This window comes from Pseudomonas sp. PH1b, assembly GCF_000633395.1.
GTDB lineage: Bacteria > Pseudomonadota > Gammaproteobacteria > Pseudomonadales > Pseudomonadaceae > Aquipseudomonas.
Window position 1 is genome coordinate 1 of sequence record NZ_AYMU01000025.1, and the last position, 57,671, is coordinate 57,671.

The 57,671-nt window shown below is 63.0% G+C and carries 49 protein-coding genes and 4 pseudogenes (1 of these 53 running past the window's edge); 33 read left to right on the forward strand and 20 right to left on the reverse strand.

The window, feature by feature from the left end; all coding sequences use genetic code 11:
- Positions 1–287: 287 nt before the first annotated feature.
- Both U873_RS0129110 and U873_RS35540 read right to left on the reverse strand, forming a co-directional pair.
- Positions 288–665, reverse strand: a pseudogene (locus U873_RS0129110) (POTRA domain-containing protein); the annotation flags it as partial.
- A gap of 319 nt (positions 666–984) precedes the next feature.
- Positions 985–1,385, reverse strand: a pseudogene (locus tag U873_RS35540) (integrase core domain-containing protein); the annotation flags it as partial.
- Between the two features lie 119 nt (positions 1,386–1,504).
- Here U873_RS35540 and yejK point away from each other — a divergent pair.
- Together yejK and U873_RS0129125 are read left to right on the forward strand one after the other, a co-directional pair.
- Positions 1,505–2,230: pseudogene (yejK, locus tag U873_RS0129120) on the forward strand (nucleoid-associated protein YejK); the annotation flags it as partial.
- Positions 2,230–2,586, forward strand: coding sequence for a glutaredoxin family protein (locus U873_RS0129125; protein WP_025131599.1), 357 nt, complete (start codon positions 2,230–2,232; stop codon positions 2,584–2,586). The pseudogene yejK and the gene U873_RS0129125, both read left to right, overlap by 1 nt.
- 85 nt (positions 2,587–2,671) lie before the next feature.
- On the opposite strand, the gene U873_RS0129130 is transcribed toward U873_RS0129125, so the two are convergent.
- From U873_RS0129130 to U873_RS0129150, 5 genes are all read right to left on the reverse strand, one after another.
- Positions 2,672–3,607, reverse strand: coding sequence for a glutathione S-transferase family protein (locus U873_RS0129130; protein ID WP_025131600.1), 936 nt, complete (start codon positions 3,605–3,607; stop codon positions 2,672–2,674).
- 87 nt (positions 3,608–3,694) lie between these two features.
- Positions 3,695–4,015, reverse strand: a complete 321-nt coding sequence (locus U873_RS0129135) for a GIY-YIG nuclease family protein (RefSeq protein WP_025131601.1) — start codon at positions 4,013–4,015, stop codon at positions 3,695–3,697.
- Positions 4,016–4,068: 53 nt separating this feature from the next.
- Complete coding sequence (locus U873_RS0129140; protein WP_025131602.1) at positions 4,069–4,539, reverse strand: nuclear transport factor 2 family protein; 471 nt, start codon at positions 4,537–4,539, stop codon at positions 4,069–4,071.
- 99 nt (positions 4,540–4,638) lie between these two features.
- Positions 4,639–5,910, reverse strand: a complete 1,272-nt coding sequence (locus U873_RS0129145) for a CynX/NimT family MFS transporter (protein WP_025131603.1) — start codon at positions 5,908–5,910, stop codon at positions 4,639–4,641.
- 13 nt (positions 5,911–5,923) lie between these two features.
- The gene (locus U873_RS0129150; RefSeq protein WP_025131604.1) at positions 5,924–6,583 is read right to left on the reverse strand and encodes a FadR/GntR family transcriptional regulator; all 660 of its coding nucleotides are present in this window, start codon (positions 6,581–6,583) and stop codon (positions 5,924–5,926) included.
- 165 nt (positions 6,584–6,748) lie between these two features.
- On the opposite strand from U873_RS0129150, the pseudogene U873_RS35545 reads away from it, so the two are divergent.
- A pseudogene (locus U873_RS35545) lies at positions 6,749–7,036 on the forward strand (type II toxin-antitoxin system MqsR family toxin); the annotation flags it as partial.
- A gap of 20 nt (positions 7,037–7,056) precedes the next feature.
- Positions 7,057–7,539: a type II toxin-antitoxin system MqsA family antitoxin gene (locus tag U873_RS0129155; protein WP_025131605.1), complete on the forward strand. Its 483-nt coding sequence runs from the start codon at positions 7,057–7,059 to the stop codon at positions 7,537–7,539.
- 65 nt (positions 7,540–7,604) lie between these two features.
- Here the strand turns inward: U873_RS0129155 and U873_RS0129160 are convergent, their stop codons facing one another.
- The 4 genes from U873_RS0129160 to U873_RS0129175 form a co-directional block, all read right to left on the reverse strand.
- Complete coding sequence (locus U873_RS0129160; RefSeq protein ID WP_016965197.1) at positions 7,605–8,369, reverse strand: amino acid ABC transporter ATP-binding protein; 765 nt, start codon at positions 8,367–8,369, stop codon at positions 7,605–7,607.
- A gap of 10 nt (positions 8,370–8,379) precedes the next feature.
- Positions 8,380–9,477: an amino acid ABC transporter permease gene (locus U873_RS0129165; RefSeq protein ID WP_025131606.1), complete on the reverse strand. Its 1,098-nt coding sequence runs from the start codon at positions 9,475–9,477 to the stop codon at positions 8,380–8,382.
- Positions 9,478–9,487: 10 nt separating this feature from the next.
- Positions 9,488–10,669, reverse strand: a complete 1,182-nt coding sequence (locus U873_RS0129170) for an amino acid ABC transporter permease (RefSeq protein ID WP_025131607.1) — start codon at positions 10,667–10,669, stop codon at positions 9,488–9,490.
- Between the two features lie 65 nt (positions 10,670–10,734).
- Complete coding sequence (locus tag U873_RS0129175) at positions 10,735–11,763, reverse strand: amino acid ABC transporter substrate-binding protein (protein WP_025131608.1); 1,029 nt, start codon at positions 11,761–11,763, stop codon at positions 10,735–10,737.
- A 475-nt stretch (positions 11,764–12,238) separates the two neighbouring features.
- Between U873_RS0129175 and U873_RS0129180 the strand changes: the two genes are divergently transcribed.
- Entirely contained in the window at positions 12,239–12,895 is a 657-nt protein-coding gene (locus U873_RS0129180) for an alpha/beta hydrolase (protein ID WP_025131609.1), read from the forward strand.
- A 97-nt stretch (positions 12,896–12,992) separates the two neighbouring features.
- Positions 12,993–14,483, forward strand: coding sequence for an ATP-dependent RNA helicase RhlB (rhlB, locus tag U873_RS0129185; protein ID WP_025131610.1), 1,491 nt, complete (start codon positions 12,993–12,995; stop codon positions 14,481–14,483).
- A 93-nt stretch (positions 14,484–14,576) separates the two neighbouring features.
- Here rhlB and moaE read toward each other — a convergent pair whose 3' ends face one another.
- Genes moaE through moaC form a run of 3 tightly spaced genes read right to left on the reverse strand, consistent with a single transcriptional unit; the run spans position 14,577 to position 15,743 of the window.
- Positions 14,577–15,029, reverse strand: coding sequence for a molybdopterin synthase catalytic subunit MoaE (moaE, locus tag U873_RS0129190; RefSeq protein ID WP_025131611.1), 453 nt, complete (start codon positions 15,027–15,029; stop codon positions 14,577–14,579).
- Between the two features lies 1 nt (position 15,030).
- A complete protein-coding gene (locus U873_RS0129195) occupies positions 15,031–15,273 on the reverse strand; it encodes a MoaD/ThiS family protein (RefSeq protein ID WP_025131612.1) in 243 nt (80 codons plus the stop codon).
- Complete coding sequence (moaC, locus tag U873_RS0129200) at positions 15,270–15,743, reverse strand: cyclic pyranopterin monophosphate synthase MoaC (protein ID WP_025131613.1); 474 nt, start codon at positions 15,741–15,743, stop codon at positions 15,270–15,272. Before moaC ends, U873_RS0129195 begins: the two co-directional genes overlap by 4 nt.
- 229 nt (positions 15,744–15,972) lie before the next feature.
- Between moaC and U873_RS0129205 the strand changes: the two genes are divergently transcribed.
- The 6 genes from U873_RS0129205 (at position 15,973) to ribD (ending at position 21,873) form a co-directional block, all read left to right on the forward strand.
- Entirely contained in the window at positions 15,973–16,419 is a 447-nt protein-coding gene (locus U873_RS0129205; protein WP_025131614.1) for a DMT family transporter, read from the forward strand.
- 99 nt (positions 16,420–16,518) lie between these two features.
- Positions 16,519–17,259 (forward strand): class I SAM-dependent methyltransferase, encoded by a 741-nt coding sequence (locus U873_RS0129210; RefSeq protein WP_025131615.1) that lies wholly within the window; start codon positions 16,519–16,521, stop codon positions 17,257–17,259.
- Between the two features lie 54 nt (positions 17,260–17,313).
- Entirely contained in the window at positions 17,314–18,321 is a 1,008-nt protein-coding gene (locus U873_RS0129215; RefSeq protein ID WP_025131616.1) for an SUMF1/EgtB/PvdO family nonheme iron enzyme, read from the forward strand.
- A gap of 65 nt (positions 18,322–18,386) precedes the next feature.
- A complete protein-coding gene (gene ribA / locus U873_RS0129220; RefSeq protein WP_025131617.1) occupies positions 18,387–18,986 on the forward strand; it encodes a GTP cyclohydrolase II in 600 nt (199 codons plus the stop codon).
- 80 nt (positions 18,987–19,066) lie between these two features.
- Positions 19,067–20,770, forward strand: a complete 1,704-nt coding sequence (locus U873_RS0129225; RefSeq protein WP_025131618.1) for a WD40 repeat domain-containing protein — start codon at positions 19,067–19,069, stop codon at positions 20,768–20,770.
- Positions 20,767–21,873, forward strand: coding sequence for a bifunctional diaminohydroxyphosphoribosylaminopyrimidine deaminase/5-amino-6-(5-phosphoribosylamino)uracil reductase RibD (ribD, locus tag U873_RS0129230; RefSeq protein ID WP_025131619.1), 1,107 nt, complete (start codon positions 20,767–20,769; stop codon positions 21,871–21,873). The genes U873_RS0129225 and ribD overlap by 4 nt, the downstream gene beginning before the upstream one ends.
- Here the strand turns inward: ribD and U873_RS0129235 are convergent.
- Positions 21,852–22,778 carry a LysR family transcriptional regulator gene (locus U873_RS0129235; RefSeq protein ID WP_025131620.1) on the reverse strand — a complete coding sequence of 309 codons (927 nt, stop codon included), beginning with the start codon at positions 22,776–22,778 and terminating at the stop codon, positions 21,852–21,854. The two genes, ribD and U873_RS0129235, sit on opposite strands and share 22 nt — an antisense overlap.
- Before the next feature lie 46 nt (positions 22,779–22,824).
- Between U873_RS0129235 and U873_RS0129240 the strand changes: the two genes are divergently transcribed.
- The 3 genes from U873_RS0129240 to U873_RS0129250 are packed head-to-tail and all read left to right on the forward strand — an operon-like array spanning position 22,825 to position 27,479.
- Positions 22,825–23,238, forward strand: coding sequence for a VOC family protein (locus tag U873_RS0129240; protein ID WP_025131621.1), 414 nt, complete (start codon positions 22,825–22,827; stop codon positions 23,236–23,238).
- Between the two features lie 30 nt (positions 23,239–23,268).
- Complete coding sequence (locus tag U873_RS0129245) at positions 23,269–24,420, forward strand: efflux RND transporter periplasmic adaptor subunit (protein WP_025131622.1); 1,152 nt, start codon at positions 23,269–23,271, stop codon at positions 24,418–24,420.
- Positions 24,417–27,479, forward strand: coding sequence for a MexW/MexI family multidrug efflux RND transporter permease subunit (locus U873_RS0129250; RefSeq protein ID WP_025131623.1), 3,063 nt, complete (start codon positions 24,417–24,419; stop codon positions 27,477–27,479). Before U873_RS0129245 ends, U873_RS0129250 begins: the two co-directional genes overlap by 4 nt.
- 60 nt (positions 27,480–27,539) lie before the next feature.
- On the opposite strand, the gene U873_RS0129255 is transcribed toward U873_RS0129250, so the two are convergent.
- Together U873_RS0129255 and U873_RS0129260 are read right to left on the reverse strand one after the other, a co-directional pair.
- A complete protein-coding gene (locus tag U873_RS0129255; RefSeq protein WP_025131624.1) occupies positions 27,540–28,934 on the reverse strand; it encodes a PhoH family protein in 1,395 nt (464 codons plus the stop codon).
- Between the two features lie 345 nt (positions 28,935–29,279).
- Positions 29,280–30,404 (reverse strand): polysaccharide deacetylase family protein, encoded by a 1,125-nt coding sequence (locus tag U873_RS0129260; RefSeq protein WP_025131625.1) that lies wholly within the window; start codon positions 30,402–30,404, stop codon positions 29,280–29,282.
- A 211-nt stretch (positions 30,405–30,615) separates the two neighbouring features.
- On the opposite strand from U873_RS0129260, the gene yaaA reads away from it, so the two are divergent.
- The 18 genes from yaaA to U873_RS0129350 all read left to right on the forward strand — a co-directional run bounded on the left by yaaA (position 30,616) and on the right by U873_RS0129350 (position 54,103).
- Positions 30,616–31,395, forward strand: a complete 780-nt coding sequence (gene yaaA / locus U873_RS0129265; RefSeq protein ID WP_025131626.1) for a peroxide stress protein YaaA — start codon at positions 30,616–30,618, stop codon at positions 31,393–31,395.
- 812 nt (positions 31,396–32,207) lie between these two features.
- Complete coding sequence (locus U873_RS0129270) at positions 32,208–33,524, forward strand: nucleotide sugar dehydrogenase (protein ID WP_025131627.1); 1,317 nt, start codon at positions 32,208–32,210, stop codon at positions 33,522–33,524.
- Positions 33,525–33,618: 94 nt separating this feature from the next.
- A complete protein-coding gene (gene alg8, locus U873_RS0129275; RefSeq protein ID WP_161755376.1) occupies positions 33,619–35,100 on the forward strand; it encodes a mannuronan synthase in 1,482 nt (493 codons plus the stop codon).
- A 35-nt stretch (positions 35,101–35,135) separates the two neighbouring features.
- The gene (locus U873_RS0129280) at positions 35,136–36,305 is read left to right on the forward strand and encodes an alginate biosynthesis protein Alg44 (protein ID WP_025131629.1); all 1,170 of its coding nucleotides are present in this window, start codon (positions 35,136–35,138) and stop codon (positions 36,303–36,305) included.
- A 9-nt stretch (positions 36,306–36,314) separates the two neighbouring features.
- Positions 36,315–37,820, forward strand: a complete 1,506-nt coding sequence (gene algK, locus U873_RS0129285) for an alginate biosynthesis TPR repeat lipoprotein AlgK (RefSeq protein WP_025131630.1) — start codon at positions 36,315–36,317, stop codon at positions 37,818–37,820.
- The gene (locus tag U873_RS0129290) at positions 37,817–39,349 is read left to right on the forward strand and encodes an alginate export family protein (RefSeq protein WP_025131631.1); all 1,533 of its coding nucleotides are present in this window, start codon (positions 37,817–37,819) and stop codon (positions 39,347–39,349) included. Before algK ends, U873_RS0129290 begins: the two co-directional genes overlap by 4 nt.
- A 26-nt stretch (positions 39,350–39,375) precedes the next feature.
- The gene (algG, locus tag U873_RS0129295) at positions 39,376–40,965 is read left to right on the forward strand and encodes a mannuronan 5-epimerase AlgG (protein ID WP_025131632.1); all 1,590 of its coding nucleotides are present in this window, start codon (positions 39,376–39,378) and stop codon (positions 40,963–40,965) included.
- A gap of 11 nt (positions 40,966–40,976) precedes the next feature.
- Positions 40,977–42,428: an alginate O-acetyltransferase gene (locus U873_RS0129300; RefSeq protein WP_025131633.1), complete on the forward strand. Its 1,452-nt coding sequence runs from the start codon at positions 40,977–40,979 to the stop codon at positions 42,426–42,428.
- Positions 42,429–42,436: 8 nt separating this feature from the next.
- Positions 42,437–43,552, forward strand: a complete 1,116-nt coding sequence (locus tag U873_RS0129305; protein ID WP_025131634.1) for a mannuronate-specific alginate lyase — start codon at positions 42,437–42,439, stop codon at positions 43,550–43,552.
- Positions 43,553–43,756: 204 nt separating this feature from the next.
- The gene (locus tag U873_RS0129310; protein WP_025131635.1) at positions 43,757–45,322 is read left to right on the forward strand and encodes an MBOAT family protein; all 1,566 of its coding nucleotides are present in this window, start codon (positions 43,757–43,759) and stop codon (positions 45,320–45,322) included.
- An 11-nt stretch (positions 45,323–45,333) separates the two neighbouring features.
- Complete coding sequence (locus U873_RS0129315; RefSeq protein ID WP_025131636.1) at positions 45,334–46,506, forward strand: alginate O-acetyltransferase; 1,173 nt, start codon at positions 45,334–45,336, stop codon at positions 46,504–46,506.
- A 17-nt stretch (positions 46,507–46,523) separates the two neighbouring features.
- Positions 46,524–47,180, forward strand: a complete 657-nt coding sequence (locus U873_RS0129320) for an alginate O-acetyltransferase AlgF (protein ID WP_025131637.1) — start codon at positions 46,524–46,526, stop codon at positions 47,178–47,180.
- 212 nt (positions 47,181–47,392) lie between these two features.
- Positions 47,393–48,844: a mannose-1-phosphate guanylyltransferase/mannose-6-phosphate isomerase gene (locus U873_RS0129325; protein ID WP_025131638.1), complete on the forward strand. Its 1,452-nt coding sequence runs from the start codon at positions 47,393–47,395 to the stop codon at positions 48,842–48,844.
- 366 nt (positions 48,845–49,210) lie between these two features.
- Positions 49,211–49,486, forward strand: coding sequence for a hypothetical protein (locus tag U873_RS0129330; protein ID WP_025131639.1), 276 nt, complete (start codon positions 49,211–49,213; stop codon positions 49,484–49,486).
- A 700-nt stretch (positions 49,487–50,186) separates the two neighbouring features.
- Positions 50,187–50,651, forward strand: coding sequence for a hypothetical protein (locus U873_RS0129335; protein ID WP_011059362.1), 465 nt, complete (start codon positions 50,187–50,189; stop codon positions 50,649–50,651).
- A 37-nt stretch (positions 50,652–50,688) separates the two neighbouring features.
- Positions 50,689–51,513, forward strand: coding sequence for an SDR family oxidoreductase (locus U873_RS0129340; RefSeq protein ID WP_025131640.1), 825 nt, complete (start codon positions 50,689–50,691; stop codon positions 51,511–51,513).
- Between the two features lie 301 nt (positions 51,514–51,814).
- Positions 51,815–52,843 carry a hypothetical protein gene (locus tag U873_RS0129345; RefSeq protein ID WP_025131641.1) on the forward strand — a complete coding sequence of 343 codons (1,029 nt, stop codon included), beginning with the start codon at positions 51,815–51,817 and terminating at the stop codon, positions 52,841–52,843.
- A 234-nt stretch (positions 52,844–53,077) separates the two neighbouring features.
- Positions 53,078–54,103: a sel1 repeat family protein gene (locus U873_RS0129350; RefSeq protein ID WP_025131642.1), complete on the forward strand. Its 1,026-nt coding sequence runs from the start codon at positions 53,078–53,080 to the stop codon at positions 54,101–54,103.
- Positions 54,104–54,546: 443 nt separating this feature from the next.
- Here the strand turns inward: U873_RS0129350 and U873_RS0129355 are convergent, their stop codons facing one another.
- The 3 genes in view from U873_RS0129355 to U873_RS0129365 are tightly spaced (at most 10 nt apart) and all read right to left on the reverse strand, a layout consistent with a single transcriptional unit that may run on beyond the window.
- Positions 54,547–55,407, reverse strand: a complete 861-nt coding sequence (locus U873_RS0129355) for an HlyD family secretion protein (RefSeq protein WP_025131643.1) — start codon at positions 55,405–55,407, stop codon at positions 54,547–54,549.
- Positions 55,408–55,417: 10 nt separating this feature from the next.
- Positions 55,418–55,618, reverse strand: a complete 201-nt coding sequence (locus U873_RS0129360; protein ID WP_007930063.1) for a DUF1656 domain-containing protein — start codon at positions 55,616–55,618, stop codon at positions 55,418–55,420.
- Positions 55,608–57,671, reverse strand: partial view of an FUSC family protein gene (locus tag U873_RS0129365; protein ID WP_025131644.1) — the 3' portion only. The gene runs 144 nt beyond the window's last position; 2,064 of the gene's 2,208 nt are visible here — the last part of the coding sequence; its start codon lies off the right edge, out of view — the gene reads right to left on this strand; it ends in the stop codon at positions 55,608–55,610. Before U873_RS0129365 ends, U873_RS0129360 begins: the two co-directional genes overlap by 11 nt.

Genomic DNA, 57,671 nt, shown 5'->3' on the forward strand with positions numbered 1-57,671 from the left:
CCACAGGCTGCCAGAACATCAGGTTGGCCAGGATGAACGCCAGGCCCCGCTTGGGCAGCCCCCAAAACGACTCCCGCGCTTGCAGGGTGGCAGAAGGTTGGCGGGCCAGGAAGGCGAACTGACGAACATCCATGTCGTGTATCTCGTGTTAAAGAGCGGCGTTAAAGGAACACATCCAGACGGAAATAAATCGGCGCTTCCCGTTCACTCAGGGCTTCGGGCCGCTCGAGGGAATGGGCGAAGGTCACGCTGGCGGCCAGGTTCCTGCCGCGGGCGAAGAATTCGATCGAGTTGCTAGTGACCAGCCCCTTCTCGAGGTGGCGGCCGGTGATGACCTTGAGCAATTGGTTGAGCTGGGCCACCCCCAGGCCCTGGCCGATGTAGGGCTGGAGCAGCTCGGCAGCGGACAGGGCGTCGGCGCCCTTGAGCTCGATGTCCTTTATCGGGAAACAGCGGCTGTCAGTCGTGGCCGTTGGCGCCACCGGCGCAGCGCTCTTGCCAGGCAGTTCCTGAAGTTCCTCGAGACGGCGCTGCTGCTCTTGCAGCAGGCGGTTCTGCCGGTCGCGGATCAGGTCCTGGTCACCAGGATTATTCAGCGGGACGGCCATGGCCGGGTTCAACACAGTGGCCAGGCACAGGCATGCGCCGAGGGCAAAAAACTGCATGTTCGATCCTTCGAGGCGAGGCACTGCTGAAGCTAAAAGACTAATGCTATTTAGCCATCACCACAGAGTCAATGAAACATCGCTCGGAAAAAATGAAAGTTTCTCCGTGCCGTTCACGCCGTGGATTCCATTCGCTCAAGTATTCCTTTGCAATCAGATAGTTCTGAAAAAACACTATTCATTATTTTGTACACAAAAATCTAGCAAGCGGTATCGCGCCTTGTGCCGCAAAAGGACTGCAAGGCAGCCCAAGAGTCTGGGCACCAACGCAGAAATCGCCAGGGCCGCTGGCCGCTAAAGGCAGCCAGTACTTGTACGGTCACGGAATGAAATGGTGAGGATTGATAGTGAATCGCTCTGGACTTTCGTCTGGGCCTCACAGATCACCTTGAAGGGAGTGCGCCATCGCAATGCATTAAGAAGGTGTCTGTCGGAGTTGTAGGCCATTACGAAGGCCAGCGCATGCGCTTTCAGCGTAGCGAAGTCGGGATAGTGCAAGGCCTTGATCGTGGCGTCTTTGATCGTTCGGTTCATACGCTCGACCTGGCTATTGGCCCAAGAGTGGCAGGCCTTGCTCAGTCGATGTTTGATGCCATCCTCGTGGCTGACGCGATCAAAAATGTGTCCACCGAACCTATTGGTTGCGCCAATACGATACTGGAGCTACTCAGTGAACGCCACACCGTTATCAGTCAGGACGGTGTGGATCCTGTATGGAAACGCCTGCAGATTGGCAGTCACTCACTCCAAATGTAATAAATACGTGAAAAAAGTTAAATTAGGTAACTAACTGATTTATGCAAATTAAATTACATATAACTGTTATTAAGGCTCCGGATCTGATGGAGGAATCCAACCTGTCGACCGGTGGCCACGTGCTGTTCGCCCACTACCAACAGGGCATGACCGACTACCTGGCCATCGCCCTGCTGCACCACAGCGAAGGCGTGGCGGTGACCGACCAACTGGACGTGACCCCGTCCCGCCACCTGGACCTGGGCCAGTTGCACCTGGCGGCGCGGATCAACATCTCCGAGTGGCAGAACAACAAGCAGTCCAAGCAGTACATCTCCTTTATCAAGGGCAAGAACGGCAAGAAGGTCTCGGAGTATTTCCGCGACTTCATCGGCTGCCAGGAAGGCGTCGACGGTCCGGGCGAGACTCGCACCCTGCTCAAGGCTTTCAGCGACTTCGTCGAAAGCGAAGACCTGCCGGAGGACTCCGCCCGGGAAAAGACCAAGACCCTGGTGGACTATGCCAGCAGCCAGGCCAAGCTGGGCGAGCCCATGGGCCTGGAAGAGCTGTCCGAACTGATCGACGAGGACCGCCCCAAGGCGTTCTACGATCACATCCGCAACAAGGACTACGGCCTGTCGCCGGAGATCCCCGCGGACAAGCGCACCCTCAACCAGTTCCGCCGCTTCACCGGTCGCGCCGAAGGCCTGTCCATCAGCTTCGAGGCCCACCTGCTGGGTTCGAAGATCGAGTACGACGAAGAAGCCGGGACCTTGATCATCAAGGGCCTGCCGACCCAGCTGACCGACCAGCTCAAGCGCCGCAACTGATGCTCCAGGGGGTATTGAAGAAATTCCTGCTGATCCTGCTGGTGGTGGTGGTCTATCAGAACTGGGGCAAGATCGAACGGCTGTTCAACCCGTCGGCGGTGGTCAGCCAAGAGATCCGTAGCCAGGCCCGGGTGGTGCTCTACGCCACCGACTGGTGCGGCTACTGCAAGGCCACCCGGCGCTTTCTCGATCAGAAGGGCATCCCTTTCAAGGAGTTCGATATCGAGAAAGACAGCCAGGCACGCCAGGCCTACACCGCCCTGGGCGGAGCCGGGATTCCGATCCTGGACGTGAATGGCACGCTGATTCGCACCTACGATCCCGATGCCATCATGGCTGCGCTGCAACCGCGGTAGGCGCCGGTGCCGGCGCAAGGGCCTGCAGATCGTGCATCGATCTTGAGGACGCCTTCGCTGGCAAGCCAGCGCCTACAGATGCGGATCACTGGGCCTGGATGCGAAAACCCAGCCGTGGAAAGTGCACGTGGACCACACCGGCACGTGGGTCTTCACGGCGCAGGATCAACTCTTCAGCGCCAGCGAACAGCAACTCGCCCGCCACCGGATCGACACCATAATCGGTGGCAGCAATCACCACCTGCTGGCCCGCCTTGAAGCCGTTGGGGTCGACAAACTGCTCATCCGGCAACGCCGCCGGGCTGGCGCTGCGCGCCACCTCCAGGGCCTCTTCGGCACTCATCTCGGTGAAGGAGCCATGACCAAAACCCAGAACCCGCGCCAGCCAGGCAGCAACCGCCGGGTACTCGTCCACCAGCGGCGCGGTCACCGGCGTGCCCTTGAGGAACCATAAAGGGTGAGCCAGGGCGATGTCGGCAATCGACGGCTCGCCAAACAGAAAGTCCCCGGGCTCGCGCTGCAACTGCTGCTCCAGGCGCGCCATGAGGACCGGCCATTGATGCTTGGCCACCTCCAGAGGCAGCCGGCTGGCGCTGCCGCCACTGAACAGCCCGGCACGATCGGCCATGAACGCCTTGACCGCCTCCGGCGGTAGCTTGCCAAAGCGCACGGCGGCGGACTCAGGCTGGAACACCAGGGTTACCGCGTGCTGGAACACCACCGAATCGACCCAGGCGGCGAAGGTCGCACTGATCATTTCCTGGCCTTCGGGAAACAGCGCAGGCGAGGCTTTTTCCTGCTCCAGGCGCCGCGCGATCAAGGCCGTATCGCAATAGATATCCGCGCCAATCTGCAACACCGGGGTCTTGCGATAACCACCGGTCAGGGCGGTCAGGTCGGGCTTGGGCATCACCGGGGAAATCTTCACCGAGCGCCAGGACAGGCCCTTGAAACCCAGTAGCAAGCGGGCTTTTTCGGCAAAAGGTGAGGTGGGGTAATGGTGAAGAATCAACTCTGACATGCTGCGGCCCGCCGAAGTAGGAAGAGGCCTGAGCTTAGCCTGCAATCAACCGGCGGCCTACAGATCCAGCTGATGAGAACCTATCAGTCAGATTGATGCCGCGGCGCTGGCCGCCGCCACCAGGCACTCCTTGGCGCTCTTCCTGAGCTTCTTGATCAAGCGCTCCTGGCGCAGGGCCTCGCCCTTGTCGCGGCAGGCCTCGGTATAGACCAGGGCCACCGCCGGGCTGGAGAGAAAGAAACGTGCGCCCTTGCCGCTCTGGTGCTTGGCGAAGCGTTTCACCGGGTCGTCGCTGATACCGCAGTACAGGGCGCCATTGGCCGCCCGCACCAGATACACAAACCAGGGTTTGGGGTCAGTTGCAGGTAGCACCGCTTCGGCACCGGGAGTTGAAAGAGGGCTGGTCACAAAAGAAATCGAGGCATGTGGAAACAAGCCGCGATCTTAACAGAGGATGACTTTCAGCGACCGCTCTGGAAGGCCTTGAGCCCCTTGCGCGCCTGGGCGCGAACCGCGTTTTTCAGCAGGGGCGTCCAGCCCAGCAACAGGCCCTTGGTGCCCAGGGCCTGGCGGGCCCAGCGCCACATGTCGAAATGATCGTGGTGCTCGCAGATCTTGCCGTCGCGAAACACGAAGCGTGCCTGGATATCGTTGACCACGGTGTTGCCGGTCTGGCTGAACAGGTAAGTGGCAACCCAGTGCGCGCCACCGGAACGCTCGTCAGCGCGTACCTGGTCGAAGCTCAGGGAGAAGTCCTTGGCCCGGGTGGTAAGCATGCGCCACATGTCACCGGCATCACGGCCACGCAACTCGCCAAAGGCCGGATCACTGAACCGCACATCCTCGGTGTAGCAGGCGCTCATGGCCTCGGCGTCCAGGCGCTGGAAGGCCTGGTAGAACTCGGTGATCAGGGCGCGATGGGCATCACTCATGGGTAGGCTCCGCAGGGGCAAGGGAATGCCTGCACAATAATCCGCAACCCTGCAGAACACTATCGGCATTTGCCAGGCAAATACCGCCAGTGAGCCTCATCAGATTCTCTCGCTTTGTACCTGCACATGCAGCGCGCGACCGGCACCGAGCCCGGCGATGATCGCGCCGCTGCCCAGCACGGCGAAGATCCAGCCGACGGCGTTCCAACCGCCGGTCCAGTCGTGCACCAGGCCCACCGCGAACGGCCCCATGGAGGCCAGGGTGTAGCCGATGCCCTGGGCCATGCTCGACAGGTTGGCCGCCACATGGGAGTCCCGGGAACGCAGCACGATCAGGGTCAGGGCCAGGCTGAAGGTGCCGCCCTGCCCCAGGCCCAGCAGGATCGCCCAGCCCCACAGCCCTTCGAGCGGCGCATACAGGCAGCCGAACAGGCCGCCCAGGGTCATCAGCATCACGATCACAATGGCCAGGCGCTGGTCCTTGCCTCGGGTCGCCAGCCAGGGGGCCGCCAGCGAACTGGCCAACTGCACGATCACAGAACCGGACAGCACCAGCCCGGCCTGGGTCGGGGTCAGCCCACGACCGATGAGGATCGACGGCAGCCAGCCAAACACGATGTAGGCCAGGGAAGATTGCATGCCCATGTACAAGGTCACTTGCCAGGCCAGACGATCACGCAGCAAGCCCCGCACCCGGAATGCCACATGGTGGGCACCGTGCTTCTGCCGCACTTGCGGCAGCCAGAACAGCACCGCCACCAGTGCCGGCACCACCCAGAAGCCCAATCCCATGGCCCAGCTATCGTCGAAGTGATGGCTCAAGGGCACGGTGGCACCGGCCGCCATGGCCGCCCCCAGGCACAGGGCCATGGTGTAGACCCCGGTCATGGTGCCCGCGTGCCGGGCGAAGTCGCGCTTGACGATGCCCGGCAACAGTACGCCGATCACGCCGATACTGGCGCCCGCCAGGATGCTCCCGGCGAACACCCCGAACTCGCCGAACGAGCTGCGCAGCACAATCCCCGCCGCCAGGGTCAGCAAGATCCCCAGCACCACTCGTTCGGCGCCAAAACGCCGCGCCAGCAAGGGCGCCATTGGTGCAAACAAGCCCAGGCACAGCACCGGCAAAGTGGTCAGCAGGCCCGCCTTGGCCGCCGACAGGCCGAGGTTCTGCGATACATCACTGAGCAGCGGCGCCATGCTCGACAGCGCCGGTCGCAGGTTCAGTGCCACCAGGATCAGGCCCAGCAGCAACAGCCAGGGCCGGTGCAAGGGAGGCGGTGCCTGCTGCACCTCTTCGTCATCGGCCTCGGCGTCGATCAGCAACTCTGGAGGCGACAGGGTGTTCGGGGGGGCCTGGTGGTTGGGCATAAAGGTCTCGGGTTCAGGATTCGTTGATCAGCTGGCGGGAAAGGTTCTTGGCCCGCTCGGGGTCGCCCTGCTCGATGGCATCCAGCAGGTGCTGGTGAAGATCGAAGACGTCCTGGCGGCGCGGCGTGACCATCAAGGTCTGGCGCAACTGGGCGCCCACCACACTGGAGAAATAGCGGTACAGCTGACTGAGGGTCGGATTGTGCGCGGCATCCACCAGGCCCTGATGAAACACCAGGTCGCAGGCGATGTAGCTTTCCAGATCACCATGAAAATGCCCGTCGCTGGCCTGCAAGGCTTCGTTCAGGGCGCGCAGGTCCTCGTCGGTACGACGCAGGGCCGCAAGGCCCACCGCCTCCACTTCAAGGATCTGCCGGGTTTCCCGGGCCTGCTCCAGGGAGCATTGGGACAGGGCCTGGAGCATGTCCAGGGGATCGGCCACGGCCCGCAGGTAGCTGCCGTCGCCCTGGCGGATTTCGATCAGCCCGGAGAACGCCAGCACCCGCATGGCTTCGCGCACGGTATTGCGGCTGATGCCCAGCTCACTGGCCAGTTCCGGTTCGGTAGGCAGGCGCTGGCCAACGCTCCAGGCGCCATTGGTGATGCGCAAGCGCAGCTGTTCCAGGGCCTGGTCAACCAGGGAACGTTTGATCAGGGGGGAAATTTCGCTCATTGAACTCACTCTTTCATCCAATCATCGGACGAATTGCCCGACATGGTATTCAGGCTTTTCCGAGAGTTCAACGTTTTAGGCTGGAGGAGGCACTTTCGCCATGTCAAACAGGCCTTGACAAAAAACCCTTTAAGGGTAATTTCAATCAGACATTAAAGGTGCTTCATGGAAAAGAAAACACCTCATCACGACCTCTCGCTGATCAATGCGCAGGTGGTTCGGCAGGGGGCACAAGCCTTCACGCGAAGCGCGTTGCTCTGCGGCAAAGAACTCGGATTGTCCTTGGCCGCCATGCAACGAGTGATAGCCGGACTCCAGGGCAGCATGTTCTACAAATCGATGACCACCTATTGCGATCACCGGCTGTGGCAGGACGTGTATTACACCGGCATCGACAACCGGACGCTCTACATCAGGATCACCCATCGCCCCGGCATAGGGCCTCCCGTGATCTCCTTCAAGGAGGCAGAGACATGCAACGACAACAGTGCTACAGCTGCGGCGCCCCGACCGGCATGCTGGCGTTCGAGCAGCGCAGCGAGCTCATCGACTACCGGCACCTGTTGCGTCACCTCCATGGCCTGGCCGGTTGGCAATGCCAGGCATGCGGTGAGATCGAATTCGACGCCGCCAGCGCAGAACGCTACGCCGCCGCGGGCGATCAATTGCTGGAGGATTACCGGCAGATCGTCGCCGCAGACATGAAACGCATCCGCCGCAAGCTGCAGCTCTCCCAGAAAGAAGCGGTCAGGCTGCTGTCGGGCGGTGGACACAATGCCTTTTCCCGCTATGAGCGTGGCGAAGTCAGTGCCCCCCAGCCCTTGTACATGCTGATGCGTCTGCTGGACCGCCACCCGCAGTTGATGAAGGACGTACTGGACCTCAGCGAACCACAGCTGGCGCCCTCGGCCTCCGGCGCCCAATCCGCACAACAGCTAGGCGCGGCCGGCAGTTGAACGCCGGGCAAAAATAAACCCGGAGCCAGTCCGGGTTTATCTTCAGCGCGGGCCCTGCAGCAGGATCAATGCAGGATCTGGCTCAGGAACAGCTTGGTGCGATCATTCTGCGGGTTGTCGAAGAAGTCGTTGGGTGCCGCCTGCTCGACGATCTCGCCCTTGTCCATGAAGATCACCCGGTTGGCCACGGTGCGGGCAAAGCCCATTTCGTGGGTCACGCAGAGCATGGTCATGCCGTCTTCGGCCAGGCCGATCATGGTGTCCAGCACCTCCTTGACCATTTCCGGGTCCAGGGCCGAGGTGGGTTCGTCGAACAGCATGATCTTGGGCTTCATGCACAGTGCCCGGGCAATCGCCACCCGCTGCTGCTGGCCACCGGAGAGCTGGCCCGGGTACTTGTTGGCCTGCTCGGGAATCCGCACCCGCTCCAGGTAATGCATGGCGATTTCCTCGGCCTTGCGCTTGGGCATCTTGCGCACCCACATCGGCGCCAGGGTGCAGTTCTGCAGGATGGTCAGGTGCGGGAACAGGTTGAAGTGCTGGAACACCATGCCCACTTCCCGGCGGATGGCCTCGATCTGCTTGAGGTCGTTGGTCAGTTCCACGCCGTCCACCACGATGCGCCCCTGCTGGTGTTCTTCCAGGCGGTTGAGGCAGCGGATGGTGGTCGACTTGCCCGAACCCGAAGGCCCGCACAGGACAATGCGCTCGCCCTGGCGAACGTTGAGGTTGATGTCCTTCAACACGTGGAACTGGCCGTACCACTTGTTCACACCCTGCATCTGAATAATGCCTTCAGGGCCCACAGGCTTTTTGTTCGCTTCACTCATGGAGGTACTCCTAACGCTTGTGGCCTGTGTCCAACTTACGCTCCAGGTGCATGGAGTAGCGGGACATACCAAAACAGAAAATCCAGAACACCAGGGCCGCGAAGACATAGCCTTCGGTGGCCATGCCCAGCCATTTGGGGTCGGCGGCGGCTTGCTTGACGCTGTTGAGCAGGTCGAACAGGCCGATGATGATCACCAGGCTGGTGTCCTTGAACAGGGCGATGAAGGTATTGACGATGCCGGGAATCACCAGCTTCAGGGCTTGGGGCAAAATCACCAGGCCCATGGCCCGCCAGTAACCCAGGCCCATGGCCGCGGCGGCTTCGTACTGGCCCTTGGGAATGGCTTGCAGGCCGCCGCGCACCACCTCGGCCACATAGGCCGACTGGAACAGGATCACCCCGATCAGCGCCCGCAGCAGCTTGTCGAAGTTCATGCCTTCGGGCAGGAACAACGGCAGCATCACCGACGACATGAACAGCACCGTGATCAGCGGCACGCCGCGCCAGAACTCGATGAAGGTCACGCAGACCACACGAATCGCCGGCAGGTTGGAACGCCGCCCCAATGCCAGCAGGATGCCCAGAGGCAAGGCTCCGGCGATGCCCACGGTGGCGATCACCAGGGTCAGCATCAGCCCGCCCCACTGGCTGGTGGCGATGGTGCTCAGGCCCAGGTAGCCACCGTGCAGCAGGGTGTAGGCCACCACCGGGTACCACACCAGGAAACACAGGCCGTAGATCGCCTTGCGGGCAAAGCGCGAGATGAACAAGGGCGCCACGCCGATCACCGCCAGCCACACGGTCAGGTCCACCCGCCAGCGCAGTTCCACCGGGTAGTAGCCATACATGAACTGGCCGAAACGCTGCTGGATGAACACCCAGCAGGCACCGTCCTTGGTGCAGTCGGCACGGCTGCTGCCGACCCAGTTGGCGTCGAGGATCGCCCAATGCAGGAGCGGCGGCACCACCAGGTAGATCAGGTAGAAGGCGAACAGGGTCAACAGGGTGTTGAGCCAGTTGGAGAACAGGTTGGCGCGTATCCACGCCAGGACGCCGATACTGCTGCTGGGCGGCGGCATATCGGGCTTGAAAGTATGAGTCGTCATGGGCGCTTCCTCACCGCTCGATCAGCGCAATGCGCTTGTTGTACCAGTTCATCAGCAGGGAAATGCTGATGCTGATCGCCAGGTACACGCTCATGGTGATGGCAATGACCTCGATCGCCTGGCCGGTCTGGTTGAGCACCGTGCCGGCGAACAGCGAGACCATTTCCGGGTAGCCGATACCGGCCGCCAGGGACGAGTTCTTCGCCAGGTTCAGGTACTGGCTGGTCAACGGCGGAATGATTACCCGCAGGGCCTGGGGGATGATCACCTTGCGCAGAGTCGGACCGTTGCGCAGCCCCAGGGAGCGGGCCGCCTCGGTCTGGCCGTGACTCACCGACTTGATCCCCGAACGCACGATCTCGGCGATGAACGCCGCGGTGTAGACGGTCAGGGCCAGGGTCAGGGCCAGGAGTTCAGGAATCAGCACCCAGCCGCCGACGAAGTTGAAGCCTTGCAGCTTCGGCAACTCCCAATGCACCGGCGAGCCGAAGGCCAGCGTGCACAGCGCCGGAATCACCAGCAGCAATGCCAGGCCGGTCCAGAACTTGTGGAACGGCACGCCGGTGGCTTCAAAGCGCTTGTTGGCCCAGCGGCACATCAGCACGATGGCGACGATGGCCAGCGCCACACTCGCGACGAAGGCCCAGAACCCCGGCGCCATCTGCGCCGCCGGCATGTTCAGGCCACGACTGCTGACGAAGAAGGTATCGCCGAAGTTGTGACTGTTACGCGGCCCCGGCATGGTCAGGAACACCGCGAAGTACCAGAACAGGATCTGCAGCAGTGGCGGGATGTTGCGGAACACCTCCACATACACCGTGGCCAGCTTGCTGATGATCCAGTTCGGCGACAGCCGCGCCACCCCGATGATGAACCCCAGCAAGGTCGCCAGGATCACCCCGATAAAGGTCACAAGCAAAGTGTTGAGCAGGCCGATGACGAAGACCCGGGCATAACTGTCCGCTTCGGTGTAGGCAATCAGGTGTTGAGCGATGCCGAAACCGGCGCTGCGCTCAAGAAAGTCGAAACCCGAGGTAATACCCCGGTGCTGGAGATTGGTTTGGGTGTTGTCGAACAGAAACCAGCCCAGCGAAACCACCGCCACCAGGGTGATGATCTGGAATAACCAGGCGCGCACACGGGGATCGCTGAGGCTAAGCCTCTGCTTGGGTGCGCCGATTGTATTTTGCATGAAGTGCCCCAGGAATAATGGAACAGAACATCACCCGGCGGTTGGCCCGCCGGGTGATAGAACCATCAGCGCACAGGTGGTGCGTATTGGATGCCGCCGTTGTTCCACAGCGCGTTCAGGCCGCGGTCGATGGCCAGTGGCGTGCTCTTGCCGAGGTTTTTCTCGAACACTTCACCGTAGTTACCTACTTGCTTGACGATCTGTACTACCCAGTCCTTCGGCAGTTTCAGGTCTTTGCCGTATTCACCGTCCGCGCCCAGCAGACGTGCAACATCAGGGTTCTTGGTGGACTTGGCTTCGGCTTCGACGTTCTTCGAAGTGACGCCCGCCTCTTCGGCGTTGAGCATGGCGAACAGGGTCCACTTGACGATGCTGAACCACTCTTCATCGCCCTTGCGCACCACCGGGCCCAGAGGCTCCTTGGAGATGGTTTCCGGCAGTACGACGTAGTCGCTCGGAGAGGCCAGCTTGCTGCGTTGTGCATAGAGTTGGGACTTGTCGGAAGTCAGCACATCGCAACGACCGGACTCCAGCGACTTTGCACTTTCATCGGAGGTATCGAAGGTGATCGGGGTGTATTTCAGGCCATTACCACGGAAGTAGTCCGACACGTTCAGCTCGGTAGTCGTACCGGCCTGAATGCAGATGGTCGCACCGTCCAGTTCCTTGGCACTTTTCACGCCCAGCTTGTTGTTCACCAAAAAACCGATGCCGTCGTAATAGGTGACGCCCGCAAACATCAGGCCCATGCCGGCATCGCGGGAGCTGGTCCAGGTGGTGTTGCGCGACAGCACGTCGATCTCGCCGGATTGCAGCGCGGTGAAGCGCTCCTTGGCATTCAACTGGCTGAACTTGACCTTGGTCGCGTCGCCGAATACTGCAGCGGCCACTGCACGGCAGACGTCGGCATCGATGCCGAGGATCTTGCCGGTGGCGTCCGGTACCGAGAAACCCGGCAAACCGTCACTGACGCCGCACTGTACGAAACCTTTCTTCTGCACTGCATCCAGGGTCGCACCCGCCTGTGCGAACCCACTCATACCCAGAACCGCGGCCGCGGTGACAACGGCCAGGGTGGATTTCAACATCTTCATTCAAACCTCCAATTTTGCTCTTGTTGTGTCGGAGCTTGAGTCCTGCCGCACCCTTATGAGGCGCTATTGACCCGTGTAGGCTTTTTTATAGGGTCAAGCGGCGTAAGACCTTCGCTATGAGTCTAGTAGGAGAAATCCACATAAAGGGTGACCTACTGCTCACCAATCGGCCGAACGGGCGGTTGCCCCTTGCAGTTCGCAAAGCTCGTAGCGGCCATTGGCGAACGTCCATCAGAGGAGCTTGCTATCCCATCGCTCGCGGTAGCCTGTTAGTGTTACCGGCGGCAAAGAGCGCTCTCACTTCGACTCCTCTTGCTGAGCCATAGCAAAGCCCGTACCACAGTCTCGACTTAAGCGTTTCAGCCAGTGGTCAATAGCAAAACGTTCAACCGTGCGACATCTTCTTCACCGATCAACCGGGCGCGCCCTTCAACCATGCACACAATGGGCGCGCACGCACATAAATGGAGCAGCCATGACCGAGCCCTTGATTCTTCAGCCCAGCAAGCCCGCAGACGCCTGTGTGATCTGGCTTCATGGCCTGGGAGCGGACCGTTACGACTTCCTGCCGGTAGCCGAGATGCTGCAAGAAACACTCTTGAGCACGCGTTTCGTGCTGCCTCAGGCGCCGACTCGCGCGGTGACCATCAATGGCGGATATGCCATGCCCAGCTGGTACGACATTCTGGCCATGAACCCGGCGCGCGCCATCAGCCGTGAACAGCTGGAAGAATCCTCTGACGAGGTGATCAGACTGATCGAAGAACAACGCGCCAGCGGAATAGACGCATCGCGAATTTTCCTCGCCGGTTTTTCCCAGGGCGGCGCCGTGGTACTGCACACCGCCTTCCTCAAATGGCAGGGTCCACTGGGTGGCGTACTTGCCCTGTCCACCTACGCCCCGACCTTCAGCGATGAACTGCAACTTTCCGCCAGCCAGCAACGCATTCCGGTGCTGTCGCTGCACGGCCAGTACGACGAAGTGGTGCAGAACGCCATGGGCCGCACGGCGTATGAGTACCTCAAGCAGCATGGTGTCACCGTGACATGGCAGGAATACCCAATGGAACACGAGGTGTTACCCGAGGAAATCCGCGACATCGGCACCTGGCTGGGCGAGCGTTTGCGCTAGAAAATCCGCCGTGCACCCGCCCCACGAGCAACAGACTACGCCGCGCCCGTTTCTTGCATTACACTGGCCGGCGTACATTCCTTAACCAATTGATGAGATGACCGTGCTCAAAGCACTCAAGAAAATCTTCGGTAAAAGCGAGGCTGAGCCGCTCGCGCCTAGCCCCAGTGCCCCTTCCCCCAGTTCCAGCAGCCGCAATGACGGCCGTCAGCCGGAACGGAGCGCACCCGCTACCGCAGCTAAAAAAGAACAGGTGAACACACCGGCCGCCCCTTCCGCTCCCAGAGCACCGCGCCAGGAAAAGCCCAAGGCCGAGCAACCCAAGGCTGAACAGCCGCGCCGTCCACGTGCTCCGAAACCGCCGGTGAGTACCTGGAAACTCGAAGATTTCGTGGTTGAACCCCAGGAAGGCAAGACCCGTTTCCACGACTTCAAACTCGCACCGGAACTGATGCACGCCATCCAGGACCTGGGCTTTCCTTATTGCACGCCGATCCAGGCCCAGGTGCTGGGCTACACCCTGGCGGGCAAGGACGCCATCGGCCGGGCCCAGACCGGCACCGGCAAGACCGCCGCCTTCCTGGTCTCGATCATCACTCAGCTGCTGCAGACCCCTCCACCCAAAGAGCGCTACATGGGTGAACCGCGGGCACTGATCATCGCCCCGACTCGAGAGCTGGTGGTGCAAATCGCCAAGGACGCCGCGGCGCTGACCAAGTACACCGGCCTCAACGTGATGACCTTCGTCGGTGGCATGGATTTCGACAAGCAGCTCAAGCACCTCGAAGCCCGCCATTGCGACATCCTGGTCGCTACCCCGGGCCGTCTGCTGGACTTCAACCAGCGCGGCGACGTGCACCTGGACATGGTCGAGGTGATGGTGCTGGACGAAGCCGACCGGATGCTCGACATGGGCTTCATCCCCCAGGTGCGACAGATCATTCGCCAGACCCCGCCCAAGAGCGAGCGCCAGACCCTGCTGTTCTCCGCGACCTTCACCGACGACGTGATGAACCTGGCCAAGCAGTGGACCACGGAACCTGCGATCGTCGAGATCGAAGCCGAGAACGTGGCCAACGCCAACGTCGAACAGCACATCTATGCAGTGGCCGGCGCCGACAAGTACAAGCTGTTGTACAACCTGGTCAACGACAATGGCTGGGAGCGGGTGATGGTCTTCGCCAACCGCAAGGATGAAGTGCGGCGCATCGAGGAACGCCTGGTACGCGATGGCGTGAACGCCGCCCAGTTGTCCGGCGACGTACCGCAGCACAAGCGGATCAAGACCCTGGAAGGCTTTCGCGAAGGCAAGATCCGAGTCCTGGTGGCCACCGACGTGGCCGGCCGCGGGATTCACATCGACGGCATCAGCCACGTGATCAATTTCACCCTGCCGGAAGTCCCGGACGACTACGTGCACCGCATCGGTCGTACCGGTCGGGCCGGTGCCGATGGCGTGTCCATCAGCTTTGCCGGCGAGGACGACTCCTACCAGTTGCCATCGATCGAGGCCCTGCTGGGGCGCAAGATCAGCTGCGAGATGCCTCCGGTCGAGCTACTGCGCCCCGTGGAGCGCAAACGCCCGTAAGCCTGAGGTCCCCGCACGATCAAAAACGCAGCCCTCGGGCTGCGTTTTTTTTGCCTGCCTGGCCTGCGCTGCCGGAGCGCCGGGCAGCAACGCTCAAGGCGTCCAGCGATCGGCCGCGGCATGGTCGCTGGCGCGCCCCTCGACCCAGCGCGGGCCCTCGGCGGTCTGCTCCTTCTTCCAGAATGGCGCCCGAGTCTTGAGATAATCCATGACAAAGGCACAGGCATCGAACGCCGCCTGACGATGAGCGCTGGCCGCCGCGACGAAGACGATCGGCTCGCCGGGTTCCAGGGCTCCAATACGGTGCAGCACTTCCAGCTTGAGCAAGGGCCAGCGCTGCTCGGCCTCCACGGCAATCTTCGCCAGGGCCTTCTCGGTCATGCCCGGGTAATGCTCAAGGAACATTCCCCGCACCTCCTGCCCATCGTTGAAGTCGCGCACGTAGCCGACGAAGCTCACCACCGCCCCCACACCGGCATTCGCCGCGTGCATGGCGTTGACTTCGGCACCGGGGTCAAAGGCTGCAGGCTGCACACGAATCGCCATCTCAACCTCCGGTCACGGTGGGAAAGAACGCCACTTCGTCACCGTCCAGCAGCGGTTCATCCAGCTGGCACAACTCTTCGTTGCGGGCACACATCAGGTTCTGCTCAGCCAGCACTGCCGCGTCTTCGCGGGACAACAGCGCCTGACGCACATCATCGACACAGGCGAACGCCCCTTCGATCTCCAGCCCGTCGAGCCCCAGTGCCTCGCGATAGCGGGCAAAGAATTTCACCTGGATCTTCATGCTTCGGACACCTGGTAATGGCCGCTCTTGCCGCCTAGCTTCTCCAGCACCCGCACGCCCTCGATGACCATGCCCCGGTCCACGGCCTTGCACATGTCATAGATCGTCAGCGCGGCAACGCTGGCGGCGGTCAGTGCCTCCATTTCCACCCCGGTCTGCCCGGACAGCTTGCAGCGCGCCACGATGCGCACGCAGTCCTCGCCCTCGGCACTGAGCTCGACCTTGACGCTGGTGAGCATCAGCGGATGGCACAGCGGAATCAGGTCACTGGTCTTCTTCGCGGCCTGGATCCCGGCAATCCGTGCCACAGCGAACACATCGCCCTTGGGATGGCCGCCACTGACGATCATCTGCAGGGTTGACGCAAGCATGCGCACCCGCGCTTCAGCCGCCGCCTCGCGGAACGTCACGGCCTTGTCGGTGACGTCGACCATATTGGCGCGACCTTGGGAATCGAGATGAGTCAGCACGGCATTACTCCTGATCAGGTGCAGCGATTGTAAACCTGCAAGTCAGCTTTACGCATCCTCGCTCGCCTGGACGGCAGCGCGCAAAGCCCCTGTCTCCACGGCTGCGACCCGTTCGCCAGGCCCCTCCCCAGTCAGACAATCAGTGGCACGAATACCGTTCATTAGAACAAAGAATTGGCGCCAATAAACTAATGAAAGTACAAATCCACAAAAAAGGAAACTCAACAACATGGCATTTCTAATATCAATCTTATTAAGTCTCCTGGCCGGCTTTGCAGTTCCACTTCAAGCAGGAACAAACTCCAGACTTGGAAACTTACTGGGCCATCCCTTATGGGCCACCGGAGTTTCACTACTTGTCAGCCTCCTTGCACTTACTATTGTTATCCTTTTTATAAAAGTTCCACGCCCAAACTTTGCTGCGGCACAGGACGGCCCCTGGTGGATCTGGATGGGCGGGATCGCCGGGGTGTTCTACATCACCGTCGCCCTGCTGATGGCGCCACGTCTCGGGGCCCTCAACTTCATCATGACGGTTATTGTCGGACAACTGATCATTTCGTTGCTCATCGACTATTTCGGTCTGGTAGGACTTCCACGCCAAACAATAAGTACACAAAAACTGATTGGCGTATTAGTGGTCATCAGCGGATTCGTCATCACCACTCGCGGATAACCAGTAACAACACAACACCCGACACTCCTCAGAAATAATCTGCCCACTTATTTCCGCTTCGGAAAATCAAGAACATCCAGCCGACCAGATAGGTGAACAATGACCAGCCAAACTGCAACTTATGATTCCATCGGTGAACGCTTTGAAGACTTTACCGACACCGCTTCGCAACGCTCGGTAGAGACCGAGACCTTCTTCCACATGGTCGGGGACATCAAGGGCAAGTCCGTCCTCGACCTGGCCTGCGGCTTCGGTTACTTCGGCCGTGAGCTGTATCACCAGGGCGCCAGCAAAGTGGTGGGGGTGGACATCTCCTCGTCAATGATCGAGTTGGCCCGCAAGGAGTCGGCCCGCAACGGGGAAACCATCGAGTACCACGTCGCCAACGTCTGCGACATGGGCGTGCTGGGGAACTTCGACCGTGTCACCGCGGCCTGGCTGTTCAACTACGCGCAATCGCCACAAGAGCTGGAAGCCATGTTCAAGGTGGTGGCCAGGAACATGGTGCCCGGCGGCAAGCTGATTGCCTACACCGTGGACCCGGGCTTCCAGCTGCAGCGCGGCAACTTCACCAAGTACGGTGTCCACGTGCTCGATGAACAGCCCCACGCCGGCGGCTACCGGCACAACGCCGAATTCGTCACCCAACCGCCGAGCGCCTTCACCTTCCATCGCTGGAGCCGCGACACCTACGAGCACGCCATCCTCAAGGCCGGCTTCTCCAAGCTCCAATGGCAAAAGCCGATCATCTCCGTGGCCAACCGCGCCAAGCATCCTCAAGGCTACTGGGACGACTTCGAACGCAACTGCCTGCAAACCGGGCTGATCTGCACCCTCTGAGCGACATGCGCTCTCGCCCACTCCACCTCAATCAGATGCAGGACAAGAAGTACTATGAATTCCAAGGGTTTTGCTCACTGGCCAGTGTTCGACGGCCCCCTGACAGCGGAAATGACCGACAGGCAATTGATGGGCCTTGCGGAACATTTCCAGCCAGGCGCCGAGCTTTCACTGCCACTGGCCGTCTGGCGACAGCTGTCGGACAAATCAGCCGAACAGCTGGCCCTGGGGGTGGAAAACCCTGACTCGCCCCTGCCCTGGCGGCTGGCCTCGGCCCGCCTCCTGGCGCAGACCATGGACCCGCGCCTGGATGTGCTCAACCCGCCGATGATCACCATCGAGGGCGGTCGCGTCGAGATCGGTCTGGAGGAGTCGGCGATCCCCAAGGTGATGCAGGCCATGCAGGGCCTGGGACTGGATCGCAGCTGGATTGAAAAGGAAGCGCCCCGCCACGCGGTCGAGCTGCAGCCCTATGGCATCGGCAAGTACCCGGTGACCAACCTGGAATACCGGGCCTTTCTTGAAGACTCACAGCATCCGGCGATCCCGGGCAACTGGCAGTTTGGCCAGTTCCCCAGCGAGCGCGCCAACCACCCGGTCTATGGCCTGAGCGCCGAGGACGCCGACGCCTATGCCCGCTGGCTGTCCGAGCGCACCGGCCGGGCATTCCGCCTGCCCACGGAAGCGGAGTGGGAGTTTGCCGCCGCCGGCCATGAAAACCTCGAGTTCCCCTGGGGTGAGCGCTTCTTGCCGCTGCACGCCAACACCGCGGAAATGGGCCTGTTCACCACTACCCCGGTGGGGGCCCTGCCGGAAGGCGCCTCCCCCTTCGGCTGCATGGACATGGCCGGCAACGTCGAGGAGTACGTTGCTGACGACTACGCCCCCTACCCCGGTGGCAAAGCCGTCACCGACGATCTGGTGACCGTGGTCGGCACTCACCGAATAGCCCGCGGCGGCAGCTTCACGCGCTTTCGCGATCTGGCTCGCAACTGCCGTAGACACGGCAAATACCCAAGGGAGATCTACGTCATGGGCTTCCGGCTCGCCGAGAGCCTCTAACGCGCAACTTCACTTTTACTGCCAAACAATTACACGTTCGACATCAGAGAACGGAAGGGATATCCATGAACAGCCTCAGTGTCAGAAACCAGGTCAACATACCGCTGAATGACTCGACCATTCCGGGCATCTTCTACAGCTTCAGCGGCCTGGATGCTGCGCAGGAACACATCTTGATCAAACTGGGACCGGTCAATGACCGCAGTCCCCTGGTACGCATTCACTCCGAATGCCTGACCGGGGATGTCTTCCAGTCCCAGCGGTGCGATTGCGGGCCACAGCTCAGCGAGTCGATTTCCCGCATGCAGGAAGAAGGCGGCTACCTGATCTACCTGCGCCAGGAAGGGCGCGGAATCGGCCTGTACGCCAAGCTGGATGCCTATCGCCTGCAAGACGGCGGCATGGACACCTTCGAAGCCAACAGCCACTTGAACTTCCCCGAGGACGGCCGGGACTTCTCCATGGCCGCCAAGATGCTCAAAGCGGTCAACGTGCATACCTGCCGCCTGATCACCAACAACCCGGACAAGGTCCAGTCCCTCAAGGACAACGGCATTGCGGTAGACACCATCATCCCCACCGGGGTCTTCCTCACCCGGCACAACACCCACTACCTGCAAGCCAAGAAAGACAAGAAAAACCACGTCATCGACCTGCTCAAGTAGCCGAGCCAGCCTCCCCCGCCCCTGCGGAAAGGGGGACGGCTGCCCGCAATAAGCCAACCCAATTATTAAGGATAATAATCATGAGACATTTCGGGCCTATCAGCGGTATCGCCACCTTCAAGGACACCTACGTCGCCACCGCCGGCTACGACAACCAGGTCATTCTCTGGGACGCCAGGACCAAGACCCCGATCCAGCGGGTACTCCACGACCACCTGGCCAACCAGTGCGCCTTCAACGCCACCGGCACCCTGCTGGTCAGTGCCAGCAGCGACTACACCGCACGGGTCTGGGAGGTGCCGTCCCTGCGCCTGAAGAGCGTGCTGATCGGCCATGACGACGACATCGAGATGGCGGCGTTCTCCCCTGACGGCCAGACCATCGCCACCTGCTCGCGCGACCACAGCATTCGTCTGTTCGACCTCAACGGCCAGACCCGGAAGATCCTCCTGGGCCACACCGCCGACGTGATCTCGGTGTGCTGGGCCGCCGACGGCCAGACCCTGGTGTCGAGCAGCGATGACGGCTCGATCCGCCGCTGGGACGCCAACACCGGGCAGCAACTGGAAGCCATCGACCTGGGCGGGGTGGAAACCGACACCGTGGCCCTGTCACGCGAAGGCATCATTTTCGCCGGTGACGACGAGGGCAAGATCTCCATCATCAGCCCCACCGGCAGGCAACTGCAGCCCGCCCACAGCGCCGGGATCAAGCGCATCATCTGGAACGACGCCCAGCGCCTGCTGATCAGCCTCAGCTACGACCGCTCCGTGATGCTCTGGCACCTGGGGCAGGACGGCACCCTGGCCAAGACCGCCGAGACCTCGCTGCCGAGCATCATCTGGCCACGCAGCTGCGCCCTGCTGGGCAGCCACCGCATCGCCTTCGTCACCTTCGGCTCCAGCTACGCCACCTGGGACTTTGCCACCCAGACCTGGGATCTGGACGGTATCGAGCCGGCGATCAGCCTCAACGCCGTGGCCGTGGTCGGCGAAGACGTCTACAGCATCGGCGATGCCGGCACCCTGCACATCAACGGCCAGGCCAGCGTCAACGCCGGCAGCCTGTGCAACTTCCTGCTGCCCTTTGGCGACAGCGTGCTCACCGGCGGCCAGATGGGCAGCGTGTTCGACGCCCGTACCGGCGCCGTGCTGCACCAGCATCGCTCGCCCCTGAACTGCGGGACCACCTTCATCAAGGACGGTCAGTTGCACGCGGCCATCGGCACCTACACCGGCGAGGCGCTGATCTTCTCCCTGGAACACCAGCAGCCGCGCTTCCTCACCGAAGTGCGCATGCACGAGAACGCCATCAAGGGCATCGCCGCCGACGAAACCTACCTGTTCAGCGTTTGCGCCACTGCGGCGGCGGCGTTCTTCCGGATCGCCGACTTCGAACTGGAAACCTACCTGGACAAGGCCCACGAGCGGATTTCCAACGGCTGCACGCAGATCCAGGGCGGGTTCGCCAGCATTGGCCGCGACTTGAAACTGCGCCTGTGGCGCGATGGGGCCAGCGAGGTGTTCGACACGCCCCACAGCCACTCGATCAAGTGCATCGCCATCTCCAAGGACCGTTCACTGATTGCCACCGGCAGCTACGGCGGCACCGTGGCGGTCTTCGACCTGGACAAGCGCGTGTGGGCAAGCGTCGAGAAACCCACCGCCAGTGGCATTTCGTGCCTGATCCACGATGCCAGCGGCGAGGGTTTCCTGGCCAGTGCCTACGATGGCCGGATCTATCCGATCAACCCTCCGGCCGCCGCCCAGTCGTCGCGCTCATGAGCTATTTCAGCGAGCTCGACTTCCAGCACATGCAGCATGCATTGCTGCTGGCCGAGCGGGGCAGCCACTCCACCTGGCCCAACCCGCGGGTGGGCTGCGTGATCGCCCACGGCTCGCAGGTGGTCGGCGAGGGCTGGCATCGCCAGGCGGGCGGGCCCCATGCCGAAGTGTTCGCCCTGCGCCAGGCCGGCAGCCTGGCGCGGGGCGCCACCGCCTACGTGACCATGGAGCCCTGCAGCCATATCGGGCGTACCGGGGCCTGTCACCAGGCCCTGATCGACAGCGGTGTGAGCAGTGTGGTGGTGGCCCACCAGGACCCGTTCAAGCAGGTCAACGGCCAGGGCATCAGCCACCTGCGCAACGCCGGGATCGAGGTTCGGGTCGGCCTGCTGGAATCAGCGGCGCAGGAACTGAACCGGGGGTTTCTGTCCACGGTGCGGCGCCAGCGGCCCTGGGTCCAACTGAAGATGGGCATGAGCCTGGACGGGCGCACGGCCCTGGACAACGGGCGTTCGAAGTGGATCACCAGCGACCGCGCACGGGCCGATGTGCAGTATTGGCGGGCCCGCAGTTCGGCGATCCTGACCGGCAGTGGCACGGTCCTCGCCGATGATCCGCAACTGACCGTGCGCCAGCTGTCCTCGGCCCAGGCCCTGCCGCCGGTGCGGGTGATCCTCGACAGCCAGGGACGGGTGCCGCCGACGGCCCGAGTATTCGACGGCCAGGCGCCGAGCCTGCATGTGGTGCACCGCGACAGCCCCCTGGCCAGTGCGGACAACCCGCAAGTGCTGGGCCTTCCCGCAGATGAACAGGGCCTGGACCTGCAGCAACTGATGCTCGATCTCAGCCAGCGCGGCTTGCACGACCTGATGGTCGAGGCCGGACCGACGCTGGCCGGCAGCCTGCTCCAGGCGCAGCTGGTGGATGAGCTGCTGCTGTACGTCGCCCCGCGCCTGCTGGGCGACCTGGCACGCCCACTGGTGCACCTGCCGCTGTTCGAGCGTCTGGAACAGACCCTGGACTTCAGCTTGTACGACGTCAGCCAGCTGGGGCCGGATTTGCGCCTGCGCCTGCGCCCGGCTCAGCCGCCGAGCGCGCTATGAGCCACCACCTGCTTGACCTGCTCGCGCAACCAGACATGGGCCGGCTCATTGTCGAAACGCTGGTGCCAGATCTGCACAAAGGGAAACGGCGGAATCGGCAGCGGCGGTCGCAACTGGACCAGGTCCTGATTGAGCAGTGCATCGTCCAGGGTCCGGGTCGCCACCGTAAGGATCAGGTCGGTGTTATGGATCATGCTCGGCGCAGTGCGCCAGTGGGGCACGCTGACGGCAATCCGCCGCTGCAGCCCCTCGTCGCGCAGCAGGCTGTCCACCTCGCCATTGGCGCTGCCGTCCATCGACACCAGGATGTGGGGCCGGGCCAGGTAACTGTCCAGGTCCAGTACGCCATCGGCCGGCAGGGTGCGGCGGTCCAGGAGGCAGGAGAAGGTTTCCTCGAACAGCACCTCGGTGGAGATGTCGCCCGAGAGATTGGGAAACACCCCCAGGGCCAGGTCGATCTTGCCCTGGGACACCTGCTCGAACATGCCGTGCCGACTGTCCTGGGTGACCAGCAAGGTGGTGTTCGGCGCGTCGCGGCGCAAACGCACCAGCAGGCTGGGCAGGATGATCGCCGCGCCATAGTCGGACATTGCCAGGGTGAAGATGCGCTGGGAGCTGGCAGGGTCGAAGTCGATGGACTTGCCGAACAGGGTTTCGATCTGGCTGAGGATTTCCCGCAGCGGTTCCTGGATGTTCTTCGCCAGGGAACTGAGCACCAGTTCGCTGCCGCGGCGAATCAGGATCGGATCGTCCAGCAGCACGCGCAACTTGCCCAGCGAGTGGCTGATGGCCGGCTGGCTCAAGTGCAGGCGCAAGGCGGTGCGGGTGACGTGTTTTTCGGTCAGCAGCGCGTCAAGCACCACCAACAGATTCAAATCGATATTACGCAGTAAGACCGTGACCATCCTGTCATTTCCAACTCAGGGAGCAACGTCCCAAAAGGAGCAACACATGCTTCAACTCAAACGAATTATTGAAACAGCCCTCTACGTGAACGATCTCGACATTGCGCAGCAATTCTACGCGCAAACCTTCCAACTGGAGGTCATGGTCAAGAGCGATGTTCTGGTGGCGCTCAACATCGGCGACCAGAATACCCTGTTGCTGTTCAAGCGGGGGGCCTCCCTGCAGACCAAATACCTCAGCGGCGGCGAGATCCCGCCCCACGACGCCAGCGGGCGCATCCACGTGTGCTTCGCCATCGACCAGCAAGACATGCCGGCCTGGAAGGAACGCCTGGCCCGCGCCGGCATTCCCCTGGAGGGGCGCACCGAGTGGCCCAAGGGCGGCTCGAGCATCTACTTCCGCGATCCGGACCAGAACCTTGTCGAGCTGCTGACCCCCGGCTGCTGGCCGATCTACTGAAACTGCAATCGACTTCAAGGAGTGAATGTCATGCTGCCCGTCGCTGTAACCAAGCACCCAGCCCTGCGCACGCGGCTGGTACTGATCGGCGCGCCGCTGCTTCTCGGCGGCCTGGCCTGGTGGCTGTGGCACGGAACCCGGCCCGACACCCCAGCCTACAGCCAGGCGCCGATCAAGGTCGCCGTGGCGACCGCCAGCACCCAGCCTTTCACCCGCTACCTGGAAGCGATCGGCGAACTGGAGGCGATCGAGCAAGTCAGCGTGCCGGCGGAAATCGGCGGACGCATCGTCGGCCTGCCGATCCAGTCTGGCCAGCGGGTCGAGCGCGGGCAGGTGCTGGTGCAGCTCAACGATGCCCCGCAGCGAGGCAACCTGTTGCGCCTGCAAGGCGAGATGGAGAACGCCCGGATCAGGCTGGAACGCTCGCGGCGCCTGGTCTCGGTCAACGCCACCTCCAGGGAGGCGTTCGACAATGCCCAGACCGAACTGTCCACCGCCAAGGGGGCCTTGCAGGCACTCCAGGCACAGATCGAACAGCGCACCATCCGTGCGCCCTTCGCCGGCACCCTGGGCATCCGCAAGGTGCACCTGGGCCAGTACGTGAACCCCGGCGACGTGTTGATCAACCTGATTGGCGACAAGGGGCTGTACCTGAACTTCAGCGTGCCGGAGCAGGCGCTGTCCCAGGTCAAGCCGGGAGCGGTACTGGAAGTGTTCCTCGACGCCCTGCCCGGTCAGGCGCTGAGTGCCGTGGTGACGTCCCTCGACCCGTTCCTCGATCGCACCCGTACCCTCAGCGTCCAGGCGCGCCTGCAAGACGCACCGGCCGCCGCCCTGCCCCGGATGTTCGCCCGGGTGCGCCTGGCGCAGCCGATGCCCCGCGAGACCCTGAGCGTGCCGGAAACCGCCGTGACCTATAACGCCTACGGGGAGGAGCTGTTCGTGGTCCAGCCGGGCCAGGATCCCCAGGCCCCGCCGACAGTCCGACGCGTCTCGGTGAAGACCGGCGAGCGACGTGACGGTCGGGTGGTGATCGACAGCGGCCTGGCCGCAGGCGAACAGGTGGTGACGGCCGGGCAGATCAAGCTCAGTGATGGCGCCGCCATCGAGGCGGTGCAGCACAGCGTGCTCGGCGACTCGACCCGCGGTACGGCGGCCATTGCCACGGGAGAACGACCGTGAAGTTCACCGATCTGTTTGTCCGCCGTCCGGTGCTGGCCCTGGTGGTCAGCCTGTCGATCCTGCTGCTGGGCCTCAAGGCCTACAACCACTTGCCAGTGCGCCAGTACCCACTGCTGGAAAGCTCGGTGATCAGCGTCACCACCGACTACCCCGGTGCCCCGGCGGAACTAATGCAGGGCTTTGTCACCCAGCCGATCAACCAGGCCCTGGCCTCCGTGGAAGGCGTGGACTATGTCAGCTCGTCCTCGGTCCAGGGCCGCAGCCTGATCACCCTGCGCATGGCGCTCAACCAGGACGCGTCGAAGACCCTGAGCGAGGTGATCGCCAAGGTCAACCAGGTCAAGTACCGCCTGCCCGAGCAGGCCTACGACCCGGTGATCGAACGCTCGGCGGGCGATGCCACGGCCGTGGCCTACGTCGGCTTTGCCAGCCGCACGCTGTCCGCCTCGGCACTGAGCGACTACCTGAGCCGGGTGGTGCAGCCGCTGTTCTCCAGCATCGAGGGCGTGGCCAAGGTCGAGACCTTCGGCGGCCAGCGCCTGGCCATGCGCCTGTGGCTCGACCCGCAACGCATGGCCGGCCACGGGGTCAGCGCCCTGCAGGTGGAACAGGCGATTCGCGCCAACAACTTCCAGGCCGCTCCCGGCCAGATCAAGGGTCAGTACGTGATCTCGTCGATCCAGGTCAACACCGACCTGGGCAGCCTGGACGAGTTTCGCGACATGGTGATCAGCAACCGTGGCGACCACCTCCTGCGCCTGCGGGACATCGCCCAGGTCGAACTGGGTTCGGCGGCCTATGAAACCAGCGCCTTGATGGACGGCAAGCCGGCGGTGCACCTGGGCCTGTACGCCACTCCCAAGGGCAATCCGCTGTTGATCGTCGCCGACATCAAGCGGCTGCTGCCGGAGATCCAGAAGACCCTGCCACCGGATGTGGAAGTGGCCCTGGCCTTCGAGACCGCGCACTTCATCGAGGCCTCGATCATCGAGGTCATCGAGACCCTGATCGAGGCCATCCTGATCGTGGTGGTGATCATCTACCTGTGCCTGGGCTCGGTGCGCAGCGTGTTGATCCCGGTGGTGAGCATTCCCTTGTCGATGGTCGGCGCCCTGGCCCTGATGGAACTGTTCGGCTTCAGCATCAACCTGCTGACCCTGCTGGCCATGGTGCTGGCCATCGGCCTGGTGGTGGACGACGCCATCGTGGTCATGGAAAACATCCACCGCCACCTCAAGGAAGGGCGCAGCCCACTGCAGGCGGCCCTGGTCGGCGCCCGGGAAATCGCCTCCCCGGTCATCGCCATGACCATCACCCTGGCCGCGGTCTACATGCCCATCGGCCTGATGAGCGGCCTGACCGGCGCCCTGTTCAAGGAGTTCGCCCTGACCCTGGCCGGCGCGGTGCTGATTTCCGGGGTGGTGGCCCTGACCCTGACCCCGGTGATGTGCGCCAAGCTGCTGTCGGCAGACTCCCAGGAAGGCCGCATGAGCCGCTGGGCCGAGCAGTTTTTCCACAACCTGTCGCGGCGCTACCAACGCGGCCTGACCCGCTCCTTGCGCTGGCGCGGCGCGGTGCTGGCGTTTGCCGCCCTGGTGCTGCTGAGCCTGCCATGGCTCTACGGCCACGCCAGCAAGGAACTGGCGCCCAACGAGGACCAGGGCAACCTGCTGCTGGCGATCAAGTCGCCGCAACACGTCAACCTGGATTACGTCGAGCGTTACGCCTACCAGTTGGACGCGATACTTCAAGGCCTGCCGGAAACCGTCAGTACCTGGATCATCAACGGCACCGACGGCGTCGCCGCCAGCTTCGCCGGGGTCAACTTCAGCGAGTGGTCCCAGCGCCAGCGCAGCGCCGCCAGCATCCAGAGCCAGCTGCAGCAGCAGGTCGATGCAGTGGAAGGCAACTCGATCTTCGTCTTTCAGTTGCCGCCCCTGCCCGCCTCCACCGGCGGCCTACCGGTGCAACTGGTGATCCGCAGCACCGAGGACTACCGCTCGCTGTACCAGTCCATGGAAGAGATCAAGAGCAAGGCCCGGGCCAGCGGCCTGTTCGCGGTGGTGGACAGCGACCTGGAGTTCAACAACCAGGTGACCGAGGTGCGCATCGATCGCAGCAAGGCCAACAGCCTGGGCATTCGCATGCAGGACATCGGCACCACCCTGGCGGTGCTGATCGGCGAGAACTACACCAACCGCTTTGCCCTGCAGGGACGCTCCTACGACGTGATCCCCCAGAGCACCGCCTCCCAGCGCCTGACGCCCCAGGCCCTCAACGACTTCTACATCGACACCGACAGCGGCACCCAGGTGCCCCTGTCGACCGTGGTCAGCCTGCACGACAATATCCAGCCCAACAAACTCAAGCAGTTCAACCAGCAGAACGCCGCGACCTTCCAGGGCATTCCCGCCCCGGGGGTCAGCCTCGGTCAGACCGTGGCGTTCCTGCAGGAACAGAGCCGGGCCCTGCCCGCCAGCTTCAGCCATGACTGGCAGGCCGATTCGCGCCAGTTCATCCATGAAGGCAATGCCCTGCTGCTGACGTTCGTGTTCGCCCTCATCGTGATCTACATGGTGCTGGCCGCGCAGTACGAAAGCCTGAGCGATCCGCTGATCATCCTGATCACCGTGCCGCTGTCGATCTGCGGCGCCCTGATCCCCCTGGCGCTGGGCCTGGCGACCATCAACATCTATACCCAGATCGGCCTGGTGACCCTGATCGGCCTGATCAGCAAGCACGGGATCCTGATGGTGGAATTCGCCAACGAACTGCGGGCGGCCCATGGCGGCTCCGCGGCCCAGGCGATCGTCCGCGCCGCGCGGATCCGCCTGCGGCCGATCCTCATGACCACCGCCGCCATGGTGGTGGGGCTGGTACCGCTGCTGTTCTCCTCCGGCGCCGGAGCCAGCAGCCGCTTCGGCCTGGGGCTGGTGATCGTCATCGGCATGCTGGTGGGCACCCTGTTCACCCTGTTCGTCCTGCCGTCGATCTACACCCTGCTGGCCCGCGCCCACCATGCGCAGCCGCAGCAGGAGGCCTTGCAACAGCCGGCCTGAGCCGGAACCTGGAAGCACAACGGGCGGCCCAAGGGCCGCCCGTTGCGTTGCAGTGCCGGGTTACAGGTGGCTTTCGGCGTATTCCGCCAGGATCGAGCGCGGCACCCCTTGCAGGGTGATGTGCACGCCGTTGGGGAAGTCCTTGAAGCGTTCGGTGAGGTAGGTCAGCCCCGAGCTGGTGGCCGACAGGTAGGGAGTATCGATCTGTGCCAGGTTGCCCAGGCACACCACTTTGGAACCGGCGCCGGCACGGGTGATGATGGTCTTCATCTGGTGCGGGGTGAGGTTCTGGCATTCGTCGATCAGGATCAGGCTCTGCTGGAAGCTGCGGCCGCGGATGTAGTTCAGGGATTTGAACTGCAGCGGCACCTTGCTGAGGATGTAGTCGACGCTGCCATGGGTGTTCTCGTCATCCATGTGCAAGGCTTCGAGGTTGTCGGTGATGGCCCCCAGCCAGGGTTCCATTTTCTCCGCCTCGGTGCCCGGCAGGAAGCCGATCTCCTGGTCCAGCCCCTGCACGCTGCGGGTGGCGATGATGCGCCGGTAGCGCTTGCTGACCATGGTCTGTTCGATGGCCGCGGCCAGGGCCAGGATGGTCTTGCCCGAGCCTGCGGCACCGGACAGGTTGACCAGGTGGATATCCGGGTCCAGCAGGGCGAACAGCGCCAGGCCCTGGTAGATGTCACGCGGTTTCAGGCCCCAGGCCTCCTGGTGCAACAGGGGCTCCTGATGCAGGTCGAGTATCAGCAGCACATCCGCGCGGATCTCCTTGATCCAGCCGACGAAGCCCTGTTCGTCGATGATGAATTCATTGATATGCACTGCCGGCAGGTTGTCGATGAGTTGCACCTGGTGCCAGGTACGGCCGTGGTCCTGACGGGTTTCGACCTTGCTCACGCGGTCCCAGAACGAGCCGCTCATGTTGTGGAAACCATTGGGCAGCAGGGACACGTCGTCCACCAGCTGGTCGGTGCTGTAGTCCTCGGCGGCGATCCCGCAGGCCCGCGCCTTGAGGCGCATGTTGATGTCTTTGGTCACCAGCACCACGGGCAGGTCCTTGTTGCGCGCGTGCAGGTCGATCAGCTGATTGATGATGATGTTGTCGTTGAGGTTGTCCGGCAACAGGCTGTTGGGCTCGTTGCGCTTGCTCATGAGGATCGACAGCAAGCCCTTGGGCCCGCTCTTGCCACGCTGGATCGGCACGCCCAGTTCGACATCCTCGGGCGAGGCCTCGCCCAGGGTCTTGTCGATCAGGCGGATGGCCTGCCGGCATTCGGCAGCGACGCTGTGATGGCCGCTCTTGAGCTTGTCCAGTTCTTCAAGCACGGTCATCGGGATGGCGACGTGGTGTTCTTCGAAGTTCAGCAGGGCATTGGGATCGTGAATCAATACGTTGGTATCGAGTACATAAAGGATTGGCTGATTGGAAGAAGGGCTACGTCCGTGGTCATCCATACTCGGTCACCTTATGTGGGAGCCAGTCGACGCAATACCATGGGGTATCGCGCCTCGAAAGGCCACCGAACTCACCCGCGGGGTTCAGGTGACCTGCACACACAAGGAGTCTTGGGAGACGCCACCTGTGTTGCAGGTTTCGGCGGTCTGAGTTCGTAATACTCCAAAAACCGTGACAGGAAAAAGCACTTTGACGCTTTTTTGAAATTTATTTTTCAGAGTGACGAAATGCCCTTGGCGAGCTGCCATCACCCCGTTAAAGTCGGAAGTCCGCCTGCCTCGAAATCCCGCCGAAATCCGCCCCTTCTCCCCACCATCCTCCCTGTTTTCGGACGGTTTACCGTTTCAGCGAAAAGCGTCCTGGCATTCCTCCCAACCGATTCCGCTTTGCGCCGTCTGTGCCAGTAGCCAGGGCAAGGTGCTCTTGACCCCATCCTGCTTGGCATTGAAGGCAATCACCCCGCGCCGCCAGAGCAGCATCAAGGTCAACACCCGCTGCCCGCTGTCCTCGGCCTTGAGCTTGCCGGGGCCGTCCTGGGCGTCGATGTCCCACAAGGCCACCTGCATGCCCTGGGCATTGAAGAAGTCCTGGGCGTCGGCCCGGCGCTGGCCAAAGGGCGGGCGGAACAAGGGCACATAGTTTTCCGGCAACTTGCTCTTCACCAGCTCGGCGCTGCGCTGGATCGAGTACTGCCAGTCCTGCCAGTGGCTGTGGGAGCGGAACTCCCAGCCTTGCACGCCCACGCATTGCCGGGAGTACAAGGCTTGCAGGCTGGCCACCGAAGCCTTGTCGAGGCGGTTCTGGATGTCGTTGCCCAGGACAAAGAACGTAGCGCTGAGATTGGCCTTGCGCAGGTAGCTGGTCAGCCAGGGGGTGTTGTCCGGCGCGAGGTTGGCGGCGCTGTCGAAGGTCAGCAGAAACAGCCGGTCGTTGAGCTCGTCGCCATTGCGTTCGTAGTCGCCGTAGCGCAGCACCTCGCTGCTGGTCTGGGGCGCGAGTGCGGCCTTGCGCAGCAGCTCGTCCAGGTACTGCTCATGGAAAGTCCGGCTCGGCTCGCCCCAGCGGGCGTAGTAGGAATCCTCCGCCAGGTGGAACTTGCCGGCCTGCTTGCGCAGTTGCTGCATGTTTTCCACCAGGTAGCAGAACGAGGCGTCCTGGTCGCAGCTCTGCTGGGCGAAGTTGTAGTTGTCCAGCAGGCGCTTCCAGAGCTGTACGCGCAGCTCGTTGATCGCCTCCATGTTGATCATGCGCAAGCCCAGGCGCTGCTTCAGGGAAGCCTCGTCCCAGGCTTCGCTGACCAGCAAGGCACGGGCAAAGGTGAGGATCTCGGCCCGCGAGGCAACGTCGAACAGGGTCGGATTGTCGAGCTTTTCCGGCCAGGTGCTGCGATCCAGGGTCGCCACGTCATTGGGCGCCGCCAGTACGCCGAAACTCAAAAGCCAGGCCGAGAACAAAAACGCGATACGCAAAAGGGATGCCTCCAGAACAAAACCCGCGCGGCACTATAGCCGATCTGTGCCAGGAATCAGGGCCCCTTCGCCGGCAAGCCGGCTCCTAGAGGGTCGTGTAGGAGCCGGCTTGCCGGCGAACCGCGATCAGCGGTCATGACTATCGCCATCATAGGTGGAGTCCGAACGCCCCAACCCCTAGAATCCCCCGACGCTTAAAGGAGACGACCCCATGCTGATGGTGATTTCACCCGCCAAGACCCTCGACTACGAAACACCGCCGGTCACCCAACGCTTCACCCAGCCGCAATACCTCGACCACTCCCAGGAACTGATCCAGCAGCTGCGGGAACTGACCCCGGCGCAGATCAGCGAACTGATGCACGTATCCGACAAGATCGGCGGGCTCAACGCCGCGCGTTTCGGCAGCTGGACCCCGGCCTTCACCCCGGCCAATGCCAAGCAGGCGCTGCTGGCGTTCAAGGGCGACGTCTACACCGGGCTCAACGCCGAATCCCTCAGCGAAGCGGACTTCGACTACGCCCAGCAGCACCTGCGCATGCTCTCCGGCCTGTACGGCCTGCTGCGCCCCCTGGACCTGATGCAGCCCTATCGCCTGGAAATGGGCACCAAGCTGGCCAACGCCCGGGGCAAGGACCTGTACGCCTTCTGGGGCACCCGCATCAGCGAGTGGCTGAACGAGGCCCTGGCCGAGCAAGGCGACGACCTGCTGCTGAACCTGGCCTCCAACGAGTACTTCTCGGCGGTCAAGCGCACGGCCCTCAACGCGCGGATCATCAACACCGAGTTCAAGGACCTGAAGAACGGCCAGTACAAGATCATCAGCTTCTATGCCAAGAAGGCCCGGGGCCTGATGAGCCGCTTCGTGATCCAGGAACGCATCAACGACCCCGCCCAGCTCAAGCAATTCGACGTCCAGGGCTACCGCTTCAGCGCGGAGCAGTCCAAAGCCGACAACCTGGTATTCCTGCGCGACCACGCACCGGAATAAAGCGTTCCCCTGCCGCGCTCGTTTCCCTATAACGAGCGCGCCAGAATGTGATCACCCGCACATTCCCCGCCTTTAATAAGCCAATTTTCTGGCGCCATAGAACTTTCATCTATTTCTATAACTTTTCTTTCACTCGACAGCCGTGATTTTTTTCAGTAGTGGCACCACTTTTTTTATCCGGTAGTGGCATAAAAATATCCCCGCGCTTCAACTCCCCATGACTAAAGGCTCAAACCGTTAGTGCTATCAATTTGAGAGCAGTGCCATCTTTCTCAATATTTCAAGAAATTTCGAAAAACAGGATGAGCGGGCAGGAACTATGCCCTCAGACACTGCTCATACCACCGGTAACGATTCTCAACGAGTTTGTAGGAGATGACTTACACGGACTCATTAGAAACTAACCAAGTTGCAACATTGGTTTGACCAATCAGTCACAAACTTGAACTAAAGGCTAAAAAACGGAGATAAGGCACTTCAACTATCCCCTAACGAGCCAAGGAACAGCTGGCCTTCAAGGACCAGGGAAATCAACTGGAAAGCCCGCACCACGTGGCATCCAGCCATCCACCGGAACGCGGATGGTTTTTCTCCAGGGACCTGCAGCAGGAGCGTCGGCAACATTCAAGGGCAAGTCAAAACAACAAGGATCGGTTGCGCACAACTTGAGTGCATTTATTTAGTCACTCGGAACTTAGTCTGCCTGCACACGGCACTACAGCGTACTTCGCTGTACTTCCGAGTGCGCAACAACAGCTGGCAAACATTAACTCCGGCCATCTAATGGCGTGAATAACACAGAGGTAAATGCGATGCGCATCAGCATATTTGGTTTGGGTTACGTCGGTGCAGTCTGTGCCGGTTGCCTGTCTGCACGGGGCCATGAAGTGGTTGGCGTAGATATCTCCAAAGACAAGATCGACCTGATCAACGCCGGTAAATCACCGATCGTAGAACCGGGTCTGGGTGAACTTCTGGAACAAGGCATCCGGACCGCTCGTCTGCGCGGTACCACCAACTTCGCCGAAGCCATCCGCGATACCGACCTGTCGATGATCTGCGTCGGCACCCCGAGCAAGAAGAACGGCGACCTGGAACTGGACTACATCGAATCGGTGTGCCGCGAGATCGGTTTCGTCCTGCGTGACAAAGCCACCCGCCACACCATCGTGGTGCGCAGCACGGTGCTGCCGGGCACGGTGAAGAACGTGGTGATCCCGATTCTCGAAGACTGCTCGGGCAAGAAGGCCGGGGTGGATTTCGGCGTCGCGGTGAACCCCGAGTTCCTGCGTGAAAGCACCGCGATCAAGGACTACGACTTCCCGCCCATGACCGTGATCGGCCAGTTCGACCAGGCTTCCGGCGACGTGCTGCAAGCGCTGTACGAAGAGCTCGATGCGCCGATCATCCGCAAGGACATCGAAGTGGCCGAGATGATCAAGTACACCTGCAACGTCTGGCACGCGACCAAGGTCACCTTCGCCAACGAGATCGGCAACATCGCCAAGGCGGTGGGTGTGGACGGCCGTGAAGTGATGGACGTGGTCTGCCAGGACAAGACCCTCAACCTGTCCCAGTACTACATGCGCCCCGGCTTCGCCTTCGGCGGCTCCTGCCTGCCCAAGGACGTGCGCGCCCTGACCTACCGCGCCGGCGCCCTGGATGTGCAAGCGCCACTGCTCAACTCGCTGATGCGCAGCAACGAATCCCAGGTGCAGAACGCCTTCGACATCGTCTCCAGCCACGACAAGCGCAAGGTCGCCCTGCTGGGCCTGAGCTTCAAGGCCGGCACCGACGACCTGCGCGAGAGCCCGCTGGTGGAACTGGCGGAAATGCTCATCGGCAAGGGCTTCGACCTGAGCATCTACGACAGCAACGTCGAGTACGCCCGAGTCCACGGTGCCAACAAGGACTACATCGAGTCGAAGATCCCCCACGTTTCGTCCCTGCTCAACTCGGACTTCGACGCGGTGATCGGCAACTCCGACGTGATCATCCTCGGCAACCGTGACGAGAAGTTCCGCGCCCTGGCCGAAGACGTGCCCCACGGCAAGCAGGTCATCGATCTGGTGGGCTTCATGTCCAAGGCCACCTGCAGCAAAGGCCGTACCGAAGGCATCTGCTGGTAAAGCAGCGGCAAGCTTCAAGCTTCAAGCCGTAAGCAAGAGCTCCACGCTTGGAGCTTGCGGCTTGGAGCTTGCAACTGATTTTAGGATGCAGATTATGCACAGGCTAAAGCACGGCCTGCTTCAGGCCGCCGGTTGGCTGTTCTACTTGAGTTTGCTGATGGGCATGGCCTTGTTGCTGCCCGCCTCGACCTTCGACTCACAGTCCAAGGACTTCATTTTCCTGATTGGCGCCGTGGGCATCTGGCGCTACTCGATGGGTGCCACGCACTTTGTCCGCGGCATGCTGTTTCTCTACGTGGTCTACCCGCACCTGCGGCGCAAGGTGCGCAAGCTCGGCAGCGCGGCGGACCCGTCCCATGTGTACCTGATGGTCACCAGCTTCCGGATCGACGCGCTGACCACCGCCCAGGTCTACGGCTCGGTGATCCGTGAAGCCATCGACTGCGGCTTCCCCACCACCGTGGTCTGCTCGATCGTGGAGATGTCCGACGAGCTGCTGGTGAAAAGCCTCTGGGCGCGGATGAACCCGCCGGAGCGGGTCAAGCTGGACTTCGTGCGCATCCCCGGCACCGGCAAGCGCGACGGCCTGGCCTTCGGTTTTCGCGCCATCTCCCGCCACCTGCCGGACAGCCGCGCCGTGGTGGCGGTGATCGACGGCGACACCGTGCTCGGCGAAGGCGTGGTGCGCAAGACCGTGCCCTGGTTCCAGCTGTTCGGCAATGTCGGCGGCCTGACCACCAACGAGTTCTGCGAAGTGCGCGGCGGCTACATCATGAGCGAATGGCACAAGCTGCGCTTCGCCCAGCGCCACATCAACATGTGCTCCATGGCCCTGTCCAAGCGCGTGCTGACCATGACCGGGCGCATGTCGGTATTCCGCGCCACCGTGGTCACCGACCCGGACTTCATCGCCGACGTCGAAAGCGACTCCCTGCAGCACTGGCGCCTGGGCCGCTTCAAGTTCCTCACCGGCGACGACAAGTCCAGCTGGTTCAGCCTGATGCGCCTGGGCTACGACACCTTCTACGTGCCTGACGCGGCGATCAACACCGTGGAGCACCCGCCGGAGAAGAGCTTCATCAAGGCCAGCCGCAAGCTGATGTTCCGCTGGTACGGCAACAACCTGCGGCAGAACGCCCGGGCCCTGGGCCTGGGCATCAAACGCCTGGGGCTGTTCACCAGCGTGGTGCTGTTCGACCAGCGCGTGTCGATGTGGACCTCGCTGCTGGGCCTGACCGTGGCCCTCATCGCCAGCTTCAAGTACGGCACCGCCTTCATCCTTGCCTACCTGCTGTGGATCGGCATTACCCGGCTGATCCTGACCCTGCTGCTGTCCTGCTCGGGGCACCGCATCGGCCCGGCCTACCCCTTGATTCTCTATTACAACCAGATCGTCGGCGCGCTGGTGAAGATCTACGTGTTCTTCCGCCTCGACCAGCAATCCTGGACCCGCCAGGACACCAAACTGACCCGTGATCTCGCCAGCTTTCAACGTTGGTTCAACACCTGGTCGTCTCGAACCATGACCTTCTCCGCCGGCAGCGTGTTCGTCGCCGTGCTGCTGCTGATGGTCTGACCCGACTTGCCTGAATTAACTAGGAAATCGACTCTATGAACACCGCCGTGAACGTCAACGTAGTGCATGAATCCGAAGCCCAACGCCAGCACGCCCGGGTCAAGATCCCGGCCAAGCTGCGCTTCTTCGGGACCGAGGCCAAGCCTCTTGAAGTGCGGGTCCACGACCTCTCCGCCGGCGGCCTGAGCTTCAACGCCGGGCAGCAGATGCTGACCGTGGGCGCCGTGCACAAGGGCCGCCTGCAATTTGTCATCGACAACCTCGGCCTGGCCATGGACGTCGAGCTGCAGATCCGCTCCTTCGACCGCCAGAGCGGCCGCGTCGGTTGCCAGTTCCAGAACCTCGAACCCCAGGACATCTCCACCCTGCGCCACCTGATCACCTCGCACCTGGCCGGCGACATCGTCAGCATGGGCGACGTGCTCGCCACCCTGCAGCGCGACAACTTCACCAAGGCGCGCAAGACCAAGGACAGCGGCAGCGGCATGACCGCGATGGGCCGTCTGCGGGCCGTGACCTTCAGCGCCGGGATCTTCATCGTCGGCCTCGCCGCCTTCGGCTTCGTGCTCAAGTCGGTGTACGGCATGTACTTCGTCAGCCACGCCCAGGCCGGGCTGGTCAACGTCCCGGGGATGAACGTCACCATGCCCCGCGACGGTACCGTGCAGAGCCTGGTGCAGACCGATGGCAGCGTGGCCAAGGGCGCGCCCCTGGCCAGCTTCAGCACCAGCATGCTGGACGTGCTCAAGGGCCACCTGGACGAAAACCAGCTGCAGCCGGCCAAGGTCGAGGAACTGTTCGGCAAGCAGATGACCGGCACCCTGACCTCCCCCTGCGACTGCACCGTGGCCCAGCAACTGGTGGCCGACGGGCAGTACGCCAGCAAGGGCGACGTGATCTTCCAACTGGTGCCGCGCAACAGCCAGGCCAACGTCGAGGCGCGGTTCTCCTACCGCCAGTTCGGCGACGTGCGCCCGGGCACCAAGGTCAACTTCCAGATCGCCGGCGAGGATCAAGTGCGCAGCGGCACCATCGTCAGCAGCGCCAGCCTCAACAGTAATGACCTGTCCTCCGACATCCGTGTGCAGATCAAGCCCGACGCGCCCCTGAGCAGCGCCTTCGCCGGCCGCCCGGTGGAAGTCAGCAGCGACCGCGGCCCTTCGATGAACTGGCTGATCGACAAAGCCATGGCCGCCGGTCTCTGAGCGGAGGACATGCCTGTGACTAGCCTTTTGATTGGCGAGTGCCGCGCACTCGAACGCGAGCAAGCTCGCTCCTACCCAAGCAACGCCGCCCCCCGTAGGAGCGAGCTTGCTCGCGAAAGCGCCCCAGGCCGTCGCCATCTGGCCCTGTGCTCCCTGGCGCTGGCCGTGAGCCTGGCCGGTTGCGCCGGCCTGCCGGACCAGCGCCTGGCCAACGAAGCCCTGAAGCGCGGCGACACCGCCCTGGCCCAGCAGAACTACCGCCAGCTGGCAGACCTGGGCTACAGCGAAGCGCAAGTGGGCCTGGCCGACATCCAGGTGGAAAGCCGCGACCCGGCGCAGATCAAGCAGGCCGAGGCCACCTACCGCGCCGCGGCCGACACCTCACCCCGTGCCCAGGCGCGCCTGGGTCGGCTGCTGGTGGCCAAGCCCGGCTCCACCGAAGCCGAGCAGCACGAAGCCGAGGGCCTGCTGAAAAAAGCCTTTGCCAATGGCGAAGGCAACACCCTGATCCCCCTGGCGATGCTGTACCTGCAATACCCCCACAGCTTCCCCAACGTCGACGCCCAGCGGCAGATCAGCCAATGGCGCGCCGCCGGCTACCCGGAAGCCGGTCTGGCCCAGGTCCTGCTGTACCGCACCCAGGGCACCTACGACCAGCACCTGGACCAGGTGGAAAGCATCTGCAAGGCCGCCCTCAACAGCACCGACATCTGCTACGTCGAACTGGCCACCGTCTACCAGAAACGCGGCCAACCGGAGCAGCAGGCCGAGTTGATCAAGCAGTTGCAGGCCGGCTATAGCCGCGGCGCCATCAGCGCCCAGCGGGTCGACAGCGTGGCCCGGGTGCTGGGGGATGCCAGCCTCGGCAAGCCCGACGAAAAAACCGCCCAGGCCCTGCTGGAACAGGTCGCCCCCGGCTACCCGGCGTCCTGGGTCAGCCTGGCGCAACTGCTCTACGACTTCCCCGAGCTGGGTGACGTCGACAAGATGATGGAGTACCTGGAGAACGGCCGTGCCGCCGACCAGCCCCGGGCCGAGCTGCTGCTGGGCAAGCTGTACTACGAAGGCAAGTGGGTCCCGGCCGACGCCAAGGTCGCCGAAGCACACTTCCAGAAAGCCGTGGGCAAGGAAGTGGCCGCCGATTACTACCTGGGGCAGATCTACCGCCGTGGCTACCTGGGCCAGGTCTATCCGCAAAAAGCCCTGGACCACCTGCTGACCGCCGCCCGCAACGGCCAGAACAGCGCCGACTTCGCCATTGCCCAGCTGTTTTCCCAGGGCCGCGGCACCGCGCCCAACCCGGTCAACGCCTACGTCTTCAGCCAGCTGGCCAAGACCCAGGACACGCCCCAGGCCAACGAACTGGCCCAGCAGCTGGATCAACAACTGCCCCCCGGCCAGCGCGCCGAAGCCCAGCGCCTGCTGCAACAGGAGCAGGCGGTACGTGGCGCCCTGACCCAGAACACGCTGCAACTGCACGCCCTGCAGGAAGAAGACGGCGAGGAATCCCTATGAAGCTCACCCCATTCAACACCGCCCCTGTAGCCGCTGCCGCAGGCAAGCGCTTCAGCCTGTCGAAACTGGGCATGGCCCTGGGTGTTGCCATGATCTGGTCCAACCCGACCCTGGCCGCCCTCACCGACACCAAGAACTTCGGCCTGGAAGTGAAGATCACCGGCCAGTCCGAGGACGATCGCGACCTCGGCACCCAAGGCGGTGGCGACGTCAACGGCATCGGCCTCGACCTGCGGCCCTGGGTCTACGGCGAAAGCGGCAACTGGAGCGCCTACGCCATGGGCCAGGCGGTGACCTCCACTGACGTGATCGAAACCGACACCCTGCAACAGTCCAGCGATGACGCCAGCCAGCAATCCAGCAACGACGACCGCAAGACCAAGAAGAACTACCTGGCCATGCGCGAATTCTGGGTCGGCTACAGCGGCTTCACCGCCTACCCCGGCGAGCAGTTGAAGTTCGGTCGCCAGCGCCTGCGCAACGATGACGGGCAATGGCGCGACACCAATATCGAAGCCCTCAACTGGACCTTCGACACCACCCTGCTGCGGGCCAACCTGGGGGCCGCCGAGCGCTTCAGCGAATACCGCACCGACCTCAAGGAACTGGCGCCCAAGGACAAGGATCGCCTGCACCTGTACGCCGACGCCGCCTACCAGTGGACGCCCGGCCAGTGGGTGGGCATCCGCGCCCACCACAGCCACGACGACGGCAAGCTCGACTATGCCGAGCCCGGGGTGGCCAGCGACCCGCTGGACAAGAAACAGAACGGCGACCTGACCTGGCTCGGCCTGGAAGCCAACAGCGACGCCTATAACTGGCGCAACACCAATACCGTCAACTACTGGGCCAGCCTCACCGGCATGCGCGGCGACCGCGACACGGTCAACCCGCTGAACGCCGACGGCAGCCGCCCGACCCAAGCCAAGCGCGGTGACAACCTCGACGGCTGGGCCACCGACCTGGGGGTGCGCCTGCGCCTGGACCCGAACTGGCAAGTGGGCGCGGCCTATGCCCGGGCCAGCGCCGAGTACGAACAGAACGGCCTGCAAAGCAACCGTTCCAACTACACCGGCACCCGCTCCCGGGTGCACCGCTTCGGCGAAGCCTTCCGGGGCGAAATGAACAACACCCAGACCGCCACCCTGTTCGGCTCCTGGCAACTGCGCGAGGACTACGACGCCAGCCTGGTCTACCACAAGTTCTGGCGCGTGGACGGCAACAAGCCGGTAGGCAGCAACGGCATCAACGCTGTGGACAACAACTACGACGACACCACCGGCGCCCTGCTCAGCAGCACCTCGCTGCCACTCATGGACGGCAAGAAAGACCTCGGCCAGGAGATGGACCTGGTGGTCACCAAGTACTTCAAGCAAGGCCTGTTGCCGGCGGCCCTGAGCCAGTCGATCGATGAACCTTCGGCCCTGGTGCGTTTTCGTGGTGGCGTGTTCAAGCCCGGCGATGCCTACGGCAAAGAGGTCGACTCCTACATGCACCGCGCCTTTATCGACGTGATCTGGCGCTTCTGATGCAAGCCGCCAAAGGAGTGCCCGACATGAATGGCTACCCCCACAACAGCCAGCGCTACAAAGGCTCCCTGAGCCTGCTGGCCGGCGCCCTGCTGCTGGCCGGCAGCAGCGCCTTCGCCAGCGTTGAAGCGGCCAAGGCGCCAATCGTCGCCAAGGAGCTGCAACAGGCCAAGACCTACACCGTCAGCAGTGCCCCCACCGAGCCCCTGGCCCTGGCCAAGCCGACCCTGCCCGACCTCTCCGGCTACACCGCCGAAGCGGCCGCGGCGAAGATCGTGCGCAGCAAGCCGGGCAAGATCAGCGTGCGCCGGATGATGCAGGAAGACGCCCTGAAAGACTTTATCGGCGGCGACAACAAGATGGCCGAATGGGTGGTGCGCCAGCACGGCATTCCCCAGGCGATCTTCATCGACGACGGCTACGTCAACCTCAAGCAGCTGGTGGGCAAGCTGCCCAAGCAGTACATCAGCGAAACCGCGCCCGGGGTCTACCTGGCGCGCGTGCCCATCGTCGTCGGCCGCCACGGCATCCTGGAAATCGACCAGCAGACCCAGGAGCTGCGCCTGTCCCAGGAAGGCGGCTCGTTCCTGGTCAACGACGGCCAGCTGTTCGTGCGTGACAGCAAAGTCACCGGCTGGCGCGAGAAGGACAACGGCCCGGCGACCTTCCGCTCGCCCAAGGAATTCCGCCCGTTCCTGCTGGCCTGGGGCGGCACCGAGACCTACATCGTCAACAGCACCATGGCCAGCTTCGGCTACGCCAACTCCAAGTCCTACGGGGTGAGTATTTCCCAGTACACGCCGAACATGGCCAAGGTCCTCAAGCGCCCCGAGCCCACCGGCTGGATCATCGGCTCGACCTTCTCGGACATGTGGTACGGCTTCTACTGCTACGAGACCCGGGACTTCGTGCTCAAGGGCAACACCTACAAGGACAACATCGTCTACGGCATCGACCCCCACGACCGTTCCCACGGCCTGATCATTGCCGACAACAGCGTCCACGGCACCAAGAAGAAGCACGGCATCATCATTTCCCGGGAGGTGAACGACAGCTTCATCTTCAACAACCGCAGCTACGACAACCACCTCTCCGGGCTGGTGATCGACCGCAACAGCATCAACAACCTGATCGCCTACAACGAGATCTACCGCAACCACACCGACGGCATCACCCTCTATGAGAGTGCCGACAACCTGATCTACGGCAACAAGGTGATCAGCAACCGCCGCCACGGCATCCGCATTCGCAACAGCGTGAACATTCGCCTGTACGAAAACATCGCCATGGCCAACGGCCTGACCGGGGTCTACGGCCACATCAAGGACCTGTCCGACACCGACCGCGACATCAAGCTCGACCCGTTCGACGCCCAGGTGTCGCTGATCGTGGTCGGCGGCGAGCTGGCGGCCAACGGCAGCGGGCCGATGTCCATCGACTCGCCCCTGAGCGTGGAGCTGTATCGGGTCTCCCTGCTGGCGCCGACCAAAAGCAGCGGCATCAGCTTCTCCGGAGTCCTGGGCGAGCGCCAGGATGAAATTCTCGACCTGCTGGTGCGCCAGCAGAAAGCGGTGTTGATCGACCCCGTCGAACGCCAGACCGAAATGCGCGATTGAGGATGACTGTCATGCACCCACACTGGATCAAACTCCTGGGCCTGTCGGCCCTGACCGCGGGGATTCTCGCCGCCAGCGCCGGCGCCCGTGCCGATGAGGTAAGCGCCGCGCCAAATTTCAAGGCCGAGCCGTGCTGCAACCTGTGCCCGGCCGCCCACGACGCGAAGAATTACGTCACCCGCTACCAGCAGAACTTCACCACCCTGGTGCAAGCCCAGGGCGACTGGCTGTTCCGTACCCAGGAAGATTTGCGCACCGAGTTCAACACCACGCCGGAAGGCTACCGCCGCCTCAAGCAGCTGCACCAAGCCTTCAAGAGCAAGGGCGTGGAACTGGTGCTGGTCTATCAGCCGACCCGCGGCCTGGTGAACCGCAACAAGCTCAACCCGGCACAAAAAGCCCGCTTCGACTACGACAAGGCCCTGAGCAACTACAAGGCCATGCTTGGGCGCTTCGCGCAGATGGGCTACGTGGTGCCGGACCTCTCGCCGCTGACCAACGAACAGCTGCCCGAGACCCTGCCGGCCCACGACTTCTACTTCCGCGGCGACCAGCACTGGACGCCTTATGGCGCCCAGCGCACAGCGCAGATCGTCGCCGACAAGGTCAAGCAACTGCCGGCCTTCACCGACGTTCCACGGCGTGAATTCGAGACCCGCAAATCCGGGCGCATGGGCAAGACCGGCACCCTGCACAACATGGCCGGCCAGCTGTGCGGCACCAGCTACGCCATCCAGTACATGGACCAGTTCACCACCGAGCCCAAGGGCGAGGCCGGCGACGGCGACCTGTTCGGTGATTCCGGCAACCCGCAGATCACCCTGGTGGGCACCAGCCACAGTGGCAAGAACTACAACTTCGCCGGCTTCCTTGAAGAAGCCATCGGTGCCGACATTCTCAACGTCGCCTTCCCCGGCGGCGGCCTGGAAGGCTCGATGCTGCAGTACCTGGGCAGCGATGAATTCCAGAAGACCCCACCGAAGATCCTGATCTGGGAATTTTCGCCGCTGTACCGCCTGGACCAGGAAACCATCTACCGGCAGATGATGGCCCTGCTGGACAACGGCTGCGAGGGCAAGGATGCGCAGATGACCGGCAGCACCACCCTCAAGCCCGGCAAGAATGAACTGCTGGTCAACAGCAAGAACCTGGACCTGCGCAACAGCGGCCATCAGGTCGACATCCGCTTCGCCGACCCTTCGGTGAAAACCCTGCAAGCCACCCTCTGGTACATGAACGGGCGCCACGAGGACATCAAGATCGAAAAGCCGGAAACGTCCGACACCGACGGGCGCTTCGCCTTCGAACTGCGCACCGACGAAGACTGGGCCACGCAGAACCTGCTGGCGGTCGAAGTCCAGGGCCCGGAAGCGGGCACGGCGGGGCAGAAGGTCGAAGCGAAAATTTGCAAACGCAACGTATTCCCGAGCGCCGAGCAACGCACCGCGCAGATCGGGCAATGAGGTTTCCCATGCAAAGCACAGACTTGAAACGCTTGTTGATCCCCAGCCTGCTGGGGCTGGCCATCGTCACCGGCAGCGCCCAGGCCGCTGCGCCGCTGCGCCCGCCCCAGGGCTATTTCGCCCCGGTGGACAAGTTCAAGAGCGGCGACCACAGCGAGGGCTGCGACGCCATGCCGGCGCCCTACACCGGCGCCCTGCAGTTTCGCAGCAAGTACGAAGGCTCGGACAAGGCCCGGGCCACCCTCAACGTGCAGTCCGAACAGGCCTTTCGCGACACCACCGCGGACATCACCAAGATCGAACGCGGCACCAGCAAGCGGGTCATGCAGTTCATGCGCGACGGTCGCCCGGAGCAGTTGGACTGTACCCTCGCCTGGCTCAGCGCCTGGGCCCAAGCCGATGCGCTGATGTCCAGGGACTTCAACCACACCGGCAAGTCCATGCGCAAATGGGCCCTGGGCAGCATGGCCTCGGCCTACCTGCGGCTGAAGTTCTCCGATTCCCACCCCCTGGCCACCCACCAGGAACAGGCGCAGAAGATCGAAGCCTGGTTCAGCAAGATGGCCGACCAGGTGGTCAGCGACTGGGACAACCTGCCCCTGGACAAGACCAACAACCACTCCTACTGGGCCGCCTGGTCGGTAATGGCTACCGCCGTGGCCACCAACCGCCGCGACCTGTTCGACTGGGCGGTGAAGGAATACAAGGTCGGCGCCAACCAGATCGACGCCGACGGTTTCTTGCCCAACGAACTCAAGCGCCAGCAACGGGCCCTGGCCTACCACAACTACGCCCTGCCGCCGCTGGCGATGATCGCCAGCTTCGCCCAGGTCAACGGTGTGGACCTGCGCCAGGAAAACCACGGCGCCCTCAAGCGCCTGGGCGAACGGGTGCTGGCCGGGGTCAAGGACCCGGACACCTTCGAGCAGAAGAACGGCAAGCAACAGGACATGACCGACCTCAAGGTCGATTCGAAATTCGCCTGGCTGGAACCCTACTGCAGCCTCTACACCTGCGCCCCGGATGTGCTGGAGCGCAAGCACAAGATGCAGCCGTTCAAGACCTTCCGCCTGGGGGGCGACCTGACCAAGGTCTACGACCCGGCCCACGAAAAAGGTTCCTGAGCACCACCCGCAAACGACCCACCGTAGGAGCTGGCTTGCCAGCGAAGAGGCCCTCAAGGACTCCGTCACATCCAAGGACGCCTTCGCCGGCAAGCCGGCTCCTACACAGGGCGCGCTACACGCAGTACCGCTTCCCCGGTTTTTCACGGGGGGGTTTGGGGGGGCTCCGGCCTCTGACTATTGGTTAAACATGGAGAGATCGGGATGGTTTTCTCATCCAATGTGTTCCTGTTCCTGTTCCTGCCGATCTTTCTCGGCTTGTACTACTTGAGCGGGCAACGCTATCGCAATCTGCTGCTGCTGATCGCCAGCTACGTGTTCTATGCCTGGTGGCGCGTGGACTTCCTGGCGCTGTTCGCCGGGGTCACCCTGTGGAACTACTGGATCGGCCTGAAAGTCGGCGCCGCCGGGGTCAGGAGCAAACCCGCCCAGCGCTGGCTGCTGCTGGGGGTGGCGGTGGACCTGTGCATCCTCGGCTACTTCAAGTACGCCAACTTCGGCGTCGACAGCATCAACGCCATCATGACTTCCATGGGGCTTGAGCCGTTCATCCTGACCCACGTGCTGTTGCCGATCGGCATCTCGTTCTACATCTTCGAGTCCATCAGCTACATCATCGACGTCTACCGCGGCGACACCCCGGCCACCCGCAACCTGATCGACTTCGCGGCGTTCGTGGCGATCTTCCCGCACCTGATCGCCGGCCCCGTGCTGCGCTTTCGCGACCTGGCGGACCAGTTCAACAATCGCACCCACACCCTGGACAAGTTCTCCGAAGGCTGCACCCGCTTCATGCAGGGCTTTATCAAGAAAGTGTTCATCGCCGACACCCTGGCGGTGGTCGCCGACCATTGCTTCGCCCTGCAAAACCCCACCACCGGGGACGCCTGGCTCGGCGCCCTGGCCTACACCGCGCAGCTGTACTTCGACTTCTCCGGCTACAGCGACATGGCCATCGGCCTGGGCTTGATGATGGGTTTTCGCTTCATGGAAAACTTCAAGCAGCCCTACATCAGCCAGTCGATCACCGAGTTCTGGCGGCGCTGGCACATCAGCCTCTCCACCTGGCTGCGGGACTACCTGTACATCACCCTGGGGGGCAACCGCAAAGGCACCCTGATCACCTACCGCAACCTGTTCTTGACCATGCTCCTGGGCGGCCTGTGGCACGGCGCCAACTTCACCTACATCGTCTGGGGCGCCTGGCACGGCATGTGGCTGGCCATCGAAAAGGCCCTGGGCATCAACACCACGCCGCGCAGCCTGAACCCGGTGCGCTGGGCCCTGACCTTCCTGCTGGTGGTGATGGGCTGGGTGATCTTCCGCGCCGAGAACCTGCACGTGGCAGGCCGCATGTATGGCGCCATGTTCAGCTTCGGCGACTGGTCGCTGTCGGAACTCAACCGCGCCAGCCTCACCGGCCTGCAAGTGGCGACCCTGGTCCTGGCCTACGCCACCCTGGCGTTCTTCGGCCTGCGTGACCTGTACCGCAACCCGGCGCCGGTCAAGGCCAAGCCTGAAGTCGACAGCCCAGCCGACGGCCCGGCCAGCGCCCAGCCCGGCCTGATCAAGGCGGTGCCCGGGGACAACCCCGGCAGCATCCACCAACCGGGCTACATCGTCGGCCGCGAGGCCCAGGTGCCGCCGGCCTACTGGACTGCCGACTGGTCGCGCTACGCCATGCGCGCCCTGGTGCTGCTGCTGTTCATTGCCTCGATTCTCAAACTCTCGGCGCAAAGCTTCTCGCCGTTCCTTTACTTCCAGTTCTGAGGGATCTGCCCATGACCCGCTCATTACGTGTGTTCTACATCGCGCTGTTCCTGGTGACCCTGATGGTCCTCGGGCTGTGGTCGGCGCGCAGCTTCTTCGGCTTCAGCACCAACAATGACGCCACCGTGCTCAACGGGCGCTGGGCCAAGGCGGTGGAAACCCACTACGACGACCAGTTCCCGATCAAGCGCCTGGGCACCAACCTCTGGGCCGCCCTGGACTTCAAGCTGTTCAACGAAGGCCGCCCGGGGGTGGTGCTGGGCCGCGACCAGTGGCTGTACAGCGATGAAGAGTTCAACCCGGTGGTCAACGAGGAACTCAACCTGCAGGGCAACTACGCCCTGGTGGAAGGCGTGCGCCAGACCTTGAAAGAGCACGGGGTGAAACTGGTGATGGCCATCGTTCCGGCCAAGGTGCGCCTGTACCCGGAACACATGGACGAGGTGCGCCCGGCGCGCATTCACGCCAACCTCTACCAGGACTTCCACGCCCGGGTCGCCGCCGACAAGATCCTCGCCCCCGATCTGCTGGGGCCCCTGCAACAGGCCAAGCAGCAGGGCCAGCAAGTGTTCCTGCGCACCGACACCCACTGGACCCCGGCGGGCGCCGAAGTCGTCGCCCGGCAACTGGCCCAGACCATCGCCGCCAAGACCCCGCTCAGCGGCCAGCCGCAACGCTTCGTCACCGAAACCCAGGAGACCGTGGAGCACCAGGGCGACCTGCGGCGCTTCCTGCCCCTGGACCCGCTGTTCGAGAACCTGATGCCCGCCGAAGAGCCCCTGCAAAAACGCGTGACCCGGGCCAGCGACGAACAGCCGGCCGCCGACGACGCACTGTTCGCCGACCACGAAGTACCGGTGACCCTGGTGGGCACCAGCTACAGCGCCAACCCCAGCTGGAACTTCGTCGGTGCCCTGAAACAGGCCCTGCACAGCGACGTGCTGAGCTACGCCGAAGACGGCCACGGGCCGATCCTGCCGATGCTCAGCTACCTGAAAAGCGACGACTTCAAGAACAACCCGCCCCAGGTGCTGATCTGGGAATTCCCTGAACGCTATCTGCCTGTGAACAACGAAATCGGCGACGCCGACCCGCAGTGGGTCGCAGAGCTCAAGCAAGCCGGTGCTCGCCAACAGACCGTTGCACTCAACAAATCCGAGACGCCCGACCGGGCACAAAACTGAAAAGAGAGGTGACACCCATGACTTTCACTATCACTCCACGTCGTCTCGCCAAGGCAATCACCCTGGCTGCCGGCATGAGCGTCCTGTCCCTGCCCGCCTTCGCCGGTGGCGATGCCGCGCTGTACGGCCCCACCGCGCCCAAGGGCTCGACCTTCGTGCGCCTGTACAACGCCAGCAACAGCGAAGTCAGCGCCACGGTGGGCAGCACCAACGTCAACGACGTCGCGCCCCTGGCCAGCAGCGACTTCAGCTTCATGCCCGGCGGCGACTACACCGCCAAGGTGGGCAGCCAGAGCGTGCCGGTGAAACTCGCGGCCGACCACTATTACACCCTGGTCAACAACGCCAGCGGCCAGCCACAGCTGATCGAAGAGCCGCCGTTCAAGAACAAGCAGAAGTCCCTGGTACGGGTGCAGAACCTCAGCGACCAGGCCCTGACCCTGAAGACCGCCGACGGCAAGACCGACGTGGTCAAGGCCGTGGCGGCCAAGGGCCGCGGCGAGCGCGAAATCAACCCGGTGAAGGTCAGCTTCGCCCTGTATGACGGCGAGAAAAAGGTCAGCGACCTCAAGCCCGTGGCCCTGGAACGCGGCGAAGCGGCGGTGCTCTACGTCACCGGCAACGGCAGCAGCCTGTCGCCGGTGTGGGTCAAGCGCCCCGTCTCCACCCGCTAACGAATTTCCGGATGCGCGCCGCACCCGCCTCTCGTAGGAGCTGGCTTGCCAGCGAAGGCGTCCTCAAGCCCGACACAAGGCTCAAAGGCCCCTTCGCCGGCAAGCCGGCTCCTACAGGGGGCAGGCAACGCATCCGGGCACGCAACAAAAACAAGAGTGAAACGACAGAACGCAGTAGCTCTAACCCATACGATGTTTGAAGGAGTAACAACATGATTCCGGTGATCTTGTCAGGTGGTAGCGGCTCACGTCTTTGGCCGCTTTCGCGCAAGCAATTCCCCAAGCAGTTCCTCGCCCTGACCGGCGAACATACGCTGTTCCAGCAGACCCTGGAGCGCCTGGTGTTCGAAGGCATGGACACCCCCATCGTGGTCTGCAACAAGGACCACCGCTTTATCGTCAACGAGCAGTTGGCCAACCGCAACCTCGAATCCCAGCGCATCCTCATGGAACCTTTCGGCCGCAACACCGCGCCCGCCGTGGCCCTGACCGCGATGATGCTGGTCAACGAAGGCCGCGACGAACTGATGCTAGTGCTGCCCGCCGACCACGTCCTCGACGACCAGAAAGCCCTGCAACGGGCCCTGGCCCTGGCCACCGTGGCCGCCGAGCGCGGCGAAATGGTGCTGTTCGGCGTACCGGCGACCAAAGCGGAAACCGGCTACGGCTACATCAAGTCCAGCCACGACGCCCTGCTCCCGGAGGGGGTCAGCCGGGTCTCGCACTTCGTTGAAAAGCCCGACGAAAAACGCGCCACCGAGTTCGTCCAGGCCGGCGGCTACTTCTGGAACAGCGGCATGTTCCTGTTCCGCGCCAGCCGCTTCCTCGAAGAGCTGAAGAAACACGATCCGGACATCTACGACACCTGCCTCTTGACCCTGGAACGCAGCCAGCAGGACCCGGACACCGTGGACGTCGACGCCGCCACCTTCGCCTGCTGCCCGGACAACTCCATCGACTACGCGGTGATGGAAAAGACCCAACGCGCCTGCGTAGTCCCGCTGACCGCCGGCTGGAGCGACGTGGGCTGCTGGTCGTCGCTGTGGGACGTGCATGAAAAAGACGCCAACGGCAACGTCAGCAAAGGCGACGTGGTGATCCAGGACAGCAAGAACTGCATGATCCATGGCAACGGCAAACTGGTGTCGGTGATCGGCCTGGAGAACATCGTCGTCGTCGAAACCAAGGACGCCATGATGATTGCCCACAAGGACAAGGTCCAAGGGGTCAAACAGATGGTCAACACCCTCAACGAACAGGGCCGCAGCGAGACCCAGAACCACTGCGAGGTCTACCGACCGTGGGGTTCCTACGACTCGGTGGACATGGGCGGACGCTTCCAGGTCAAGCACATCTCGGTCAAGCCGGGGGCCTGCCTGTCCCTGCAGATGCACCACCACCGCGCCGAACACTGGATCGTGGTCAGCGGCACCGCCGAAGTCACCTGTGACGAGAACGTGTTCCTGCTCACCGAGAACCAGTCCACCTACATCCCGATTGCCTCGGTGCACCGCCTGCGCAACCCCGGGAAGATCCCGCTGGAGATCATCGAAGTGCAATCGGGCAGCTACCTGGGCGAAGACGACATCGAGCGGTTTGAGGATATCTACGGGCGCTCTACTCCGGTGGAGCGTGGCGTTTCGGTGAAGACCATAGCTCAGTAACAGCGGCAAGTTTCAAGCAAGAGCAGCCGTAAGCTTCAAGCGGCAAGCTGCAAGTAAAAGCAGGGAGTCGTGCTAGCAAGACCTTTGTGCTCCCCCCTTTCCAGGTGCCTGCGTCCCCTATCCGCAGGCGCTTGGACAGGGGGATTTTTTTTCAGAAGCAGGGGCAAGTGGCAAGCTTCAAGCGGCAAGCCAGATCAACAGCCATCTGTGGATACAAAAGGTCGTTCGAGGCTACACATATCGGGTTGACCGCCCTCTTCTCGCTCCCTATCGTCGCGCCTGTCACGACTCATTCGTGATCGAGGTTGACGGCTCGGTTGTTTTCTCAGGAACGCAGTTTTCAACACTGGCTCTTTGGAGCCCACCATGGCCGACCGTATCGCGTTAACCAGCAACGAATCCTCCACCCCCACCCTGTTTATCGACACCCGAGCGCCCTTGGACGAACTCCATGCCAGCGCCGCCTACCGTATCTTCGCGGTAACTCAACTGATGGAAAGCATCGTGCACATGGACAGCCGCCACGCCGATGCCACCGACCTGACACAGATCGCTCACGCCAGCGCCATTCTGTTGCGCGATGGTTGTGATCTGCTGGATGTGTTGGGTCGGCGAATTCGTGGCAGTCAGTACCTGAACTAAAACGCCCCGTGATCGTTCCCTCCTTCAAACGCGGGGGAACGATCTGCAAGCCTATCCTCTCTCCTTCATCTCCAACCCCACCTCATCGATCACTGTCGCGCCCCTCTGCACCACAAAATGCACAGCCCTGCGATGGGGGGCAGCCGTACGCGGATTGGTCGACCGGAGATACAGGCACCCGGCAGGGACGAAGCCCTTCCACGCACAGCTGCCATTGCACGAGTACACAGGTGCACAACGAGCTTGCAATAGCGAAATGGGGCGCTGCTGCAGCTATCAAAACGGGTTACCAAGCGAAGGGGTGGCAGCTGCGTGCAGGTTGGTAAACCGGAGATACAGGAGCCCGGCAGGGACGAACCCTCCCACGCACAGCTGCCATTGCACGAGTGAAATACGGCGCTGCTGCGCCTGGATCAGAACGGGTTACCAAGCCCGGCCGCTGAATTGGCAGCGACGGTCAGAGGCTAGTCCAGGTTCGATACGGAGCAACGACAAAGGCGTCGCAGTTTATGTCCAAGCCGCTGGCGTTGGGAACATCCCGGCCTGCGGCGCCTCATCTGTAGCCGCTGCGGTAACAGCGGGGGCCCATGTACGTAGTCCACAAGGCTTTGAAGTCGCCCACACACAACAGCCATCTTCCATCGCCAACCCCACCTACGCTTAGGTAGGATGTCCCCTCCTTTTCCCCGAGGCTCGCGTCATGTTCATCGGCGTTCTGCTGGTCATCACCTGGCTGATCCTGCTTCTGCGCTACCCGGCCAAAGCCCTTCCCGTGTCCCTCGCTGCCGCGTTCGGCCTGGCCCTGGTGGCCTGCTGGGTGGTCTGGCTGGACAACCGCGAAGCCCAGCAACTGGCGCGCCTGGAATTGCGCCTGACCTACGCCCCGGAACATTGCCCCGCTGACCGGCCGCTGCAGCTCAAGCTCAACAACGGTAACAAGGTGCCTCTGGTCGAACTGCGCTGGCGGGTCGCCGCCTATGCCCCGGGGGATACGGTCAACCTTGCCGACAACCAGTACAGCGCCCCGCGCTATCGCGGTCCCGGCGAGTTGCAGGCCGGTGCCAACTGGCAGGACTGCCTGCCGCTGCCACCGCTGCGCCCGGGCTATCGCCCGCAAACCCTGGAGTTTCGCGCCGAGCGTTTACAGGGTAGTTTCTCCGACTGATTCACCCCCTCCCTCACCCCAGCACAAGGACCGCGCCATGCCCGTAGCGTTGATCACCGGTTGTTCCAGCGGCATCGGCCGCGCCCTGGCAGAAAAGTTCAAGGCTGCCGGTTACACCGTGCTCGCCACCGCCCGCAAGGCCGAGGACGTCGCCACTCTGCAGGCCGCCGGCTTCACCGCAGTGCAGCTGGACGTGAATGACGGCCCGGCCCTGGGCGCCCTGAGCGAAGAGATCAACCAGCAGTACGGCGGCCTCGATGTGCTGATCAACAACGCCGGCTACGGTGCCATGGGCCCACTGCTGGACGGTGGCGTGCAGGCCATGCAGCGCCAGTTCGAAACCAACGTGTTCGCGGTGGTCGGGGTGACCCGGGCGATGTTCCCGGTGCTGCGCCGCAGCCGTGGCCTGGTGGTGAATATCGGCAGTGTGTCCGGGGTGCTGGTCACGCCCTTTGCCGGAGCCTATTGCGCATCAAAAGCCGCGGTGCACGCCTTGAGCGATGCCCTGCGCATGGAGCTGGCGCCGTTCGGTATCCGGGTCATGGAAGTGCAACCCGGGGCCATCGCTTCGAGCTTCGCCAAGAACGCCGGGCATGAGGCCGAGCAACTGCTCAACGAACAATCGCCCTGGTGGCCGTTGCGCGACGGCATCCGCTCCCGGGCCAAGGCCTCCCAGGACAAGCCCACACCGGCCAGCGAGTTTGCCGCTGGCCTGCTCAAGGCCGTGCAGCAGGACAAGCCGCCGCGCCTGGTGCGTCTGGGCAATGGCAGCCGCGCCCTGCCGCTGCTGGCCAATCTGCTGCCCAAAGGGCTGTTGGAGAAGGGACTGATGAAGCGGTTTGGCCTGAGCGCCAAGCTCTGACCCCCACGCATGCAAGCCAGCCAGCGCCTACGCGTTCCGCGTGTACCACATACCTCCTGTAGGAGCCGGCTTGCCGGCGAAGAGGCCCTTGAGTCTTGCATCGCCTGGGCCAACGCCTTCGCTGGCAAGCCAGCTCCTACAACAGTCAGATAGACCGTGCAGCGCTCCGTAGGAGCCGGCTTGCCGGCGAAGAGGCCCTTGAGTCTTGCATCGTCTGGGCCGACGCCTTCGCTGGCAAGCCAGCTCCTACAGCGGAGGCCCTGCGCGCCTTTGTTCATTCGCCGATCAGGGATCTGCCCCATTGAAATGTCGTAGTGCACTGCCGTTGATCCTGTTCGCCTTGCTGCTGGGCTGCGATGCCTCGTCACCGGACGAGAAACTGAACCGAACCTTGCCCGACCTGAGCCTCGAACAGATCCTGCCCAAGGTCGAGGCCAGCCCCTACTGCACGCCGGACATGGACAGCGAATTGCTGCTCGGCCTCGGTATGCGACTGATCGATGAGGACGAGGTGCTGTATGGCCCAGCCCGTACCTTGATGGCGAGCAAGGAAATAGACATGGCCCGCAGCTGCCTGATCATGGCGGCCCCCCGCTCCACCTCCAGCCTGTGCATCCTGGGCAAGATTGTCGGCTCCCGGCAACGCGACTATGACAAAAGCGAAGCCTTCAACTACGCCGCCTACGCCGCGAAGAAGAATGAGTCCTGCGCGGAAGCTGGCCTGTACGACATCTACAACGTCGGCAAGTTGGACCAGCCGCCGAACAAGGAGTTGGCCATGGCCTGGCTGGAACGCGCCGCCCGCCACGGCGACCAGGACTCGCAACAGGAGATGGTACGTAGCAGCGAACAGGACAATCTCCCGCAGGCCTACGCCTGGGCCCGTACCCTCGATAACGCCCAAACGCTCGACGCGCTGAAACGCAAGATGAGCCCTCAGCAGATGGCCGAAGGCGAGCAGCACTACACCCGGCTGCTCAGCCAACTCACCCCCAAAAAGGATATTGAGCAGGCCCTGCGCCAGGACCTCATCGCCCTGGGCACGGGGGATCTGTACTACAGCTACCCGGAGGTGTTCGCGGGCATGTCGCCTGCGCAACGGCATGCTTTCGTGGCCCAGTTGGTGGACATGCAGGAGCTCTACCCGAAATTCCACACACGTGGCCAACTGGTGTCCTACGCCTTGATCTCGCGCCTGGTGCAAAGCACCGGACCTGCCGTGGACCTGTGGCAGAACCCAGCGCTGCAGGCCTTGCTGGTGGACGATGACCTGAGCGTGGAAGACACCGTAGCCAAGGCCAAGGCCATCCTGGCCAAGCGCAAACCATAACCGGAGCGCCTGACGCTACTGGGTTTTCAGCCGCGGCCCAACAGCTGCTGCGGTTTCGGTTGTACGCCCTCTCAATCCCAGTAGAATGCGCGACCTTGAGCCCCCGGGCTCATGCAGCATGGAATCGCTGGCGTCGACACCCAAGCACGGAATGGCTAACGCTCCACCCTCTCCCGTCCTGTCCCTGCCTGATTTCATGCGCGTCTTTTTCATTCGCCGATCAGGGAATATCCATTGAAATTGTTCAACGCGCTGCCACTGGCATTGGCTGTCTTGCTGGCGGCCTGCGCCTCCACGGCTCCGGAAAACACCGAACCGAAAGTCCCCGAACTGAATGACACCTTGCCCAAGCTGACCCTGGAAAGCGTCTTGCCCAAGGTCACTGCCAACGAATACTGCAACCCGGCCATGGAGGCTGATCTGCTGTACGGCATCGGTTACAAGCTGAACGAGATCGAGGACTACAAGAACGCCAAGGGCTGCTTCGCCATGGCCGCGCCGCACTACACCCGGGCCTTCTGCTACCTGTCCACCACCACCGACCAGGAAACCGACAAGCCCAAGGCCGAGCGCGACCGCGAGTCCTTCAACTACATCGCCTACTCGGCCTCGCAGAACGACTGGTGCGCCGAGTACGGCATGTACGCCACCTACTGGTTCGGCGACAAGGACATTCCCAAAGACCGGGACCTGGCGGTGCGCTGGCTGGAGCGCTCGGCGTTGCACGGCAACCCGGAGCCGCAGCAGAGCCTGGCCGACGCCGCCGAAGAATCCGGCGACCTGGTGAAGGCCTATGCCTGGCTGAAGATCATCGACAACACCGAGGACACCAGCCAGCTGGATGCCTTGAAAGGCAAGATGAGCCCGGAGCAACTGGCCGAAGGCGAACAGCGCTTTGCCGACCTCAAGAAGCGCGTGACCAGCAAGCAGGTGATGTACGACGAGGCGCGGGATGAGGAAGTGGCGATTTTCTCCGCCGAGATCCATTTCGATCTCCCCGACCTGTTCCAGGGCATGACCACGGCCGAGCGCCAGGCCTTTGTCAAAGCGGCCATTGCCAAGGCCCGGGACAGCGGCCAGTTCAAGCTGCACTACGCGGTGACTCAGTACATCATCGTCTCGCGCCTGGCCCAGCAGCGTTATCCCGGTGTCGACGTACTGCAGAACCCGAAGCTGGTGGCCACCATCAACCACGTTGACGACGGCCTGGAAGCGGCGGCGAAGAAGTCCCTGGCGATCATGCAGAAAAGCTACAAATAACCGCGCCCCACTGCCGTAGGAGCCGGCTTGCCGGCGAAGGGGCCCTTGAGTCTTGCATCGCCTGGCCCGGCGCCTTCGCTGGCAAGCCAGCACCTACAACAGTCAGACAGACCGTGCAGTTCCCCGTAGGAGCCGGCTTGCCGGCGAAGAGGCCCTTGAGTCTTGCATCGCCTGGGCCGACGCCTTCGCTGGCAAGCCAGCTCCTACAGCAGTCAGACAGACCGTGCAGTTCCCTGTAGGAGCCGGCTTGCCGGCGAAGAGGCCCTTGAGTCTTGCATCGCCTGGCCCAGCGCCGTCGCTGGCAAGCCAGCTCCTACAACAGTCAGATAGACCGTGCAGTTCCCCGTAGGAGCCGGCTTGCCGGCGAAGGGGCCCGCAAGTCTTGCATCGCCTGGGCCGGCGCCTTCGCTGGCAAGCCAGCTCCTACACGTGCCAGATCGCGCCTATTGAGGCTCTTGGTTGACGACGACGGTGCAGGTGATGCCGGCCGCCAGCAGTACGCCGTCCGGCACTTCGTCGATGTGGATGCGCACCGGTACGCGCTGGGCCAGGCGCACCCAGTTGAAGGTCGGGTTGACGTCGGCAATCAGTTCGCGGCTCTCCGGGTTGTCGCGGTCGTAGATGCCCCGGGAAATGCTTTCCACGTGGCCCTTGAGCACTTCGCCGCTCATCAGTTGCATGTCGGCCTTATCGCCCACGCGCACGTGGGGCAGCTTGGTTTCTTCGAAGAAGCCGTAGACCCAGAACGAGTTCATGTCGACCACCGCCATCTTCGCCTCGCCAATGCGTGCGTAGTCGCCGCGGTGCACGTTGAGGTTGGTGACGTAGCCGTCCACCGCCGCCCGCACCTGGGTGCGTTTGAGGTTGAGTTCCGCCGCTTCCAGCTGGGCCTGGGCGTGCTGGTAGTCGGCCAGGGCCGAGTCGGCGATGTTGCCGGCGTCGTCGCGGTTTTCCTTGGAGATCACCAGGTTGTCCATGTCGGCGCGGCGCCGGGCGTTGACCTTGCGCATTTCCCAGGTGGCCTTTTTCGACGCCACCAGGGACTGCGCCTGCTTGACCGCGATCTGGTAGTGCTCGGGGTCGATCTGCATCAGCAGATCGCCCTTGCGCACCAGTTGGTTGTCCTTGACCGGCACGTCCACCACTTCGCCGGTGACGTCGGCGGCGACGTTGATGATGTCCGCGCGCACCCGGCCGTCACGGGTCCAGGGGGTGTACATGTAGTGCTCCCACAGGGTGCGGCCGATCCACAGGGCCAGGGCCAGCACAAGCAGGGTGGCGAGCAGGCTGAAAAACTTTTTCATCGCGGGGGTCTCAACGGTAGACAGTGAGCGCCATGGCGCCGAACAGACAGCAGAACAGGCTCAGGCGCAGCAGCGCCGGGTGCCAGAAGAAGCGATACAGGTCATAGCCGGAAATGAACCGGTCCAGGGCCCAGGCCAGGGCCGCGGCGATGAAGAACATCAGGGTCATGGTGGGCATGTAAACGCCGTGGAAGGCGATTTCACGAGGCATGTTCAAGTCCTTGGGGTGCAGGCAGCGCCGGCTTGGCCACGGCATAGGCCGCCAGCGGCGATTGCGGGTCGAGCAGTGAGGTACGGATGAAGTGCAGGTAGCTCTTGACCCGGCGCAGGGCCGAGGTGTCGAAGTGCGGGGCGAAGGGCTCGTCGGTGGCCTGGACCCGGCTGATGGCGTGGTCCACGGCGATCAGCCCGCGCTCCAGGTTGCTCTGGCTCGGTTGCAGGAACAGCCGCACCAGGGAGCGGCCCATGACCCGGATCGCCTGGCGCCACGGCTGGGATTCGGCATAGGCCGGGTGCACCGGGAGAATCGCCTGTTCCTTGCGCAGCTCGATGATGGCGTGGCCGACCTCCAGCACCACGAACATCCAGCGCAGCAGTTCGCTCTGCACCTTGGGCTGGCCCACCGCCAGGCCATAGGCCTGGTGCAGCAGGTCGCGGGTGCGGCTCTCGAAGCTTGAGGCCAGGCCCTTGAGCTTGCCGCTGATGGCGTACACCACCTGGCCGCGCAGGTCCTGCTCCAGCCGCCGCCACAGCCAGCGGCTGTTGGGCGGCAGGATGATCGCCCCGGCCGCGGCGCAGACCAGCATGCCCATGACCATGGCGATGTAGTCGTTGATGAAGGTGTAGGGGTTGTAGATGGTCAGGTTGTCCGGCACCGAACCGGTGCTGAAGAAGATCAGCAGGCCCAGGCCGACCCCGGCGTACTTGGGCCGCGAGGCGAGGAATGAACCGAGCACGATCACCGGCGCCAGCATCAGGCACAGCAGCGGGAAGCCGTCGATCCAGGGGAACACGAAGAACATTTCGACGAAGCCCACCAGGGCGCCGATGAAAGTCCCGCAGGCCATCTGGAACGCCATGCGCTTGGGGTTCGGCGTGGCCGCCGACAGGCCGATGGTGGCGGCGGCGATCAGGGTCATGGTGGCGCCACTGGGCCAGGCGGTGGCCACCCAGTAGCTGCCCAGCACCACCAGCACGAAGGCCGCGCGGATGCCCGAGGCGGCGCAGGCCAGCCAGTTGGTCTGCGGGGTGTAGGGCTCGTCCCAGCGCTCGCGTTCGTGGCTGTGGTCGGCCAGGGAGGCGTGGGTCTGGGCGTAGCTGTGCATCTCGTCGACGAAGCGGTAGAGCAGCTCGTAGGCGGTGTGGAAATCCAGCTGCTCGGCGTCGCTCGGGCCGCTCTCCTGGAAGGCCGCCCGCAAGCTGCGCACCCGCGCCGGCAGCTCGGCCTTGTAGGCCGCCAGGGCCGTGGCCAGGCGCGCCGCGTCGGGGCTGGTCAGGGCACGGCCGGAGAAGCCGTCGAGCAGTTCCGCCAGGTCCTGCAGGCCGGGCTTGATGGCCGCCACCACGTGATCGGTGCCGCTGCTGCGCAGGCGTTCAAGCAACTGGTGCAAGGCGTTGAAGCGCGTGGTGATGCCCATGAACTCGCTGTTCAGGCGGCTCAGGCGGCCGTTGCGCCGGCGCATGTGCGGGTCTTCGAACACGGTGACGCTGCGCAGCCCTTCCAGGCCCACGGCTTCGGCAATGAAGCGCACGTTGCTGCTTTCGAAAATGTCGCGCTGGCTGCGCCCGCGCAGGCCGTCGGTGACGAACAGGGCGAACACCCCGAAGCGCTGGTACAGGGCGTTGCGCATGGCGGCACTGGCGGTTTGCGGCAGGATCGCGGCGCTGACCAGGGTCGAGCAGAGAATCCCCAGGGAAATCTCCAGCACCCGCCACACCGCCGCCATGAAGGCGCCTTCCGGATGGGCCAGGGCCGGCAGGCCGACCATGGCCGCGGTGTAGCCGGCGAGGACGAAACCGTAGGCGCGAAAGTTGCGGTAGCGCGCGGCACCGGCCGAACAGATGCCGACCCAGATCGCCAGGGAACCGAGGAACAGCTCGGTGTTCTGGGCGAACAGGGCGATCAGCGCCACCATCACCGCCGAGCCGGCCAGGGTGCCGAGAAAGCGGTAGAAGCTCTTGGCGAACACCTGGCCGCTCTGCGGTTGCATGACGATGAACACGGTGATCATCGCCGTGCGCGGTTGCGGCAATTCCAGGCGCAT

Coding starts and splice junctions, on each gene's coding strand:
- U873_RS0129325 (WP_025131638.1), top strand. CDS start 47,393: ATGATTCCGGTGATCTTGTCAGGTGGTAGCGGCTCACGTCTTTGGCCG.
- U873_RS0129205 (WP_025131614.1), top strand. CDS start 15,973: ATGGCATTTCTAATATCAATCTTATTAAGTCTCCTGGCCGGCTTTGCA.
- U873_RS0129270 (WP_025131627.1), top strand. CDS start 32,208: ATGCGCATCAGCATATTTGGTTTGGGTTACGTCGGTGCAGTCTGTGCC.
- U873_RS0129290 (WP_025131631.1), top strand. CDS start 37,817: ATGAAGCTCACCCCATTCAACACCGCCCCTGTAGCCGCTGCCGCAGGC.
- U873_RS0129340 (WP_025131640.1), top strand. CDS start 50,689: ATGCCCGTAGCGTTGATCACCGGTTGTTCCAGCGGCATCGGCCGCGCC.
- U873_RS0129145 (WP_025131603.1), bottom strand. CDS start 5,910: ATGCCCAACCACCAGGCCCCCCCGAACACCCTGTCGCCTCCAGAGTTG.
- U873_RS0129180 (WP_025131609.1), top strand. CDS start 12,239: ATGACCGAGCCCTTGATTCTTCAGCCCAGCAAGCCCGCAGACGCCTGT.
- U873_RS0129215 (WP_025131616.1), top strand. CDS start 17,314: ATGAATTCCAAGGGTTTTGCTCACTGGCCAGTGTTCGACGGCCCCCTG.
- U873_RS0129280 (WP_025131629.1), top strand. CDS start 35,136: ATGAACACCGCCGTGAACGTCAACGTAGTGCATGAATCCGAAGCCCAA.
- U873_RS0129195 (WP_025131612.1), bottom strand. CDS start 15,273: ATGAAGATCCAGGTGAAATTCTTTGCCCGCTATCGCGAGGCACTGGGG.
- algG (WP_025131632.1), top strand. CDS start 39,376: ATGAATGGCTACCCCCACAACAGCCAGCGCTACAAAGGCTCCCTGAGC.
- U873_RS0129245 (WP_025131622.1), top strand. CDS start 23,269: ATGCTGCCCGTCGCTGTAACCAAGCACCCAGCCCTGCGCACGCGGCTG.
- U873_RS0129315 (WP_025131636.1), top strand. CDS start 45,334: ATGACCCGCTCATTACGTGTGTTCTACATCGCGCTGTTCCTGGTGACC.
- algK (WP_025131630.1), top strand. CDS start 36,315: ATGCCTGTGACTAGCCTTTTGATTGGCGAGTGCCGCGCACTCGAACGC.
- moaE (WP_025131611.1), bottom strand. CDS start 15,029: ATGGCGATTCGTGTGCAGCCTGCAGCCTTTGACCCCGGTGCCGAAGTC.
- U873_RS0129310 (WP_025131635.1), top strand. CDS start 43,757: ATGGTTTTCTCATCCAATGTGTTCCTGTTCCTGTTCCTGCCGATCTTT.
- U873_RS0129235 (WP_025131620.1), bottom strand. CDS start 22,778: ATGGTCACGGTCTTACTGCGTAATATCGATTTGAATCTGTTGGTGGTG.
- U873_RS0129355 (WP_025131643.1), bottom strand. CDS start 55,407: ATGAAAAAGTTTTTCAGCCTGCTCGCCACCCTGCTTGTGCTGGCCCTG.
- U873_RS0129175 (WP_025131608.1), bottom strand. CDS start 11,763: ATGAAGATGTTGAAATCCACCCTGGCCGTTGTCACCGCGGCCGCGGTT.
- U873_RS0129155 (WP_025131605.1), top strand. CDS start 7,057: ATGCAACGACAACAGTGCTACAGCTGCGGCGCCCCGACCGGCATGCTG.
- U873_RS0129320 (WP_025131637.1), top strand. CDS start 46,524: ATGACTTTCACTATCACTCCACGTCGTCTCGCCAAGGCAATCACCCTG.
- rhlB (WP_025131610.1), top strand. CDS start 12,993: ATGACCGTGCTCAAAGCACTCAAGAAAATCTTCGGTAAAAGCGAGGCT.
- U873_RS0129140 (WP_025131602.1), bottom strand. CDS start 4,539: ATGAGTGATGCCCATCGCGCCCTGATCACCGAGTTCTACCAGGCCTTC.
- U873_RS0129240 (WP_025131621.1), top strand. CDS start 22,825: ATGCTTCAACTCAAACGAATTATTGAAACAGCCCTCTACGTGAACGAT.
- U873_RS0129170 (WP_025131607.1), bottom strand. CDS start 10,669: ATGCAAAATACAATCGGCGCACCCAAGCAGAGGCTTAGCCTCAGCGAT.
- U873_RS0129305 (WP_025131634.1), top strand. CDS start 42,437: ATGCAAAGCACAGACTTGAAACGCTTGTTGATCCCCAGCCTGCTGGGG.
- U873_RS0129255 (WP_025131624.1), bottom strand. CDS start 28,934: ATGGATGACCACGGACGTAGCCCTTCTTCCAATCAGCCAATCCTTTAT.
- U873_RS0129150 (WP_025131604.1), bottom strand. CDS start 6,583: ATGAGCGAAATTTCCCCCCTGATCAAACGTTCCCTGGTTGACCAGGCC.
- U873_RS0129130 (WP_025131600.1), bottom strand. CDS start 3,607: ATGTCAGAGTTGATTCTTCACCATTACCCCACCTCACCTTTTGCCGAA.
- U873_RS0129160 (WP_016965197.1), bottom strand. CDS start 8,369: ATGAGTGAAGCGAACAAAAAGCCTGTGGGCCCTGAAGGCATTATTCAG.
- ribA (WP_025131617.1), top strand. CDS start 18,387: ATGAACAGCCTCAGTGTCAGAAACCAGGTCAACATACCGCTGAATGAC.
- yaaA (WP_025131626.1), top strand. CDS start 30,616: ATGCTGATGGTGATTTCACCCGCCAAGACCCTCGACTACGAAACACCG.
- ribD (WP_025131619.1), top strand. CDS start 20,767: ATGAGCTATTTCAGCGAGCTCGACTTCCAGCACATGCAGCATGCATTG.
- U873_RS0129125 (WP_025131599.1), top strand. CDS start 2,230: ATGCTCCAGGGGGTATTGAAGAAATTCCTGCTGATCCTGCTGGTGGTG.
- U873_RS0129330 (WP_025131639.1), top strand. CDS start 49,211: ATGGCCGACCGTATCGCGTTAACCAGCAACGAATCCTCCACCCCCACC.
- U873_RS0129360 (WP_007930063.1), bottom strand. CDS start 55,618: ATGCCTCGTGAAATCGCCTTCCACGGCGTTTACATGCCCACCATGACC.
- U873_RS0129335 (WP_011059362.1), top strand. CDS start 50,187: ATGTTCATCGGCGTTCTGCTGGTCATCACCTGGCTGATCCTGCTTCTG.
- U873_RS0129210 (WP_025131615.1), top strand. CDS start 16,519: ATGACCAGCCAAACTGCAACTTATGATTCCATCGGTGAACGCTTTGAA.
- alg8 (WP_161755376.1), top strand. CDS start 33,619: ATGCACAGGCTAAAGCACGGCCTGCTTCAGGCCGCCGGTTGGCTGTTC.
- U873_RS0129165 (WP_025131606.1), bottom strand. CDS start 9,477: ATGACGACTCATACTTTCAAGCCCGATATGCCGCCGCCCAGCAGCAGT.
- U873_RS0129225 (WP_025131618.1), top strand. CDS start 19,067: ATGAGACATTTCGGGCCTATCAGCGGTATCGCCACCTTCAAGGACACC.
- U873_RS0129300 (WP_025131633.1), top strand. CDS start 40,977: ATGCACCCACACTGGATCAAACTCCTGGGCCTGTCGGCCCTGACCGCG.